59 protein-coding genes (1 of these 59 running past the window's edge) are annotated in these 57,671 nt (G+C 39.7%); 28 read left to right on the top strand and 31 right to left on the bottom strand.

The genetic code is table 11. The features are described 5' to 3' along the window. The 6 genes from dnaE to BLR37_RS24170 all read left to right on the top strand — a co-directional run. Window positions 1-2,185, top strand: the 3' end of a protein-coding gene (gene dnaE / locus BLR37_RS24195) for a DNA polymerase III subunit alpha (RefSeq protein WP_090773195.1). 2,249 nt of this gene lie to the left of the window's left edge; the window shows 2,185 of its 4,434 coding nt (coding positions 2,250-4,434); its start codon lies beyond the left edge, outside the window; it ends in the stop codon at window positions 2,183-2,185. A 156-nt stretch (window positions 2,186-2,341) separates the two neighbouring features. Next, on the top strand, window positions 2,342-2,662 hold the full coding sequence (trxA, locus tag BLR37_RS24190; protein ID WP_039482143.1) for a thioredoxin: 321 nt from the start codon (window positions 2,342-2,344) through the stop codon (window positions 2,660-2,662). Window positions 2,663-2,788: 126 nt separating this feature from the next. After that, the gene (locus BLR37_RS24185) at window positions 2,789-4,003 is read left to right on the top strand and encodes a PQQ-dependent sugar dehydrogenase (RefSeq protein ID WP_090773192.1); all 1,215 of its coding nucleotides are present in this window, start codon (window positions 2,789-2,791) and stop codon (window positions 4,001-4,003) included. A 235-nt stretch (window positions 4,004-4,238) separates the two neighbouring features. Further along, complete coding sequence (locus tag BLR37_RS24180; RefSeq protein ID WP_090773190.1) at window positions 4,239-5,156, top strand: DUF58 domain-containing protein; 918 nt, start codon at window positions 4,239-4,241, stop codon at window positions 5,154-5,156. Window positions 5,157-5,229: 73 nt separating this feature from the next. Next, window positions 5,230-5,694 (top strand): peroxiredoxin, encoded by a 465-nt coding sequence (locus tag BLR37_RS24175; RefSeq protein WP_090773188.1) that lies wholly within the window; start codon window positions 5,230-5,232, stop codon window positions 5,692-5,694. Window positions 5,695-5,696: 2 nt separating this feature from the next. Continuing rightward, complete coding sequence (locus tag BLR37_RS24170; RefSeq protein WP_090773186.1) at window positions 5,697-6,215, top strand: DsbA family protein; 519 nt, start codon at window positions 5,697-5,699, stop codon at window positions 6,213-6,215. A gap of 159 nt (window positions 6,216-6,374) precedes the next feature. Here BLR37_RS24170 and BLR37_RS24165 read toward each other — a convergent pair whose 3' ends face one another. From BLR37_RS24165 to BLR37_RS24155, 3 genes are all read right to left on the bottom strand, one after another. Then, window positions 6,375-6,833, bottom strand: a complete 459-nt coding sequence (locus BLR37_RS24165; protein WP_090773184.1) for a hypothetical protein — start codon at window positions 6,831-6,833, stop codon at window positions 6,375-6,377. Window positions 6,834-7,223: 390 nt separating this feature from the next. Next, the gene (gene hppD / locus BLR37_RS24160) at window positions 7,224-8,354 is read right to left on the bottom strand and encodes a 4-hydroxyphenylpyruvate dioxygenase (RefSeq protein ID WP_090773182.1); all 1,131 of its coding nucleotides are present in this window, start codon (window positions 8,352-8,354) and stop codon (window positions 7,224-7,226) included. 117 nt (window positions 8,355-8,471) lie between these two features. Continuing rightward, complete coding sequence (locus tag BLR37_RS24155; RefSeq protein WP_090773180.1) at window positions 8,472-9,632, bottom strand: homogentisate 1,2-dioxygenase; 1,161 nt, start codon at window positions 9,630-9,632, stop codon at window positions 8,472-8,474. 276 nt (window positions 9,633-9,908) lie between these two features. Here BLR37_RS24155 and BLR37_RS24150 point away from each other — a divergent pair, with 276 nt between their 5' ends. From BLR37_RS24150 to BLR37_RS24130, 5 genes are all read left to right on the top strand, one after another. Next, on the top strand, window positions 9,909-10,379 hold the full coding sequence (locus BLR37_RS24150) for a hypothetical protein (RefSeq protein WP_090773178.1): 471 nt from the start codon (window positions 9,909-9,911) through the stop codon (window positions 10,377-10,379). 67 nt (window positions 10,380-10,446) lie between these two features. Next, complete coding sequence (locus BLR37_RS24145; protein ID WP_090773176.1) at window positions 10,447-11,442, top strand: fumarylacetoacetate hydrolase family protein; 996 nt, start codon at window positions 10,447-10,449, stop codon at window positions 11,440-11,442. A 145-nt stretch (window positions 11,443-11,587) separates the two neighbouring features. Beyond that, window positions 11,588-11,995 (top strand): four helix bundle protein, encoded by a 408-nt coding sequence (locus tag BLR37_RS24140; RefSeq protein WP_090773174.1) that lies wholly within the window; start codon window positions 11,588-11,590, stop codon window positions 11,993-11,995. A 120-nt stretch (window positions 11,996-12,115) separates the two neighbouring features. Next, complete coding sequence (locus BLR37_RS24135; RefSeq protein WP_090773172.1) at window positions 12,116-13,003, top strand: flavin reductase family protein; 888 nt, start codon at window positions 12,116-12,118, stop codon at window positions 13,001-13,003. A 22-nt stretch (window positions 13,004-13,025) separates the two neighbouring features. Beyond that, the gene (locus tag BLR37_RS24130) at window positions 13,026-13,631 is read left to right on the top strand and encodes a YdeI/OmpD-associated family protein (protein ID WP_090773170.1); all 606 of its coding nucleotides are present in this window, start codon (window positions 13,026-13,028) and stop codon (window positions 13,629-13,631) included. 85 nt (window positions 13,632-13,716) lie between these two features. Here the strand turns inward: BLR37_RS24130 and BLR37_RS24125 are convergent, their stop codons facing one another. From BLR37_RS24125 to BLR37_RS24065, 13 genes are all read right to left on the bottom strand, one after another. Next, the gene (locus BLR37_RS24125; RefSeq protein ID WP_039476620.1) at window positions 13,717-14,262 is read right to left on the bottom strand and encodes a C40 family peptidase; all 546 of its coding nucleotides are present in this window, start codon (window positions 14,260-14,262) and stop codon (window positions 13,717-13,719) included. A gap of 115 nt (window positions 14,263-14,377) precedes the next feature. Next, window positions 14,378-14,752, bottom strand: a complete 375-nt coding sequence (locus BLR37_RS24120) for a DUF4870 domain-containing protein (protein WP_090773166.1) — start codon at window positions 14,750-14,752, stop codon at window positions 14,378-14,380. 41 nt (window positions 14,753-14,793) lie between these two features. Continuing rightward, entirely contained in the window at window positions 14,794-15,495 is a 702-nt protein-coding gene (locus BLR37_RS24115) for an SDR family oxidoreductase (RefSeq protein WP_090773164.1), read from the bottom strand. Window positions 15,496-15,728: 233 nt separating this feature from the next. Next, complete coding sequence (locus BLR37_RS24110; protein ID WP_090773162.1) at window positions 15,729-17,510, bottom strand: aromatic amino acid hydroxylase; 1,782 nt, start codon at window positions 17,508-17,510, stop codon at window positions 15,729-15,731. Between the two features lie 270 nt (window positions 17,511-17,780). Further along, complete coding sequence (locus BLR37_RS24105) at window positions 17,781-18,293, bottom strand: GtrA family protein (RefSeq protein ID WP_090773160.1); 513 nt, start codon at window positions 18,291-18,293, stop codon at window positions 17,781-17,783. Between the two features lie 105 nt (window positions 18,294-18,398). Continuing rightward, window positions 18,399-19,085, bottom strand: coding sequence for a CAP domain-containing protein (locus BLR37_RS24100; RefSeq protein ID WP_090773158.1), 687 nt, complete (start codon window positions 19,083-19,085; stop codon window positions 18,399-18,401). A 152-nt stretch (window positions 19,086-19,237) separates the two neighbouring features. After that, complete coding sequence (locus BLR37_RS24095) at window positions 19,238-20,002, bottom strand: SDR family NAD(P)-dependent oxidoreductase (RefSeq protein ID WP_090773156.1); 765 nt, start codon at window positions 20,000-20,002, stop codon at window positions 19,238-19,240. A gap of 86 nt (window positions 20,003-20,088) precedes the next feature. After that, window positions 20,089-20,493, bottom strand: a complete 405-nt coding sequence (locus BLR37_RS24090; protein ID WP_039476632.1) for a helix-turn-helix domain-containing protein — start codon at window positions 20,491-20,493, stop codon at window positions 20,089-20,091. Window positions 20,494-20,586: 93 nt separating this feature from the next. Further along, window positions 20,587-21,426, bottom strand: a complete 840-nt coding sequence (locus BLR37_RS24085) for a ThuA domain-containing protein (protein WP_090773154.1) — start codon at window positions 21,424-21,426, stop codon at window positions 20,587-20,589. A 136-nt stretch (window positions 21,427-21,562) separates the two neighbouring features. Continuing rightward, entirely contained in the window at window positions 21,563-22,249 is a 687-nt protein-coding gene (locus tag BLR37_RS24080; RefSeq protein ID WP_090773152.1) for a 2'-5' RNA ligase family protein, read from the bottom strand. A 109-nt stretch (window positions 22,250-22,358) separates the two neighbouring features. Next, window positions 22,359-24,002 (bottom strand): glycine--tRNA ligase, encoded by a 1,644-nt coding sequence (locus BLR37_RS24075; protein ID WP_090773150.1) that lies wholly within the window; start codon window positions 24,000-24,002, stop codon window positions 22,359-22,361. Between the two features lie 371 nt (window positions 24,003-24,373). Beyond that, window positions 24,374-24,577: a hypothetical protein gene (locus BLR37_RS24070; RefSeq protein WP_090773148.1), complete on the bottom strand. Its 204-nt coding sequence runs from the start codon at window positions 24,575-24,577 to the stop codon at window positions 24,374-24,376. Then, window positions 24,574-25,980: a S8 family peptidase gene (locus tag BLR37_RS24065; protein ID WP_090773146.1), complete on the bottom strand. Its 1,407-nt coding sequence runs from the start codon at window positions 25,978-25,980 to the stop codon at window positions 24,574-24,576. Before BLR37_RS24065 ends, BLR37_RS24070 begins: the two co-directional genes overlap by 4 nt. Window positions 25,981-26,242: 262 nt before the next feature. Here BLR37_RS24065 and BLR37_RS24060 point away from each other — a divergent pair, with 262 nt between their 5' ends. The 15 genes from BLR37_RS24060 (at window position 26,243) to BLR37_RS23990 (ending at window position 39,109) form a co-directional block, all read left to right on the top strand. Further along, complete coding sequence (locus tag BLR37_RS24060) at window positions 26,243-26,878, top strand: hypothetical protein (protein ID WP_143009666.1); 636 nt, start codon at window positions 26,243-26,245, stop codon at window positions 26,876-26,878. A 12-nt stretch (window positions 26,879-26,890) separates the two neighbouring features. Then, window positions 26,891-27,538: a hypothetical protein gene (locus BLR37_RS24055; RefSeq protein ID WP_090773142.1), complete on the top strand. Its 648-nt coding sequence runs from the start codon at window positions 26,891-26,893 to the stop codon at window positions 27,536-27,538. Then, on the top strand, window positions 27,517-28,302 hold the full coding sequence (locus BLR37_RS24050; RefSeq protein WP_090773140.1) for a sensor histidine kinase: 786 nt from the start codon (window positions 27,517-27,519) through the stop codon (window positions 28,300-28,302). Before BLR37_RS24055 ends, BLR37_RS24050 begins: the two co-directional genes overlap by 22 nt. 87 nt (window positions 28,303-28,389) lie before the next feature. Continuing rightward, window positions 28,390-28,959 (top strand): response regulator transcription factor, encoded by a 570-nt coding sequence (locus BLR37_RS24045; RefSeq protein ID WP_208599721.1) that lies wholly within the window; start codon window positions 28,390-28,392, stop codon window positions 28,957-28,959. 279 nt (window positions 28,960-29,238) lie between these two features. Then, entirely contained in the window at window positions 29,239-30,159 is a 921-nt protein-coding gene (locus BLR37_RS24040) for a glycerophosphodiester phosphodiesterase family protein (RefSeq protein ID WP_090773138.1), read from the top strand. A 79-nt stretch (window positions 30,160-30,238) separates the two neighbouring features. Next, a complete protein-coding gene (locus BLR37_RS24035) occupies window positions 30,239-30,946 on the top strand; it encodes an ATP-binding cassette domain-containing protein (RefSeq protein ID WP_090773136.1) in 708 nt (235 codons plus the stop codon). 4 nt (window positions 30,947-30,950) lie between these two features. Continuing rightward, the gene (locus BLR37_RS24030) at window positions 30,951-31,499 is read left to right on the top strand and encodes a hypothetical protein (protein ID WP_090773134.1); all 549 of its coding nucleotides are present in this window, start codon (window positions 30,951-30,953) and stop codon (window positions 31,497-31,499) included. 228 nt (window positions 31,500-31,727) lie between these two features. Next, window positions 31,728-32,258, top strand: coding sequence for a hypothetical protein (locus BLR37_RS24025; RefSeq protein WP_090773132.1), 531 nt, complete (start codon window positions 31,728-31,730; stop codon window positions 32,256-32,258). 184 nt (window positions 32,259-32,442) lie between these two features. Continuing rightward, entirely contained in the window at window positions 32,443-33,099 is a 657-nt protein-coding gene (locus BLR37_RS24020) for a porin family protein (RefSeq protein WP_143009665.1), read from the top strand. Window positions 33,100-33,273: 174 nt separating this feature from the next. Beyond that, the gene (gene gldF / locus BLR37_RS24015) at window positions 33,274-33,999 is read left to right on the top strand and encodes a gliding motility-associated ABC transporter permease subunit GldF (protein ID WP_090773129.1); all 726 of its coding nucleotides are present in this window, start codon (window positions 33,274-33,276) and stop codon (window positions 33,997-33,999) included. After that, complete coding sequence (gene gldG, locus BLR37_RS24010) at window positions 33,999-35,684, top strand: gliding motility-associated ABC transporter substrate-binding protein GldG (protein WP_090773127.1); 1,686 nt, start codon at window positions 33,999-34,001, stop codon at window positions 35,682-35,684. Before gldF ends, gldG begins: the two co-directional genes overlap by 1 nt. A gap of 33 nt (window positions 35,685-35,717) precedes the next feature. Then, the gene (gene dnaN, locus BLR37_RS24005) at window positions 35,718-36,842 is read left to right on the top strand and encodes a DNA polymerase III subunit beta (protein WP_039476649.1); all 1,125 of its coding nucleotides are present in this window, start codon (window positions 35,718-35,720) and stop codon (window positions 36,840-36,842) included. Window positions 36,843-36,926: 84 nt separating this feature from the next. Continuing rightward, window positions 36,927-37,607 (top strand): DUF4397 domain-containing protein, encoded by a 681-nt coding sequence (locus tag BLR37_RS24000; protein ID WP_090773125.1) that lies wholly within the window; start codon window positions 36,927-36,929, stop codon window positions 37,605-37,607. A 60-nt stretch (window positions 37,608-37,667) separates the two neighbouring features. Next, the gene (locus BLR37_RS23995) at window positions 37,668-38,378 is read left to right on the top strand and encodes a DUF4397 domain-containing protein (protein WP_090773123.1); all 711 of its coding nucleotides are present in this window, start codon (window positions 37,668-37,670) and stop codon (window positions 38,376-38,378) included. Between the two features lie 65 nt (window positions 38,379-38,443). Continuing rightward, window positions 38,444-39,109, top strand: coding sequence for a DedA family protein (locus BLR37_RS23990; RefSeq protein WP_039476652.1), 666 nt, complete (start codon window positions 38,444-38,446; stop codon window positions 39,107-39,109). Between the two features lie 491 nt (window positions 39,110-39,600). On the opposite strand, the gene BLR37_RS23985 is transcribed toward BLR37_RS23990, so the two are convergent. The 9 genes from BLR37_RS23985 to BLR37_RS23945 form a co-directional block, all read right to left on the bottom strand. After that, entirely contained in the window at window positions 39,601-40,557 is a 957-nt protein-coding gene (locus BLR37_RS23985) for a zinc dependent phospholipase C family protein (RefSeq protein WP_090773121.1), read from the bottom strand. 79 nt (window positions 40,558-40,636) lie between these two features. After that, entirely contained in the window at window positions 40,637-41,062 is a 426-nt protein-coding gene (locus BLR37_RS23980) for a VOC family protein (RefSeq protein WP_039476655.1), read from the bottom strand. Window positions 41,063-41,190: 128 nt separating this feature from the next. After that, the gene (locus tag BLR37_RS23975; protein WP_039476656.1) at window positions 41,191-41,643 is read right to left on the bottom strand and encodes a DUF1569 domain-containing protein; all 453 of its coding nucleotides are present in this window, start codon (window positions 41,641-41,643) and stop codon (window positions 41,191-41,193) included. 7 nt (window positions 41,644-41,650) lie between these two features. Then, window positions 41,651-42,742, bottom strand: a complete 1,092-nt coding sequence (locus tag BLR37_RS23970; RefSeq protein ID WP_090773119.1) for a DUF695 domain-containing protein — start codon at window positions 42,740-42,742, stop codon at window positions 41,651-41,653. Window positions 42,743-42,750: 8 nt separating this feature from the next. Beyond that, a complete protein-coding gene (locus tag BLR37_RS23965) occupies window positions 42,751-43,980 on the bottom strand; it encodes a DUF3999 family protein (RefSeq protein ID WP_090773117.1) in 1,230 nt (409 codons plus the stop codon). After that, window positions 43,961-46,330, bottom strand: coding sequence for a DUF2339 domain-containing protein (locus tag BLR37_RS23960; RefSeq protein ID WP_090773115.1), 2,370 nt, complete (start codon window positions 46,328-46,330; stop codon window positions 43,961-43,963). Before BLR37_RS23960 ends, BLR37_RS23965 begins: the two co-directional genes overlap by 20 nt. A 73-nt stretch (window positions 46,331-46,403) precedes the next feature. Then, window positions 46,404-46,967: a YdcF family protein gene (locus tag BLR37_RS23955; protein ID WP_090773113.1), complete on the bottom strand. Its 564-nt coding sequence runs from the start codon at window positions 46,965-46,967 to the stop codon at window positions 46,404-46,406. Window positions 46,968-46,969: 2 nt separating this feature from the next. Beyond that, the gene (locus tag BLR37_RS23950; RefSeq protein ID WP_090773110.1) at window positions 46,970-47,950 is read right to left on the bottom strand and encodes an alpha/beta hydrolase; all 981 of its coding nucleotides are present in this window, start codon (window positions 47,948-47,950) and stop codon (window positions 46,970-46,972) included. Window positions 47,951-47,959: 9 nt separating this feature from the next. Continuing rightward, window positions 47,960-48,880, bottom strand: coding sequence for a M28 family peptidase (locus tag BLR37_RS23945; RefSeq protein WP_090773108.1), 921 nt, complete (start codon window positions 48,878-48,880; stop codon window positions 47,960-47,962). Between the two features lie 139 nt (window positions 48,881-49,019). Here BLR37_RS23945 and BLR37_RS23940 point away from each other — a divergent pair, with 139 nt between their 5' ends. Then, entirely contained in the window at window positions 49,020-49,460 is a 441-nt protein-coding gene (locus tag BLR37_RS23940; RefSeq protein ID WP_167356675.1) for a DUF4395 domain-containing protein, read from the top strand. A 1-nt stretch (window position 49,461) separates the two neighbouring features. Here BLR37_RS23940 and BLR37_RS23935 read toward each other — a convergent pair whose 3' ends face one another. From BLR37_RS23935 to BLR37_RS23925, 3 genes are all read right to left on the bottom strand, one after another. Further along, window positions 49,462-50,493 carry an LLM class flavin-dependent oxidoreductase gene (locus tag BLR37_RS23935; protein WP_090773104.1) on the bottom strand — a complete coding sequence of 344 codons (1,032 nt, stop codon included), beginning with the start codon at window positions 50,491-50,493 and terminating at the stop codon, window positions 49,462-49,464. A 209-nt stretch (window positions 50,494-50,702) separates the two neighbouring features. Next, complete coding sequence (hscA, locus tag BLR37_RS23930; RefSeq protein WP_090773102.1) at window positions 50,703-52,559, bottom strand: Fe-S protein assembly chaperone HscA; 1,857 nt, start codon at window positions 52,557-52,559, stop codon at window positions 50,703-50,705. A gap of 155 nt (window positions 52,560-52,714) precedes the next feature. After that, window positions 52,715-53,944, bottom strand: a complete 1,230-nt coding sequence (locus BLR37_RS23925) for a glycosyltransferase (protein ID WP_090773100.1) — start codon at window positions 53,942-53,944, stop codon at window positions 52,715-52,717. Between the two features lie 93 nt (window positions 53,945-54,037). Between BLR37_RS23925 and BLR37_RS23920 the strand changes: the two genes are divergently transcribed. Then, window positions 54,038-54,619 carry a MiaE family protein gene (locus BLR37_RS23920; RefSeq protein WP_090773098.1) on the top strand — a complete coding sequence of 194 codons (582 nt, stop codon included), beginning with the start codon at window positions 54,038-54,040 and terminating at the stop codon, window positions 54,617-54,619. A 65-nt stretch (window positions 54,620-54,684) separates the two neighbouring features. Here BLR37_RS23920 and BLR37_RS23915 read toward each other — a convergent pair whose 3' ends face one another. The 3 genes from BLR37_RS23915 to BLR37_RS23905 form a co-directional block, all read right to left on the bottom strand. Then, window positions 54,685-55,758 carry a DUF3810 domain-containing protein gene (locus BLR37_RS23915; RefSeq protein ID WP_090773096.1) on the bottom strand — a complete coding sequence of 358 codons (1,074 nt, stop codon included), beginning with the start codon at window positions 55,756-55,758 and terminating at the stop codon, window positions 54,685-54,687. Between the two features lie 14 nt (window positions 55,759-55,772). Continuing rightward, window positions 55,773-57,107 carry a dihydroorotase gene (locus BLR37_RS23910; protein WP_090773094.1) on the bottom strand — a complete coding sequence of 445 codons (1,335 nt, stop codon included), beginning with the start codon at window positions 57,105-57,107 and terminating at the stop codon, window positions 55,773-55,775. A gap of 264 nt (window positions 57,108-57,371) precedes the next feature. Beyond that, window positions 57,372-57,671: transposase (locus tag BLR37_RS23905; RefSeq protein ID WP_143009664.1), on the bottom strand; the 300-nt coding region annotated here is incomplete at its 5' end.

The raw sequence follows: 57,671 nt of genomic DNA, 5'->3' as shown, positions 1-57,671 counted from the left end.
GATTCCGAATATGAAGCTGGCTAAAATCTTTAACCTCGACGAGAAAAGTTTAAAGGATGCTTTACGGCCCGATGAATATGAGAAAGTTGTAGAGCTGAAAAACCTGGGTAGCCAGAAAGATTTAAGTGCTGAAACCATTCAGCAGGCACAGGTTTTAGAGGGTTCGTTACGGAATACAGGTATTCACGCCTGCGGGGTAATTATTACGCCGAGCGATATTACCAACTTCGTTCCTGTATCGGTAGCTAAAGATTCTGATTTATATGTTACCCAGTTTGATAACTCGGTTGTAGAGAGTGCCGGTTTATTAAAAATGGACTTCCTGGGGTTAAAAACCTTAACCCTGATTAAAGATACCGTGAAACTGGTAAAGAAAAGGCACCAGATTGATCTCAATCCCGATAATTTCCCGATTGATGATGTAATGACCTACGAGCTTTTCCAGCGTGGCGAAACCATTGGTATTTTCCAGTACGAGAGTCCGGGTATGCAGAAGTACATGAAAGAGCTTAAGCCAACGGTTTTCGACGATTTAATTGCCATGAACGCTTTATACCGCCCGGGACCGATGGAGTACATTCCGAGTTTCGTTCGCCGTAAAAATGGCGAGGAAGAAATTAAGTACGATTTGGATGCCTGTGAGGAATATTTAAAAGAAACCTACGGGATTACCGTTTATCAGGAGCAGGTAATGCTTTTATCGCAAAAGCTGGCCGGCTTTACCAAAGGTGAGGCCGACGTTTTGCGTAAGGCCATGGGTAAGAAACAGAAAGATGTACTCGATAAAATGAAGCCTAAGTTTGTAAAACAAGCTTCGGAAAAAGGTCATGATGCTACTGTTTTAGAGAAAATCTGGAAAGACTGGGAAGCATTTGCATCTTACGCCTTCAATAAATCGCACTCTACCTGTTACGCCTGGATTGCTTATCAAACTGCTTATTTAAAGGCACACTATCCGGCCGAATACATGGCTGCGGTACTATCCAACAACATGAGCGACATTAAGCAGGTGGCTTTCTTTATGGAAGAATGTCGCCAGATGAGTGTTACCGTATTGGGACCAGATGTAAACGAATCTGAACTTAAGTTTTCTGTAAATGCAAAAGGCGAGGTGCGTTTTGGGATGAACGCAGTAAAAGGGGTAGGTGAAAAAGCGGTAGAAAGTATTATCGAAGAAAGAACCAATAATGGTACCTATGCCAGCGTGTACGATTTTGCCAAACGTTCCAATACCCGTATTGTAAATAAAAAAGCTTACGAGAGTTTTGTATACAGTGGTGCTTTCGATGCTTTTGGCGGGCACAGGGCACAGTATTTTTATATCGGTCCGCACGATAAAATGAACGGTATTGAGAAGATTATCAAGTTTGCCAACGATTTTCAGAACAATGAGAGCACTTCGCAGGCTTCGTTGTTTGGTGGTTCGAAGGCCGATCTGATTTTAGAACCTTCGTTACCGGTTTCGCCGGAGTGGGCACTAATGGACAGGCTGAAATATGAAAAAGATGCCATCGGGATTTTCCTTTCTGGGCACCCATTAGATAATTATAAATTAGAACTCGATAAATTTTGTACCCATAACGTTAAGCAGTTAAGCATTATTAACAAAGTGCGTATGGGCGATAGTAACGAAGATGTGCTGGCCGAATTTGATAAACTGAAAAACCGCGAGCTTTGTGTGGGCGGTTTAGTGGTTACCGCATCGCAGCGGATTACCAAAACCGGTAAACCTTTTGGTACCTTCGTTTTCGAAGATTATGATGATGCTTCGGAAATGGCCCTGTTTGGTGAAGATTTCTTAAAGTTTAAATCGTTTTTAACTGAGGGGTATTTCCTGCAGATCAGGGGCCGGGTTGGCGAACGTTTTGGTAAGGCCGGCGATTGGGAATTTAAGATTACCGCAATTAACCTGATGTCTGAACTGCGCGATAAACTAGCCAAGAGTTTAACCATACAGCTGCCTATTGAAAGAGTAAACGATCAGCTGATGCGTGAAATTGAAGCCATATTAGCAGACAATAAGGCAAACTCTGAGCAGCAAAACTGCCAACTTAACTTTGCCGTTTTTGATAGCGAAAAACAGATTATGTTAGATCTTCCGTCAAAAAACCTTAAAATAAACCCAAACAATAAGTTCCTTGAACAATTATTGGGTTTACATGTTGTTAACTATAAGTTAAACTAGCATTTAGCGTTAGGCGCTAAGCGTTTAGATGTACCGAAACGCTAAGCGCTTGTCGCTCCACGCGCTACGCTTTGCTCAAAGAAATGTCAAATTGGCATTACAGAATTGGTGGCATTACAATTGAATACATATATTTGAACATAAAAAAAATTAATTATGGCATTAGAAATCACAGATGCAAACTTCGAGGAGCTTGTATTAAAATCAGATAAACCCGTATTAGTAGATTTTTGGGCAGAATGGTGTGGCCCTTGTCGCATGGTTGGTCCAGTAGTAGAAGAGATCGCTAAAGAATATGATGGTAAAGCGGTAGTTGGAAAAGTAAACGTTGATAACAACCCTCAAATTTCAATGCAGTTTGGTATCCGTAACATCCCTGCTTTATTATACTTTAAAGGTGGCGAAGTGGTAGACAAACAAGTTGGTGCTGTTCCAAAATCAGTATTGGCAGAAAAATTAAACAAGCAACTGGCTTAGTTTAAGCTAAAATGTAAAGAACACAGCCTGCGGGCTTGTAACATATTTAAAACCCAAATCTATTTAATAGATTTGGGTTTTTTTATGCAGACTTATTTTTGTTTCTTTAATAAAAAACTAACAATCATGACTATTAACTTAATAAATAACAAAACTTTAGGCGTTTTATTAACGGGTTTAGCATTAAACTGCGTAAATATGGCCTGTGTTTCGGCGCAAAATCCGGTCGAAACCAATGCGCCATCGGCAGATTATAAGCCAGCCTTTGCCGGACAAACCAGAATTGCCGGTGTAAAAACCAAAGCCGCACTGGATGTTTCGGTAATTAACGAAAAATTAGAAAACCCATGGGCCATATCCGTACTTCCCGATGGCCGTTTTTTAATTACCCAAAAACAGGGTACCATGGTTATTTTAAATGCTGATGGGAAACTGAGCAAAAAGATTACCGGTTTACCTAAGGTAGATCCATCGGGTCAGGGTGGTTTACTGGATGTAACTTTAGATCCTAACTTTGCCAAAAACAGAATGGTTTACTGGGCTTATTCAGAGCCTCAGGAGAAGGGTGTTTTACTGGCCATTGCCAAAGGAAAACTGGCTGCAAATGAAACTGCAATAGAAAACCAAACCATTATTTACCGGGCTACACCAGCTTATAATGGTAAACTGCAATACGGATCGCGTATAGTTTTTGATAAAAACGGCAACTTGTTTGTGAGCACGGGTGAGCGTTCGGGCAACGATATCCGCATGCAGGCACAGTATTTAAATTCTTCGCTGGGTAAAATTTTACACCTTACAACCGATGGTAAAGCTGTAGCCAATGGTCCGTTTGCAGGTAAGGGCGATGCCCGCCCCGAAATTTATGCCCTGGGCTTGCGTAATCCTGATGGTTTAGCCATTAACCCACAAACCGGCGACTTATGGGAAGCAGAATTTGGTCCTAAAGGTGGTGATGAGGTAAATATTATTAAACCAGGTAAAAACTACGGCTGGCCGGTTATTACCTATGGTACCGAATACAGTGGTAAGCAGGTAGGCGATGGCATCCAACAAAAAGAGGGTATGGAGCAACCGGTTTACTACTGGAACCCAAGTATTTCGCCAGGTTGTATTGCATTTTACAATAGCAACAGCATAGCCGAGTGGAAAGGTAATTTATTTGTAGGTGGTCTGGGTGGTTCGCACATCATTCGCCTGGTTATTAAAAATGATAAAATTGTGGGCGAAGAAAGGTTATTAGAAGGTAAAGGTGAGCGTTTTAGGGATATGGTAGAAAAAGATGGCGCACTTTATTCGGTAACCGATAACGGGCATTTATACCGCATCGCGAAGAAATAGTATTTGATAAGGTTGTTTGGTGAGCCACCAAACAAGGAATACAAAGTGTTTGGTATGCTTCGAAACATGGCATACATGCTACCCCGCAGGTTTAAAACTTGCGGGGTATTTTTTTATTTTAGGTAAACCTCACAGGTTTCAAAAACCTGTGAGGTTTGGATATGCGAGAATTTAAAACCTGCGAGGTTTTGATTAACGGAAAGGTTTTTTATAAATCTTTTATTAGCTTTACGCAATGCAGGCAGTAAACTACGAAAACGAAACAAGCTATGGTAATTTAGAATTGCTTGCCCGGCAGGTAGTAGAAGGTTTTATTACCGGTTTACACAAAAGCCCTTTTCATGGTTTTTCGGTTGAGTTTGCCGAACACCGCCAGTATAACAATGGCGATAATGTTAAAAATATCGATTGGAAACTTTACGCAAAAACCGATAAACTCTACAGTAAACGTTTCGAAGAAGAAACCAATCTGCGTTGCCAGTTCGTAATCGATGCTTCTTCGTCGATGTACTTTCCCGAGCCTAAAAATAACAAGCTCATTTTTGCCATACAGGCTACGGCATCGTTAATGTACCTACTTAAAAAACAGCGCGATGCTTTTGGACTGAGCCTTTTTACCGACGAGATCTTGTTAAATTCTCCGGCAAAATCGACCACGGTACACCAGAAGTTTTTATTTGCCCAGTTAGAAGAACTGCTGCAAAAACCTAAAGTTAACGCGAGGACCAATTTAAGCGAATCACTGCACCAGGTGGCCGAGCTGATTCACAAACGTTCGCTGGTAGTTATTTTCAGCGATTTGTTTAACACCGAAACCAGCGCTGAAAAAACAGATCAGTTTTTTGATGCCTTGCAACACCTTAAGTTTAATAAGCATGAGGTGGTGGTTTTTAATGTGGTTGATAAAAGCCGGGAAGTAAATTTTGAATTCGAAAACCGCCCATATCAGTTTATTGATATGGAAACAGGCGAAACCATCAAAGTGCATACTAACCAGGTTAAAGAAAATTATACCGCTGCGGTAGCTGCTTATCGCCAGCAAATTGCTTTAAAATGCGCCCAGTATAAAATTGATTTGATTGATGCCGATATGAATGAAGGATTTTATCCTGTGCTGCAGGCTTATCTCATTAAAAGGCAAAAGCTAGGCTAATCTTACTTAAGGCAAACAACAGATAGGCAACGCTGTTAATATCCATACACGATTTAAATTTAAACTCCATAATATGTTAGAAAAAGGCACTATAGCTCCCGATTTTGAATTGAACGCTACGCCCGATCAGAAAATAAAACTCAAAGATTTTAAAGGCAAAAAAAATGTAATCCTGGCTTTTTATCCTGCCGACTGGAGTCCGGTGTGCAGCGACCAAATGGCGCTTTACAACGAAATGCTTAAATATTTTACTAAACACGATGCGCAGATTTTTGGTATATCTGTAGATAGCACCTGGTGCCACTTAGCGTTTGAAGAAAACCGTAAACTACACTTTTCCCTATTGGCCGATTTTGAACCTAAAGGCACTGTTGCTAAAGCCTACGGGGTTTACGACGAAAAAACCGGAACAAGCGAAAGGGCACTTTTTGTAATTGATAAGGAAGGTAAAATTGCCTGGAGTTATTTATCGCCCATAGCAGTTAATCCTGGTGCCGATGGCATTTTAGAAGCTTTAGAGGAACTTGACCCGCAATAATTATGAGCACATTAAAACCCGAAGTTAACAGCAACGATCATATTCAGGGCGATGATACCGCCAGTGTTACTATAGTAGAATTTGGCGATTACCAATGCCCTTATTGTGGAAATGCTTATCCCATTCTAAAAGAAATTGAAGAGACCTTTGGTCACCAGATCAAATTTGTGTTTCGCCATTTTCCATTGGCTAATGCCCATCAGTATGCTGTTCCAGCTGCCCTGGCAGCTGAAGCGGCAGGTTTGCAAGGCAAATTTTGGGAAATGCACGATGCGCTTTTCGAAAACCAGTACAGGTTAGATGGCGATTTATTTGATGAACTGGCCGAAACCATTGGTTTAGATCTGGAAAGGTTTCGACAAGACAGTGTTTCTGATGTGCTCAGAGAGAAAGTGGAGCATGATTTCGACAGCGGGGTACGAAGCGGCGTAAACGGAACCCCATCATTTTATGTAAACGGAGCCAAGTTTGATGGAGCTGCCACGGACCTATATCAGATGCTTAAAGAAAGTACAACGTAACAATTTTTACAGTAACCTCCAGGACCCAGTAGGTATTCCTTTTCTTAAGAAGATTGTTATGCTGAACTTGTTTCAGCATCAAACCCTGAAATACCCGTCAGACTGGCCGGGCGTAAATCTGATAGCTATCGGATCAGGGTGGCGATGAAGAGCTATCTTTTAATCAAGGGTGAAGTTAATATTCATTGTATATTTGATACGGATATCTTTGATCTCATGCACTTCACAGTCATTTGTAGCTAAAAGCTGGGGAATAGTGATCGTGTGATTTGGTTTAAGGTTAATCTTTTGCTTGATCTCATAAGCTTTATTGCAACCCTTAGCCGCATCACCATCCAGGCGAAAGGAAATGTCGGTTATTGTTTGTTTGGTTGTGTTTTTGAATGTGATTTGGGCAAATGTTCTTGATTTACTATCTCGGGTGTACTTAAGCGTTTTTACATAAACAGTATTTTGCCTGTTAATGGTATCATTTAACATTGGTTTTAAATATTGATGTTTTTGGGGTACTATCTTATCCTGTTTTACTGAATTGAGTTGATTGCCTGTTTCCTGTAATGGCATTTTCAAGGCTCCGTAGCAGAGTATCATCAGGATTCCTAATGCTTTAGCGATCATAATTTGAGCTGTAGTTATTTTAGTAGCTGTAAGTTATTGCTTTTTTTTAAATAAACCTACTGCGGCGTTTGAAATAAAAAACCTCATGTATTTTGCAATACATGAGGTATCAGATAAGGGTAACCGGAAAACTAAAAAACTAATTATGAGTTTTTAGAATTTAACAAAATAGAAATCGCTTCGTGTTTTGTTATTTCAAAGGTGCACTTCAATTATGAAGTTTTAGTGAAGAAACCTTTACCCATCTGTATTGCATTATTGATGTTACAAGTTATTGATTGGTCTTGTATAAAGTACGGTTAGCCTATGTTGTCACGTTGAGCCTGTCGAAACGCTTAAGATAATTTCGGCAGATCCTTCGACAGGCTCAGGTTGACATCCTATGGGTTATTACAGGTTTCCTCTCAACTCTTGTTCGCGCTCTAACGATTCGAAAAGGGCTTTAAAGTTACCTGCCCCAAAGCTTTGTGCACCTTTACGCTGAATAATTTCGAAGAAAAGGGTTGGTCTGTCTTCAACCGGTTTGGTAAAAATCTGTAACAAATAACCTTCTTCATCACAATCAACCAAAATACCAAGGCTTTCTAAAAGGGCAATTTCCTCATCAATTTTACCTACACGGGCGGGCATCATATCGTAGTAAGCTTCTGGCGGGGCACTTAAAAACTCTACGCCACGTGCCTTAAGTTCTTTAACCGTTTTAACAATATCTTTTGTGGCAACCGCAATATGCTGAACGCCTTCGCCTTCATAATATTCAAGATACTCTTCAATCTGCGATTTCTTTTTACCCTCGGCAGGTTCGTTAATCGGAAATTTTGAATAGCCATTACCGTTACTCATTACCTTACTCATCAGGGCCGAGTATTCTGTATTGATTTGTTTATCATCAAACGACAGGATATTTACAAAACCCATTACATCTTCATACCATTGCACAGCCTCGTTCATGCGGTTCCAACCCACATTACCCACGCAATGATCGATGTATAAAAGACCGGCATCTGCAGGTTGATAATCGCTTTCCCATACACGGTAACCTGGCATAAAGGTTCCGGTATAATTTTTACGCTCAATAAACATGTGTACGGTTTCGCCATAAGTATAAATACCACTCATTTTTACCTCACCATATTCATCGGTTAAAGTTTTAGGCTCCATATAAGGCTTTGCACCACGTTTGGTAGTTTCTTCGAAAGCGCTGTAGGCATCATCAACCCAAAGGGCCAGCACTTTTACCCCATCTCCATGTTTTTTTACATGTTCTGATATGGGGTGGTCTGATTTTAATGCGGTGGTTAAAATCAACCTGATTTTGCCCTGTTGCAATACATACGAAGCCCTGTCGCGCACACCAGTTTCGGGACCGGCATAAGCCAGGCTCTGAAAACCAAATGCTGTTTTGTAATAATGTGCAGCTTGTTTGGCATTACCCACATAAAATTCGATGTAATCTGTTCCATTTATCGGCAAAAAATCCTGTGCCTTGGCTATCTTTTCTGCAAATGTTTGTGTTTCCATTATTTTTTGTTGTTGTAAACGTTGTAATGTTTTAAGGTTAAATGTTGTGTAACCGTTAATTATTATATCTAATTCGACTCTGGACTCAAGACTTCGGACTCAAGACTCCAAACTCAGTTACCCTTCCTGCCAGCTCTTATGATAATTTTCGTCTTCAATCTCAAGGGCATCTTCGGTAATCATTAAAGGCTGAAAAGGATCGATCATTACGGCCAGCTCATCGGTTTTTTCTTTTCCGATCGATTTTTCTACAGTACCCGGGTGCGGGCCGTGAGGTATTCCGCCAGGGTGAAGTGTAATTTGTCCTTTTACCACACTTTTGCGACTCATAAAATCGCCATCCACATAGTACAACACTTCATCGCTATCTACATTGCTGTGGTTGTAAGGTGCGGGGATTGAATCAGGATGGTAATCGTATTTGCGTGGTACAAAAGAGCAGACTACGAAATTATGTCCTTCAAAAGTCTGGTGGACGGGTGGGGGTTGGTGTAAACGACCGGTAATGGGCTCAAAATCGTGTATCGAAAAAGCGTAAGGGTAATGGTAACCATCCCAGCCTACGTAATCGAATGGGTGAGTGCCATAAGTGTAGGGATAAATTAGTCCCTGTTTCTTAATTAGTACTTTGAAATCGCCATATTCATCATGCGTTTGCAGGTTTTCAGGCAGGCGTAAATCGCGTTCGCAATAGGGGGCATGCTCCATTAACTGGCCATACTGGTTTAAGTATCTTTTTGGTGATCTTAAGGGGCTAAAACTTTCTACAATAAAGAGGCGGTTTTCTTCAGTATCAAATTCCATCTGGTAAATGGTTCCACGGGGAATAATGAGGTAATCGCCATAACCAAACTTGATTTCGCCAAAGCCGGTTTTCAGCTTACCGGTACCCTCATGGATAAAGATCATTTCATCAGCCTGGCTATTTTTGTAGAAATAATCTGTCATTGATTTTTTAGGTGCCGCCAGAACGATATGCAAATCGTTATTGACCAAAACCGGCTTTCTGCTTTTTAGAAAATCATCTTCCGGTTTAATGTTGAAACCAATTAAGCTGGTATGTTTCAGGTGCTTTGCACGGGCAATTTTTGGCTCAACACTATAAGGTTCGCCCAGATGTTTTACAATTGTTGGCGGGTGACAGTGATAAACCAGCGAATACACACTCGAAAAACCTTCGGTTGATACCAATTCTTCGGCATAGAGATTCCCGTCGGGTTTGCGAAAAACCGTGTGTCGCTTAGCTGGAATCTGCCCCAATTTATGATAAACAGGCATAATATATGATGTTATGGTTAGAAAAAAATCCTAAGAAATAAACAATTCAAACGGCAATGCGTTTCAATTAAAAAAAAGAAAGGGGGGATAAATTACAGAGAATACTGAGCCATGATCAGCTTGGATAGCATCTTATAGCGACGGGCCGCAATTGCGTCGTTTACTAAAGTAATATGTAATGCTTTTAAGATCATAGTTTTAACGCAGCCAAGGTAAGTATTTTATTTAAAATTTGAAATTTTAATTACCTTTAATAACTCAACAAATCTCCCGCACATGAAATTTATTCTTACGATCCTCTGCTGCCTGGCCTTTGCTTTTGGCAGTTTTGCGCAACAACAGCATTCAACACCAAAAGCAAAATATAAAATTAAAATAGTTGATCGTAAAGGAAAGGTAACCCGTGGATTGTTTTATGCAGCCTATGATGATGGGTTAACGTTAATTAAAAATCGCAGAGATACTGTAAAATTAAGTGCCGATAGCATTTCTGCATTGTATATTCACCGCAGGGGTATTGTAGCTCCTTTGGCTATTGCGGGTGGTTTAACCTTTTTTGTGCTGGGTGCAACAAGCGATAAGCTTGCCGAATCGTTTCTGCTCATTGCTGCAGGAGTGCCCGCCGGAGTGGCCGGAGGTTTACTTATTGGCGAACTTTTTGCTAACAAAAAATATTATAAACAGCTGGAAGCAAAAGATTTTCCGCTAATCAAACCGAACCTTCAAAAGTATACTGCAATAAAATAATAGCGCTTAAATTTTATTTTGAGCAGCCTAATTGCTTAGCTTTGTCGGGTATTTAACCAAATGATATATGAAATTAGTATCCTATAAAACCGAAGACAGAGAGCATCTTGGCATATTTATAAACGGACATATTTATAACCTGAACAGCTGCGATAAGCTGTTGCCAGATAATATGAACGAGTTTTTGCATGGCGGCGAAGTGTTGATGGAGAGGGCTAAAAGGGTAGACGACCAGATAAAAGAAGGCAGTTTACAGGCCAAGGAAGAAATTTTTTATGAGCTTTTGGCTCCGGTTCCGCACCCTACCAGCTGTCGTGATGGATACGCTTTCAGACAGCATGTTGCTGCAGCCCGCAGAAACAGGAAGGTTGATATGATCCCTCAGTTTGATGAATATCCGATTTTCTATTTTACCAATCATAATGCCATCCAGGGAACAGGCGAAATTGAATGCATGCCCGATCATTTTGATAAACTCGATTTTGAATTGGAAATTGCCGTAGTTATTGGTAAAAAGGGCAGGAATATAACTGCTGCCGAGGCCGATAGTTACATTGCCGGTTATATGGTAATGAACGATATGAGTGCCCGTACTTTGCAAATGGAAGAAATGCTTTTAAACCTGGGCCCGGCCAAAGGAAAAGATTTTTCGACAGTTATTGGCCCATGGCTGGTAACACCTGATGAATTGTTGCCTTATAAAGTGCCTGCAAAAGAAGGTCATGTTGGTAATACTTACGATTTAAAAATGACCTGCAGGGTAAATGGTATCGAAGTTTCGAGAGGAAATGCCGCCGATATGGACTGGACTTTTGCAGAAATTATTGAGCGTTGTGCCTATGGGGTAGATATTCTTCCAGGAGATGTAATTGGTTCTGGTACAGTAGGCACAGGCTGTTTCTTAGAGTTAAACGGCACAGGTTTGCTTAACGATCCGAACTACAAAGTACAATGGTTGCAACCAGGTGATGTAGTAGAAATGGAAATTACCGGATTGGGTGCATTAACCAATAGAATTACGAAAGCTGATACTGATTTTTCGATACTTGCGTTGAAAAAATAGTTGAAACGTTTTTTAATAAATAGTTGAAACGTTTTAACGTTGGAATGTTTTAATGTTGCAAATTGCATAGCTGGAATCGAAATGCTTTAAAACATAAGACCTGTACTTTAAGCCAAATTTATATATTTAATTAAAAATTATATAAATGGCAAAGGTTGAGCGGTTTGAGGATTTAGAAATATGGCAATTGGCTAAGCAGATTGGCGTTGAAGCTTACCGGATTTCGGATATAGAGCCTATGAAATCTGATTTTGGTTTAAAAGATCAGTTTCGCAGAGCTGCCATGTCAATGTCGGATAATGTTGCAGAAGGCTTTGAATATAACAATAACGCCGACTTTATTCGGGTTCTTGTATATGCAAAAGGATCGTCAGGTGAGTTTCGAAATAAACTGATTATTCTGGAAGAGGCGGGGAAACTCAGCACTACAGATTATAAGTTACTTTACGAAAAATGCATCGAATTTTCGGCTAAAACTAAACGTTTCATCGATTATTTAAAGGATTTTGAACAGAAAAAGAAAGCACTTAAGAAGAGAAATAACTCCATTTAAGTGCTTTTTATTAAACTGTTTTTAAACTTGCTATTTTTAGCTTTTCGCCAGGTGCACCCAAAACATTCCAACTTTCCAACATTTGAACCTTCCAACATTATATAAACAATTTTTTTACTTGTGCTAACTTTAAATACCTCCGATTTAACCCCCGTACAACTGCAAAACTATCTGCAGTACGCCATTGCGCCACGACCGATTTGCTTTGCATCTACGATCGATGCCGAAGGGAATATTAATTTAAGTCCTTTCAGTTTCTTTAATATGTTTAGCACTAATCCGCCGATTTGTGTTTTTTCACCTTCAAGGCGCGTGCGTGATAATACCACTAAGCATACTTTAGAAAATGTGCTCGAGGTTAAAGAATGTGTAATCAACATTGTTAACTACGATATGGTACAGCAAATGAGTTTAGCCAGTACCGAGTATGCCAAAGGTGTAAACGAATTTGAAAAGGCAGGTTTTACCATGTTAAAATCTGATCTGGTGCAACCTCCGCGTGTGGCTGAAGCGCCGGTTCAGTTCGAATGCCTGGTAAATGAGGTAATTGCATTGGGCGATAGTCATGGTGCCGGAAACCTCATTCTGGCGGAGATTAAACGCATACACATTAATGAAGCCATTTTAGATGCCGACGGGAAAATAGACCAGCAGAAAATAGATTTGGTAGCCCGTTTGGGAGGCGACTGGTATTGCAGGGTAACCGCCAATAATTTGTTTAAAGTGGCAAAACCCCTGGCTAAATTGGGAATCGGTGTAGATAGTTTGCCTCATGCGGTGCGTTATTCAAAAGTATTAACAGGTAATGATCTAGGCATGTTGGGTAATGTAGAGGTTTTACCCAGTGATGAAGCTGTTGATTTGATTAGCAACCATGCAGAAGTTAAGGAAGTGCTTGATGCTACCATTGGTGACGCCACAAACCGTGAACGTGAACTGCATGAACTTGCCAAAAAGTTTTTAAATAATGGCGATGTAGAATTTGCTTTAAAAATTGTTTTGCTTTAAATTTAGTTTAAGACTTTAAGCTATGTATACAATTGTTCAGGTAGACCAGTACATTATTAAATCGGCCGAATTTGCGATTCCAATTCTGGATCATTTACGCAACCTGGTGCATAAGGCCGATGCCCGCATTGAAGAAAAAATAAAATGGGGTATGCCTAGTTTCGATTATAAGGGTATTGTATGCCAGATGGCGGCCTTTAAGCACCATTGTGTTTTCGGTTTTTGGAAAGCTTCTATCATGGAGGATGAATATGGTATTTTCAAAGATAAAGGAGATGCTATGGGTGGTTTGGGCAGAATTACCTCTTTTGATGACCTGCCTGCTGATGAGATCCTGATTGCCTACATTCAGCAAGCGATTAAGCTCAATGAGGATAATGTTAAATTACCAGCAAAGCTAAAGCCAACTGAGAAAAAAGAACTAGTTGTACCTGAATATTTTATCGATGCCCTAAGTGAAGACCCAAGAGCGCTTGCCGTTTTTCAGAACTTTAGTCCATCGAACAAAAAAGATTATGTACTGTGGCTCGAAGAAGCCAAAACTGAAGCCACCCGCTTAAAAAGGTTAGCAACCGCTGTTGAATGGATAGGAGAGGGTAAGAGCAGGATGTGGAAATATCAGAAGTAACTCTTTAAAGCGGAATTAAACATTGTAACGTTTTAATGTTGGAAGGATTTAATGTTTGTTTTAAGTCGGCAATTTATTCAATCATTTAAAGTATACTCACCACTTTCATGAAACGGTTTTTATAGTGCCCGTTAAAATCGGTAATGGTTACGCCGTGAGCCTTGCCTGACGAGGCGTGGATAAATTTAATCCCATTCTCATCAATAGAATAAATAATGCCTACATGGCCAATTCTTCTAATGCGCGAGTTACTGCCGGTAAATATCAATACATCGCCAACTTTGGCATTTTCGAGTGTAGTTTCTGTACCGGTATAGCTAAACTCTCTTGATGATCGGGGTACCTTAAAGCCAAAATTGCTGAATACATAACTCACAAAGCCCGAACAATCGAAACCAACTTTTGGATTGCTGGTGGCATAACGATAGGGAATGCCAAGCATACTTTTGGCAAAATCGATCAAACTCTCGGTTTGTTTCTCAGGATCCTTATTAGTTGATTTATTTTCTTTTGGGAGGCTGGCAACCAGCTTTTTAACCAGCTCCTGATATTGGGCCGGTATTACTGTTTGGGCTTTTCCTGCGGTAGCAGACAAAATGAAAAACAAAATCGGGACTATTATTTTCTTCATATGCTGGTGCCAAAGATATAAAAAATATCTAAAGGCCATTAAAATGTTGAAAATGAGTGGAAACAAAAAAGTCTGGATAATTTTACCCAGACTCCAATTCATATATTTGGTTCGGTTAAATACCAGGGAACATGGTTTGAGCCCGATCGCCAATTAATGGGATGGCTTTTTTCTCACCCTGTGCAGCACCAATTAAGCCAATAATCCACAGTACAAAAAGCCCGATTTGTATAATGCGGAGAATATAAATACCTGTTTCGAAGCCTGTGGTAAACAGTAGAGGAATCAGGAATAAACTTAACCCCCAACTCAATACAGTTGATACCAAATGAAACAACAGTGTTTGCTTTAAATGATACCTGCTTAATTCGGTCTGGTTATCTTTATACATGGCAAAATAGGCTATAAGCCAGCCAATAAACCAGAAATAGCTTACAATTGCCGCATTTTTTCCGCTGTCGGCTGTGCTGAAAGGGGTATTTGTTTCCATAGATTTTTAGTTTTTAATGTAAATTACTAAAAAATAATAACTTATGGAGTAGTTACTGCTACCGGTAAAATTTTTCCGTTAAAGAATTTATGTCCTGTTTTAGCAAAATCGCATACATATTTGCCCATTTCGAAAGCCATAACCGGACTTTGATAGCCTGGAAAAGCAGTTTCGAGCATTTCGGTTTGCGCAGAACCCAGGGCGAGGCAATTGATTTTGATACCTGTTTCGGCCAGTTCGAAGGCTAAGCATTCGGTAAGGGTATGTAATGCTGCTTTACTGGCAGAGTAGGCCGAAAGGCCAGGGAATTTAACGCTGCCCTGAAAACCACCCATACTGCCGATATTTACAATGTGGCTTCCGCTTTGCATTAAGGGGAGTACATTCTGGATCATCCTGAAATGAGAAATTACGTTGCTTTGCAGCATTTCGCCCAGGTCAACCTCGGTAGTTTCTAAAAAGGGTTTATTAACCAAAGCACCTGCGTTGTTAATGAGTATATCTATGTTACCTAAACGCTCTTTTAAAAAGGGAACCAATGCTGCGTAATCATCGTTTACAATATCGAACTCAACAGGTAAAAGTGTACAATCGGGGTTAATGCCCTTTGCAATTTCTAAGAGTTTACGCAATTTATCTGCCGAACGGGCAATGGCAACAATCTTGTTTTCTTTCTGTAAGCTAAATTCTAAAGCAGCTTCGAAACCGATACCGCTACTTGCACCTGTAATTATAATGTTCATTAAAGTTGTTTAAAATTGTTGTAAAGTTAAAAGATAAAATTGTCCTCGTTTGTAACGAGGATTACTGAGAACGGCGATTTTATCGCTGAATATGAAATGTCATACTATAAAATTGAAATATAGGTGCATTAAACATCATTCAAGTTTAATAAAAAAATCTTGTTTCAGGATAATATACATCACATTAAAAATGTGATTCTCTCTTCATCCCCGTTACAAACGGGAACGATATATCAATCTTCAATAATCAACTGGCTTACCGGGTTTTTAATTACATGCAATCCGTCGTTAATTAATTTTGTATGATCTGGTTCTTTACTGGCTTTTATTTCTAAATAAACCTGTATTTCTTTTGCTAACTGCTGATAGATTTTTTTGTGATAAACTATTTCGAGTACCTCTAAAGCACAAAGCCAGTCGTGCCTGTGGTTGAGTTTTAAATCCTCAAAAATACGGGCAAGTTGATCATGATTTTCATCACCTTCGCGTATCTGGCGCACGGTTTGGTAAAGTTCATGCAGTTTCAGTGTTTTAGCATCATAGGTAAGCTGATGTGTTTTCTCTTCGCTCATGAGGGTAATAGATTCAAAAGCATCTTTATCGGCAGCACCATTAAAAACGGAGATAATTTTAGCACCTACTGCCATATCGTAAGTGCCCCACTCCGGCCTGAATAAAATGTTGCCATTACTTTCGGTTACCGTACAGTTGTTAAAGGCAATTAAAATAACTTTGTCGTTTTCTTTTAAAATCGCTTTAACAAGGCCAACAACTTTAATTCCGCTATCGAACAGGAGTTCGGTTTGGTGGCCAACAATAATTCCTGCGTTTTCAAGGTCGGCATGAGTAAAATCTTCTAAAAGCTGACTGACATTTTTAAGCTTACCTACCGGCGATGAAAAACCATCTGCATGGTAATCTTTGCCATGCTCTTGAAGCTGCTTACCATTAAAAGCCAAAGCAGATGGGCCTGTTGTTTTAATGAAAGTAACCTCATCGGTAGCACTAATGCCCATATCAGTAAAAATACCACTTACCTGTAAGCCCGAACTGTAAACAGCTGTAGCCACATTTTTGCAGGCAATGGCTTTCATAACACTTTCTGTTCCGCCACGCCTGAAAGCCATGGTGTCGGCAAATTGTTCTAAAACATCGATCAGGTTTTGAAAGGTTTCGGTAACAAAAAGCTGTGGCTGTGGTTTGGTAATATCGTATTGGTAATTTACCGTACCGATATTGTACCAGAGCTTTTCTACATCTTTTTGCATGCAAGTGGCACTTTCGCCAATTGATGAAAGTAAGCCTGCACCATAAATTTTAGGGTTTTCTAAGGTGCCAATCAGGCCGTATTCTACCGTCCACCAATGCAGTCGACCCAAAAGTGCCATTTCTGAAGGCTCGCCCATGTTCTCGCTGATGTAACGCAGGCTTTTTTCGGCCTGGGCAATTTCTGCGGCATCGGCATCTACTGCTTCTTTTAAAATGGAAAGCTTCCTGATGGCCTCGTAAAGTTCGAAATCTTTTGCCGAAAACATGGCTTTAGCGCCAATTGAACCAAAATAACTCAGGTAATTGTTGTAATCGGTATCAGCTATAATTGGGGCATGTCCGGCGCTTTCATGTATAATGTCGGGGGCAGGGGTATATTCAATGTGGTTAATCTGACGGATATCGGCCGCAATAACGAGTACGCGGTAAGCCTGGTATTCCATAAAAGCGGCAGGCGGAATAAAGCCATCAACGGTAACGGCACCCCAGCCAATTTTACCGAGGTTATCGTTCATGGTTTGCAAATCGGGAATGTGCTCGATACTTAAACCTGCCCTTTGCAAGCCTTTTATGTAAGGGTAGTAAGCTACATTTTTAAGGTAACTGTAGTTCTGGCGCATTACATAACGCCACACAGCCTGATCTATAGGGGTATATTTTTGGTAGTTCTGCGCTACAATAAATTGCTTTAAATGGTTGGGCAATTTAGCAACCTGCACATTATTAAAATCGTTAAAATGGCTCATTGGGTCAAGAAGAATAAGTTGGTTGGTAACAAAGTTAGGTTGTTGTTTTTACCTAAGCAAGAATGCTGCCGCATAAATTAACAGGTTAAGGTAATAAAGGTAAAACCAATTTTTGGGTGGCTTGCCCTAAACCGAAAATAGCAGCAGGTTAGCGGCAAAATAAACCCGACTTAGTGAAAAGCCCGTAAACCGAAGGATGAGGTGCGGACTTGTAACGAGGGCGGGAGTGTACCTGCCGAAAGGCTACCAATTTGCTTTTCGGATAAAAAATCAGTGCTTTTTCTTCTCTTTTTTACCCCCTATTTTTTTTACGCTAAAGGTAAAGTAATGTTGATACAGATAGCTAAAAAGGGCCATTAAAACCGAAACCAATATACGTGAAAGTACGGCAAGGGTTGGATAATCTCTTAGCAACTCGAGTAAAAATTTTAAGAGCACGTAGTTGGCCAGTATATTGATAAACTGCAGGTTTAAGAACCGAAACAGCTGTACCCTCCCTTTTAACTCGCTATGTGTAAATATGATGTATTTGTTGAGTAAAAAACTGGTTGGGATGGCAATGCAATAATCGACAAAAAGCGAAGCCGTTTCGCGCTGAACCACCAATAGTCCAAAATTTACTTCCTCGGTTTTGAAAATGAAGAAGTAGGCAAAATAATAGCTCAATATACCCAGTAACAATGTGCCGCCACCTGTAGCCAAATACCTGAAATTATGCAGCGAAATATATTTTTTAAAGGGCGGGTGAAAAAAATCGATGAGGGCTAATATGGCTACGCGCATTGTTGTTTTTAATGGTTACGGCTGCAAAGGTAAATTAATTTTTAGATTGTAGGTTTTTGCTCAAACTAAAAGCTCCGCATTTTGTAAAAAACAGGCCAGATAAATTTATGGGTTGTTGCTGTACATAGGCTGGGCAACAAAATCGATTACGGTACAATAATTAAAGGAGGGGTGGGGTTGTATGCTCACGCCAACAGTATTGAGTTTGTACTTTTGATCCAATATATTAAAACGATGCCCCAATGATGGCACGCCGCAATCTAACAACAGGTGACAAACAATATCTAAACTTTTGCTGTAGCCAAAATCGATATTCTCGCTCATAGCCTTATTGGGGAAATATCTGGAAAGGCGTTTAGAAAATTTATCGCCATTGCTGCTTTCGTGCGTATCGAGGTTGTTGCGGTTTAAATCTACAGCATGGCCACGGCTTAAGGCAGTTAATCTTTCATCGGGGTAAAACATGGGTAGGTTTCTGATACCCTGCAGATGTTTGTATAACGAGGTGTAATAAGTGTTATTTCGGGTAATTTTAAGCTGGTTGTAATTGCGGTACTGCCTTACATTGTTGTTGTATTTATTGATGTAATCTTCCAAAAAGGTGTTGTAAAACCTTGGGCCATCCAGGCGGATGAGGTTCATTAACAAGATTACGTTTTTCTCTTCGTTAGTGAGGTAACTGGCGTTTACAGCAGTATTGGCCTTTCTGATTTCGGCATCAGACCACTCTTGGGCCGAGACTTTGTTGTAGGATAAAACTGATAATAACAGGGCGAAAAAAAGGCGATGCATCCGGGTATGTTTGTCTGTGTAAGTGGATAACGCCGATTGAAACCTTTTATTTTTCGGAAGGAAAAATTTAAAACAAATTTAACCGCAAAGTGAATCTCTACCCAATGTTTTGCTTCGGGAGCATTTCACTTTGCGGTTAAAAATAGCAGTGATTATAAAAACATACCACCTGATGCTTCAATGCGTTGGGCATTGATCCACCTCGCATCTTCGGTACATAAAAAGGCTATGATGCCACCAATATCATCGGGTAAACCTACGCGACCTAATGCGGTGTTGGCAGCAATGCCTGCATTTAGTTGTTCGTTATCGCGTACTACGCCACCGCCAAAATCGGTTTCGATAGCGCCTGGAGCTACAATGTTGGATCTGATTCCTCTGGTGCCCAATTCTTTAGCCTGATATTTGGTTAAAGTTTCCATTGCTCCTTTCATCGAGGCATAAGCAGCATAACCTGGGGTAGAGAAACGTGCCAAACCACTCGATATGTTAATGATAGCTCCACCATCGTTTAACACCGGAAGTGTTTTTTGGGTCAAAAAGAACGGCCCTTTAAACTGGATATCTACTAGGGTATCAAACTGGTCTTCGGTGGTTTCGGCAAAAGAAGCATGGATGCCAATACCGGCATTATTGATTAAAAAATCGAACTTATCGGTATGAAAAGTGTTTTTTAGGATTGCTTTTACCTCAGTAACGAAACTATCGAAGCTTTTGGCATCGGCTACATTGAGTTGTAGTGCTGCGGCCTGTACGCCAAGTTGCTTAATTTCGGCTACAGTATTTTCTGCTTCTTCTTTTTTGGATTGATAGGTAAGGATAACATCGATCCCTTTGGCTGCGATTTTTAAGGCCGCATTTTTCCCCAATCCGCGGCTACCACCGGTTACCAGGGCAATTTTATTTTGTTTTTCCATTTTCTTTTAATTTGTTAAACAAAATTAGATCGAAAATGGCTGAAAAAATGGTGACTGCTTAAGTTAAAATGGTGACAGTTTAAGTTTTATATGGTAACAATTTCCTTATTGGCCAGCGATGCGAAGTAAGTTTCGCGGTATTGCTTGGGTGTTTGGCCAGAAAAGTGTTTGAAAAACTTGGTGAAATTAGAGGGGTCGTAGGTTAAAATCCGTGCAATTTCTGCAATGGGCATGCTGATGTTTTGCAACATCGATTTAGAAATATCCATTAAGCGTTCTTCAAAAAAATAACAGGGCGAATGACCGGTAGCCGACTTAATGGTATTGCTTAAGTGTGTAGGGTGCACATGAATCAGTTCGGCAAAATCCCTAACCTCAAACATTTCTGTAGCACGACCAGATACCACATCATCCAGATGTTTGTCCAGTTCCCTTAAAAAATCTGCTGCAATTTCGTGTTGGCGGGCAAAAAACTTTTGTGGAATTTTCATGTCGTAGCTTTTGATGTTAAACAAATATAATATTGCAACGAACAAAATGGAAATTTGAGTGGGGCCTAAAGCTTTTATGACTTCGCTATTATTTTATTTTTTGCCGGTACCCAGCCACATGATGCTATTTATAATCAACCGGTTTTGGTTTTCGTTTGCAAAGGTATAGGAAAGTGTTTTGTTGGTGTTATCGTATTTGTGTTCGTAATCCATATCGTTGTGGCCCATGTTTACATAAACCATTTTGTAGTTTTTGTTGCTCCATACTACAGGGTAATAACCGCTGTGCCAAATCTCATGTGCTTTGGGCCCAGTACCCAGGGGGAAGCTGGTGGAGTCTATAGCCAGCAGGATTTGAATGTTAGGGTTTTTACGCAGATTGTTCTGCCAGCGGTACCATTCGTTGGGTTGCGATTTAAAAGTTTGGGGTAGGTTTTTGGTAACCGGGTGTTTGTTGTTTTCTACCCTCAGTATTGCTGAAGTTGGTCGCCAGGTATTGCTGCCGTAGCCATCCGAGCCTAAAAAAGTATTGTGGTACCAATCCCAGTTCTGATCGAAAGCCGATTTGGCTAATGCAAAAGCCGAAAAATGAAAGCCCATCCAGCCGCCGCCATTTTCCATGTATTTTTGAAAGGCTTCGCGCTGTTCAGCTTTTTCGGGGCGGGTATCGAGAAACAGAACGACCTGATATTTTGCCAGAAAAGTTGCATTGAGGTTATCCCAGTTGGCGGTCGAATCGTAACTGAAATGGTATTTATCGGCCATCTCAGGAAACCATTTATTGGCCTCGTGTACAAAGCTAATGTGCGCCAGATCGCTCTTGGCGGTATAAAATGCAATTACCCTGAATTTGGGCTTATGCTGTGCATTTACGGTAGCAGCGAAAAGCACGATTAAAAGAAAGGTAAGTATTGATTTTTTAAGGCGATACATTTGGTTAGATTTAGCGATGTAAATTAAATAATGTAACCTTAATTAAATGAACAGAAACTGCCCATAAAATCAAAATGTGGCTTGATTAACCGTTCAAACGATTGATAATTTTGGCTGGCTTATGCAAATGAAGCATTTAGCCTTGCTCCGTTGAAAACACATGCAGTTTTTGTACAAACCTTTCACGCTGGTACCAGTCGTTGTAAACCAGTTCGATCTGCTTTACCTCAAAGGTGCCAAAATCAAAATCACGGTACTTTTCCATCAGGCTAACTAATACGGCAGGGTTTCGCAGCGGGTTGTTAAATCGCACAATGGTAGCATGTGCCGTTTGGATGGCATATCGCTTATCGATGCTTTGCTGTAAAGCTGAATTTTTAAATACTTTTCTCAAATCATCGCGAATCTCGTTCAGTGTTTCTGTTAAAAAGCCCTGCACTAAAATACACGATGGTGAAGCCGTAAGCCCTTTAAACTGAATTTTGAATGTTTTCTGCTTAGTTAAAACTTCCTGAATAAGGCTAACATAATCCTGCATATGAATATCCTTTAAATCGAAACCAGTGTAGCAGGAAATGATAGACATGAGTGTGATGTGGATATCACTGTTCTGGTAAAAATACTGATCGGGTTCAATGGCTTTAACCTCGGTTAAAAACTGCTGGATTTGGGCATTGGTGGCCAGGTCAGGTCTGATTACCAGGGTAATCCCAAAACGCTTATCAGTTTCATCATTAATCAATGGGTCTGTTTCGTAATCGCCTGATGCAATTTTTGTAACAGAATCGGTGTAAAGTTTATCGTAGTGTTCGGCTAAATTCATTTTAATTTTATACAAAAAAGTCGCAGGGATAAAACCTGCGACTTGATATCATCTAGTTAGATGCTGAAATAAATCCGATAGCTATCGGATCAGCATGACGATTTTCGTTTTAAGCTAACAAAGTTTTCCAGCTGGTTGCTTTACCAATAATATCGCCTAAATCGGCAATGGCAATACGCTCTTGCTCCATGCTATCCCTGTGACGGATGGTTACTGTATTATCTTCCAGGCTCTGGTGGTCAACCGTGATACAGAAAGGTGTACCTACTGCATCCTGACGGCGGTAGCGTTTACCAATGGCATCTTTTTCTTCATAAATACAGTTAAAATCGAATTTCAGTGTATCCATAATTTCGCGTGCTTTTTCTGGCAGGCCATCTTTTTTAGTCAGCGGGAAAATAGCCACTTTATATGGTGCCAAAGCAGGATGTAAGCGCAACAAAGTACGGCTATCCTGTTTATCTTCGGTACTTAAATCCTGTTCTTCAAAAGCATTAATCATGGTTAAGAGGAACATACGGTCTAAACCAATTGATGTTTCGATTACATAAGGAACGTAATTGCCGTAAGGTTTACCATCTTCGTTTAAATCGTTATCGAAATACTGCATTTTCTTGCCCGAGTATTCCTGGTGTTGTGTTAAATCGAAATCGGTACGGCTATGGATACCTTCAACCTCTTTAAAGCCGAATGGGAATTCGAATTCGATATCTGTTGCAGCGTTAGCATAATGCGCCAGTTTAACGTGGTCGTGGTAACGGTATTTCTCTGGCGAAGTACCTAATGCCCTGTGCCATTTTAAACGTGCTTCTTTCCAGTACTCGAACCACTTTTTATCTTCACCCGGGCGAACGAAAAATTGCATTTCCATTTGCTCGAACTCGCGCATACGCATAATAAACTGGCGGGCAATTACCTCGTTTCTGAAAGCTTTACCAATTTGGGCAATACCAAAAGGGATTTTCATCCTGCCCGATTTTTGTACGTTTAAAAAGTTTACAAAAATACCTTGTGCAGTTTCCGGACGCAGATATACTTCATCACTACCTTCGGCCATGGCACCAAACTGCGTGCTAAACATCAGGTTAAACTGGCGTACATCTGTCCAGTTTGAGGTTTTAGAAATCGGGCAGATTACTTTATAATTTACAATTAAATCTTTTAGCTGAGCAAGGTTTTCAGATTTCAGCGCCAGGTTCATTTCTACCTCCAGGGCTAAACCTTTTTTAACAAATTTCCAGCTTGCTTCTTCAACAAAAGGATATTTGGCAGCGTCTAAAATTGTTTCCTCTTCTTTAAAACCCGGAACCCATGCGGCCTGACCTTCATCGCTTAAGCCCAGTATTTCTTGTTGAAATGCTTCAAATTTAGCTTTGTTTGCTTCACTGAAATTGGCCAGTTCCGAATACAATTCATCAATTTTATTTTCCAGTAACTGATCGGCACGGTAACGTTTTTTCGAATCCTTGTTGTCAATCATCGGGTCGTTAAAACCATCTACGTGCCCGCTGGCTTTCCATACTTTAGGGTGCATAAAAATTGCAGAATCGATACCTACAATATTTTCGTGCATTTGCACCATGGCTTTCCACCAGTAAGTTTTAATGTTGTTTTTTAACTCGGCACCCAATTGGCCATAGTCATAAACGGCACTTAAACCGTCGTATATTTCGCTGCTCTGAAATACGAAACCGTATTCTTTAGCGTGTGAGATTACATTTTTAAATTGTTCGTCGTTATTCTTTTGAGCCATAATGGAGGCAAATATAATAAAAAGGTGGAGGGTTTAAAGGTATAAGGCTTAAGGTTTTTGGACAATGGTAAAGGAAGTGCAGATTTTCGAATTTGGCAGTTTGCCGTTTTCGGTTAAGCAGGTAACCGATTCAAACAGTTAACTATTTTTTTCCATTTGAAAAGCAATACTCGTGCTAGTCGGTTCCGGAGTTCCTGCTCCTTTCCGCTTTACTTCTCCCGATGAAAAATCGGGATCGTGCCCGCTACAATCAGGTTTAGATGGCCAGCATGGCAAAGCTATTTATGTTTTTTAATTAACGTATAAAAAACCGGTACCGCTAAATAATTTTAACGGCACCGGTTTAATTGAGAGACTTTATTTTTTCAGGCTTAAATGCTGATATCCCTTTCCTCCTCAACACTTAACACGCCATCAATTTTCTTAATATCTGCAATTTTATGATTACCCGGAACAATGAGGATTACACCAATTGAATCAAGGATTTCGACCTCTTGTATGCCTGTTTGCTTCAATTTGCTCACAACGGCATCCAAGGCACCATCCTGCACAGATATTAACCATTTTGTTTTCATCTTATTATTTTTTCTATTGGGCCAATTGGATCGATAGGGAATTTTGGATTAACCAAAATCGGAAGTTTATCAATCGGGAATTTAATCAATCTGTTTTTGGTAGGTGCCTGTACCAAGCCGGCACCTACATCCCTGCCAGGTAAAGGTAAAGCTTTTGCAGTTGAAGTTAATTTTCGCCATAAATTAATCCCCCTAAGACCCGATGCCTGAGCCCAAAGTGCAGCAATACCTGCAACATGTGGGGTGGCCATACTGGTACCATTCCAGCTGGCATACTTGGTTGGCAGTTTGGTTGATGAGTAAACATTAACGCCAGGGGCTGCAATATCTACCGCGCCGTATGTTGGGTAAAGCCCTCCGTTAGAGAAATTTGCTACATTCATATTCACATCTACCGCACCAACAGCCATAATAGAAGGACAGTTTGCAGGGTGCATTACCTGTTTTACAACACCTGGACGGGCTGAATCATTTCCGGCTGCGGCAATAATTAAGGTACCCTGGGCCAATGCACGGGCAGCAGCAGTTTCGAACACGGCCGAATAGCCTGCACCGGTTACATAACCTCTTAACGACATGCTTACCACATCGCAACGGTTGGCAATAGCCCAGTTAATACCGGCAAGAATGCCTCCGTCGCCACCAGAACCGCCATTGCTTAACACTTTGCCAATATAAATGCTTGCTGCATAAGCAATACCATATCTTTCAGATGCTGCGGGAGAGCTTAACGGACCACAGGCAGTACCAGTACAGTGCGTACCGTGGCCATGGCCATCTTGTGTGCTTTCGCCACTAATAAAACTCTGGTGAACGATGGGACGGCCAGCAAAATCAGGGTGGCTAGAATCGAAACCCGTATCCAGTATGGCCACTTTAATGCCGGCACCGTTGTAAGGGTTGTATCTTAAAAAGGTGGTAGGTACCACATTAGTGGCTTTTAAACCCCAGGTAGCGCCAACCGATTCTACTTCCGATTGTTGTTCCTGGTATTGGTAATCTTCAGTTTCAGTTCCCACCAGTGCATTTGTTAACTGGTTTACAGCATCTCTGTAGCCTTCTACGTAATTTTGGGTACTTTCTTCCAGCATACCGATGGCATAAACAACTCTTTCCTTTTCAACAATCATTTCGTTGTCGCCGAAACTGCTGATCGAATTTTCGGCTTTGGGTTTTTCGTTTACAATGGCGATGCCCAGTTTATCTAGAACAATACCATCTGTTTTAGCCAGATCTTTATCCGTAAAAAATTCGTTTTCAAACTCTAAAGAGCTTTTTAAACTCAGACCACTAATGCTGTTAATCTGGTTAATCGAATCTGAGGTGTTAGATCCTTCTGGTAGCAGTACAAGGTATCTTCCGGTGTACTCTACTTTTTCTTCTTTTTTCAAGGTTTTTGACATGGTTTAAGGTTGTTTAGTCTTGCCTACTCTGTTCAGGGTTTTCAGCTTCTTCCCGTTCGTGTCTTTTAGTTTGAAACACTGAGTCAAAGTTGGAACAGTTGCGGCAGAAAAACCTTAGCTAAACCACTATAAACCAATAGTGAAAGCAACAAAATAAAACGCCGTAAAAACAACTGTAAAATATGGGGAAAACCCCATCTGCTTTAAGCGAAAGTTTTATCACATTTGGGAATAAAGCTTAACTTTAATAAAAATAAAAATTATGGAAACACAACATTTACCTGTCTATGCCATTGTGTTTATATGTGGGGCGCTGGCATACTATCTTTTGCAAAAAATAATGGATCTCCTAAAGGGCAGCGAAAGGCGTGGTAAACCTACCACCATGGATCCGGCCATTATTCAGCAAATGGTAGATAATTATCGGAACAATCACCTGGAAGCCATTAATAAGCTAATAGGTATAAAAGATGCACATTCGGTTTCGTTTGGTTTAAAAACCCTGAAAAAATTTGTTGGCGATATTGAATTTTATGCCAAAAAGGTAGATCCACGCATTACTGATGGTGCTTTAGGTGTTCGTTTCTACTATGCAGCCTACCCGAAAGAGAACGAATGGAGCGGCTTTGAAAATGAAATCGGAAAAGATTACGCCCAAAGGCATACCCTGATTATGATCCCTACTTTAAAAAAGAAAGCCGGCAACGGGAGCTATCTCGATTATGATTTTAATCCTTTAGACAGGAGTACTTTCCCGCTTAAAGAAAGAAGCAAAGAGCAGCCTGTTACTTTAATGGCCATGAGTTCTGATACCAGCGGTGGCCAAACCCGCGAAGTAATGGCCCAAAACCATGGTCAAACCATTCCGCCGGCCGATTCAGCAATAGAAAGTTATTAATCCTTATATAAGATGAGTCCTGAACAGCAATTTCTGAGCGACAGTTTCCTTTGGGTAGAAGGAGGGGCGGCATTAATTGCGTTGTATTATTTCAGACGTTTAAAAAGGCAGCATTGGCGTTATTTTATCTATTACCTGCTGCTTATTTTTGCCTGCGAAGTAATTGGTAAATGGGGCGGAGAATGGATCAGTTTTTCAAAAACAAAGTATTACAATTATATCGTTATTCCCTTTCAGTTTATCTTTTTTTACTGGCTTTATGCCGTAAAATCGTTCAGCAATAAAAAATTATTCTGGCTAATTGCTGCATTGTATGTGCTTTCGTTTATGCTTAGCCGGCTATTTTTTAAAGAAAGTAAAGTATATTTTTCTTTCAACTATACGCTGGGCTGCTTATTACTTATGTTTTTGGTGATCAAAGAGTACTACAATCAGGTTAATTCTTTAGATATCCTGAATTTTCAGGCAAACCGGATGTTTTACATTAATCTGGGCGTTACCTTATTTTATATTGGCACATTACCCTTTTTTACTTTTTATTCGCTATTGCGGGCTTATATCCAGATTTGGGATATTTATTTCGATTATTTCCTGATTTCGGGTATTGTAATGTATATCTTATTCTCAATTTCATTTATATGGGGAAAACGGAGCTCTTAATTACGATTATCCTTTTTAATCTGTTTTTTGTACTGTTTGTAGTAGCCATTATGGTTTACATTAAAAAATATAAGCAACGCAAAAGAGAATATTTGAATGAGATTGAAATCGCTAACGAAATACACCAAAAGGAGTTGTTAAACACCCAGCTGGAAATACAACAAGCTACTATGCAGCAGATTGGTCGCGAGCTGCACGATAACATCGGCCAGAAACTTACTTTGGTTAGCCTTTATGCGCAGCAGCTGGTACACGAAAATAAAGTGCCCCAGGCCAGCAACCGGATCGAACAGATTTATCAGATTATTAATTCATCGCTGCAGGATTTAAGAAGTTTATCTAAAAACCTGACAAATGATAACATAAATGAAAATGAAATTGTAAATTTAATACAGGAAGAAGTAGACTATATTAATGCTTTAAAAAGATGTGAGGTAACTTTTGAGCATAATTTTGAGCACATCGATCTGGAGTTTGTAAAAAAGAATGTTTTGCTGCGGATTACGCAGGAATTTCTTCAAAATAGTTTAAAACATGCACAATGCAGTAACATTAGCATACATTTAAAATCATCTGCAGCTGTTTTTTTAACATTACAAATACAGGATGATGGGATAGGATTTGATTTTGCTCATATTACTTCTGACGGCATCGGATTAAAAAACATGAAAAAAAGAGCCGAAATTATTGGCGGAGCATTCAATTTAGCAAGCAAACTCAATTCAGGCACTACACTCACGATTATTTTAAACAGCCCGGCATGAAACCATCATGATTTACCAAAATCCGCAGGGGAATGAATATTTAAAATCATGATAGCTTCATCACCTTTGAAAACAAACTCTATACTGATGAAAAAAACGATAGTTATTGTTGATGATCATATTCTGATTGCCAAGGCACTTCAGGGCATTATCGATAATTTTGCAGCTTTTGAAGTGATTTATGTTTGTGAAAACGGAAAGGAGCTGATGCAAAATTTCGAAAACAGCAATAAAATTCCCGATATTTTACTTTTGGATATCAGTATGCCCATTATGGATGGCTTCGAAACCGTAGCCTGGGTAACGGCAAACCATCCCGAAGTAAAAGTGATGGCCCTGAGCATGCAGGGCGAAGAAAAAAGTGTTATAAAAATGGTAAGCAACGGTGCAAAAGGCTATTTGCTCAAAAATGCCCATCCGGTTGAGCTGGAAAATGCACTGACCAAATTAGATATCAATGGATTTTTTTATCCCGATTGGGCATCAAAAATTATCTTTTCCAGTTTGAATAAGGCGAAGGATGCAGAAATCAAAATTTCCGACCGGGAAAAAGAGTTTCTGAAATATACCGTTACCGAGCTTAATTATAAAGAAATAGCTGATAAAATGTTTTGCAGTCCCCGTACTGTTGAAAGTTACCGCGATCAGCTATGCTAAAAACTCGAACTCAAAACCCGTGTGGGTTTGGCTGTTTTTGCCATTAAGAACGGATTTGCTTGAGCAAGTTTGGAGCTTGGTGTTCGGAGTTGAGAGACAGCTCGCGCGAATACGGTTTGCAATTAGCAGTTTGCAGTAACTAATGAACAAATGACCAATGAACCATTGAACAATTCTGGAAACAGTTAACCGATTAACCTCATATCTGCAATTAACCAATTTAAACAGTTAACCTATTAACCCACTACAACGCTTCCCATTTTTTCCTACTTTTGAACCATGAAATTCCATCATTTGCTATTTGTGGCTATTGCTGTGCTTTTTGCCTCATGCAAACCAGAAGAAAAGAAGCATCAGTACATTAAATTTAATACTATTCAAGAGTTATATCAATTCTTAAATTGGTCGCCTGAGGGGCGTTTCCCATTAATCAGTGCCCACCGGGGTGGACCCATGCCAGGTTTTCCCGAAAATTGCATCGAAACCTTTGCAAATGCTACCACCTATAACCCCATGGTAATCGAGTTTGATATTGCTTACAGCAAAGATTCGGTTATGGTGATTATGCACGATGATAACCTGGACAGAACCTCGACAGGTAAAGGGCCAATTGGTAATTACACCTATGAGGAGTTAAAAGCTTTTAACCTTAAAGATGATGCGGGTAAAGAAACCAAATTTAAAATCCCGACTTTAGATAGCGTATTGAGCTGGAGTAAGGGAAAAGTGTTGTTAACCATCGATTTAAAAAAAGGGGTTTCTTACGCCAAAGTAATCGAAAAGGTAAGGCAGTATAAAGTAGAAAGCAATTCGATTATCATTACCTATACCGCCAACCAGGCTCAGGAAGTGCATCGTTTGGCGCCCGAGTTAATGATTTCGGCTTCGGTGCAAAAGAAAGCTGAATTAAAACGCTTAAACAGTATGGGGATTCCAAATAACCGCATTGTAGCTTTTATTGGCGTTACGGCACCTGATAAAGAACTGTACCAATACCTGCACAATAAAGGCATCACCACTATTTTAGGTACCATGGGCAATATTGATAAGAGTTCGCTTGCTAACCCGGCTAAAATGGTTTATTATCATCTTACCAACAATGGCGCCGATATTTTATCGTCAGATAATATTGAACAGGCCGCAGAACAATTGGATAAGTTGAGGTACAATAAAAAGTTAAGTTCATCACATACATATTAATAACACATAAAACACATTGATTGACTGAAAAGATGAAAAATCTGTGCTTATCTGTGAAATCTGTGGCAAAAAATAAATAATGAGTATTTCAGTTAAAAACCTTTCCAGGCATTACGATAAACAAAAAGCCGTCGATTCGATTAGTTTCGAAGCCAGGCCCGGGCGTATTTTGGGTTTTTTAGGGCCAAACGGTGCAGGTAAATCTACCACCATGCGTATGCTTACGGGTTATCTTGAGCCAACATCAGGCGCAGCAGAAATAGCGGGTAAAAATATTTTAACCGAGGCCATTGCTGCGAAAAGACAAATTGGCTACCTGCCAGAAAATACTCCGCTTTATGCCGATATGTATGTAAAGGAATTTTTAACCTTTGTAGGCCAAACCTATGGTTTAAGCCATTTGGCTGCAAGGGTAGATGAGGTGGTTAAAATGGTTGGCCTTACGCCCGAACAGCATAAAAAAATCGGAATGCTATCAAAAGGTTACCGCCAGCGGGTAGGTTTGGCGCAGGCCATTATTCATAATCCCGAAGTTTTAATTCTCGATGAGCCAACATCAGGTTTAGATCCGAACCAGCTGGTAGATATCAGGTTGTTGATTAAATCGCTGGGAGCAGCCAAAACAGTGGTAATATCGACACATATTATGCAGGAGGTAGAAGCCATTTGCGACGATATCATCATTATCAATAAAGGTAAAATTGTAGCCAACGATTCGCTCGAAGGAATAAAGAAAACCTACGGCGGTCTTTCATTAGAAGATATTTTTAGAAAACTTACTGCTTAATTTCATGCTTTTAACCAAAATCAGATTAACTTTAATTATAGTATTGGGCTTGGTGCCTGCAGTATTAATGGCTCAAAATACCCCGAATATCGGTATTGGTGGCGAAATTGGCTTGCCCTCGGGTAACTTCGCTGGTGTATCGGCAGTAGGATTGGGCGCATCTGTAAAGGCTGATTTGCCTCTTTCAAGCAATCTGGCCTTGAGCTTAAATGCTGGTTACATGAATTTTTTCGGTCGACGAAACCAGATTCTCCAGGTTCAGGATTTAAGTTATGCACCTGCAAAAGCAGGATTAAAGTACTGGTTAAGCGAAGGTTTTTATGCCGAAGGTCAGCTGGGCGCCGCTTTACCCTTAAGTAGCGGCCTGAAAACATTATTGGCATGGTCGCCGGGTATTGGCACCCAGTTTAAATTATCGGGCGAAAATAAAATCGATCTGGGCATCAGATACGAAGGCTGGTCGGGTAAACGCGATAGTAACTTGATCAATACAAGTTCTGTTAATACCAAAGGTTTTGCCGGACTAAGATTTGCCTACGTTTTCGGACTCTAGTGTGATCGGTCTTAATTAAATCTGTATTTTTTTCTCAAAAATATACACTGAGACGTATCGCTCAACCTAAGTACAACTTTTTAGAATAAAAATTATTGTTCTGTAAGCAGTTTATTGTCAGGTTTTTGTGTTTTGTTTTTCGCCTTTTTAAAATTGTTTGTAACGTTTTTGGCGTAATTATTGTCTATAATAGCAAAATAATTAACGAACAAATAATCTAAAAAACACATGAAAAAGTTATTACTTTCTTTAGTAATGGTTGCAGGCTTAGGCTTTGCAGCATCAGCTCAAACAGAAGGAGCGGTTCAAAAATTAAGCATTGGTGCTGAGTTTGGATTGCCAACAAAAAAGAATTCAAATTCCTTAATTGTGGGAGGTTCATTGCAGTATGAGCATCCTGTAGCAAAATCTTTAAGTTTAACGGGCTCAGCAGGTTATTTATCTGTAATGGCAACAGGCGATGCCAAGGATTTTCTAAAAGCTGTAGGTGCTAAAACAAGTGCAGGAGTTGTTCCATTAAAAGCAGGTGCTAAATATTATTTTGGCGGTAACTTTTATGGTGCTGGCGAATTAGGTGCAGCAATTAGCACTGAAACAGGCGGTAGTACATTATTTGCTGTTGCTCCAACTTTAGGTGCTTCATTTTCAGTTGCCGATAAATCTAGCTTAGATTTCGGTTTACGTTACGAAAACTGGTCAGGTAATGGTGGTTCAACAGGCTTTATTGGCTTACGCGCTGCTTTTGCATTCGGTTTGTAATAAAACCTTTAACGCATTTAAAAGCCTCCAAGCAATTGGGGGCTTTGTTGTTTATAGAAATTTATTCTGGTAAATATTTTAACTATTAAATTAGTTTGTTTATCATTGCAGCATTTTGTTTGTCAATCAGGCAAATACAGGGAAAATTAAAAACAATTCTAACAAACAATCTCAAAAAAATCAGATGAAAAAATTAGTATTATCTTTATTAACAGTTGCAGCATTAAGCACTGCAGCTTTAGCTCAAAACAGTAATCCGGTTAAATTTGGCTTAAAAGCAGGTGTGGCTTTTCCAAATATGACTTTCTCGGCAGGTAGTGCATCATTTAGTTATGGTACAAAAACCTCGTATTATGTTGGTGGAACAGTAGAGTTCGAATTATCTGACATGGTTTCTATTCAGCCCGGATTAACCTTTATTGATAAGGGAACAAAAATTAACAGCAGTAGCTTTGGTTTCAATAATGACGATTTTCTTACCGATGTTGATGCCACGCTAAACTTTAAATATCTTGAACTTCCGGTTAACGCCCTTGTAAATTTCAAAGTGGCCAATGCAGGTAAAATATTTGTTGGCGCTGGTCCTTATTTTGCCTATGCTTTAAGTGGCAATGCTAAAATGGGATCGGAGAAAGAGAAAATCGAATTCAAGGATTCTGGTTTCAGACGTACCGATTTCGGACTAAATTTCCTGGCTGGTTTCCAATTAAATAATGGCTTAAATATTCATGCCGGTTATGGGCTGGGCTTAGGTAATATGGCTAACGACGAAGAAGCACAGGATTTTGATGCTTCAATTAAGCATAAAGTATTTACCGTTGGATTAGGTTTTTCTTTCTAAGCTGTAATAAAAAACGTTAAGCCTCTGATGAAAATCGGGGGCTTTTTTTGTGCCTTATTTTTAGCAATCACGCTATTAACGATTAACCATCAACTATTAACCACCATCTATTTATCATTCAAACGAAGCAGCCAACGAAAAAATATTTCTTAACTTCGGCATTTAAATTTAACTATGTACGCAGTTTTTAAACGCGAGTTATTCAGTTTCCTCAGTTCGATGGTGGCCTACATCACCATTGGCATTTTCTTACTCGTTTCTGGACTTTTACTTTGGGTATTTCCTGATACTTCCGTGCTTGAGTACGGTTATGCCGAACTTAATGGTTTTTTTAGCCTAGTGCCTTATCTGTTCATGTTTCTCATTCCGGCCATAACCATGCGTGCCTTCGCCGAAGAAAGGAGAGAAGGCACTTACGAGCTTTTGGTTACCCGCCCCATCCAGCTCTGGCAGATTATTGCAGCAAAATACCTTTCCAGTTTGGTATTGGTTCTTTTGGCGCTTATCCCCACAATAATTTATTACTACAGCATTAGCAAATTAGGCTTTCCTGAAGGTAATATTGATTCTGGTTCCGTGATCGGATCGTACGTGGGTTTGTTTTTACTTGGAGCGGCATTTACCGCCATTGGCATTTTTTCTTCATCGCTTACCAAAAACCAGGTCATTGCTTTTGTGATTTGTGCCGCTTTATGTGCGTTTGCTTTCCTGGGCTTCGATTATACCAGTCAGGTTAGTTTATTTAAAGCTATCGAAGGCCCAATGATGAATTTGGGGATCAACCAGCATTACACTGCCATTAGCCGTGGCGTTTTAGATACGAGAGATCTGATTTACTTCATTACCTTTTCGGCTTTGTTCTTGTTTTTCACCAATTTAATGATGGGAGGGAAGCGATAATGGGGCTGAAAAATAAATGGATCTCTGCTGCTTTGTTTATTGGGGCATTAGTTGTTTTAAATGTAATAGGCCAATATGCTTTTAAGCGTTTTGATTTTACAGCCGATAAAAGGTTTACACTGAGTGAGAAAACAAAATCACTTTTGGCCAAAAACGAAAAACCTGTTATCATCACTGTTTTTTTGAATGGCGAACTACCACCTGCTTTTAAACGTTTGCAAGGCGCTGTAAGCGATATTTTATCTGATTACCAGGCTTATTCGAAAGCAGATGTAAAAGTGGTTTTTGTTGATCCGCTGGCAGGTTTAAGTCAGGCCGATCAGGATACGGTGGTGAATAATTTGTACGAAAGCGGGATTGAAGCCACCAATTTAAGTGTTAAAACCGAAGCCGGACTTACGCAAAAACTGGTATTCCCGATGGCGATGTTGGAAAGTGATGGAAAGCAGTTTCCGGTAAAGCTTTTCCAAAATCTCGATACCCGCGGTAGTTATGAGGATAACATTAACCGTGCCATCGAAAACCTCGAATATATCTTTACTTCGAGCTTAAAAAAGGTAATTACAGGTAACAATCCACGAATTGGTTTCTCCGAATCGAACGGGGAATTGTCTGATCTGCAGCTTAATGATGCCATGCATAGCCTGGCAAACAGCTATTTGGTAGGTCGCGTTGATTTAAATACGATTGATAAGGCAGGACTAGATAAATTAAAAATGTTGGTGATTGCGAAGCCAACCAAAGCCTTTACAGAGACCGAAAAGTACAAGATCAATTATTTTGTAATGAATGGCGGTAGTGTGCTTTGGAGTATTGACCAGGTACGTGCAGAACTGGATAGCCTGCGCGGACAAGGCGGACAAATGGCTACCAATAGCAACCTGAACCTCGATGATATGCTCTTTATGTATGGCGCAAGGGTTAATTACAACATCATCGCCGATCCGGCAAACAGTGCCGAAATTCCGGTTTCAACCGGTGTAGTTGGCGGTCAGAACCAGATGCAGCTCATGCCCTGGATTTACTACCCTGTTTTACTACCCGATACGACAGAAAGTGTAGTGAAAAAACTGGATGGCATTAAGTCGGAATTTCCCAGTACAGTTGATACCATTGGTGCCAGAAACATCAAAAAATCGTATATTTTAACTACTTCTGCCTTTAACAAAGTATTTAATACACCTAAATTGTTTAGTCTGCAAATGGTTGGCGAACAATTAGATCCGCGTTCATTTCAAAGCCATCCGCAAAATGTAGGTTTAATGCTTAAAGGCAATTTTCCTTCGGTTTTTGCCGGCAGGCCCTTGCCAGCAGGTATTAAACAACCCTACAGCGTAGAAAATGTAGGTAAAGCTGCTAAAATGATCGTAATTGGCGATGGCGATATTTTTAAAAATCAGGTATCAGCACAAAATGGAACACCATTTCCGCTGGGTTACGACCGTTATTCGCAACGTACTTTTGGCAATAAGGCCTTGTTGTTAAATATTGTTGATTATTTTACCGATGAAGACAATTTAATTGCCCTGCGCAATAAGGAAGTGAAGATCAGATTGCTCGATAAAGGCAAAATTAAACTCGAAAAAACTAAATGGCAGCTCATTAATGTTGCGGCGCCCATACTATTGTTAATATTCTTTGCAATTTTTCAACATTATTACCGCAAATACAAGTACGCTAAATAATTTTTATATTTTTGAAGAAGACTAAAAGATATCATGAGATTTATTGTATCCACATCAACGCTGTTAAAACACTTACAAACTGTAAATGGTGCTTCGAGCAGCAGTACAGTTTTACCCATATTAGAAAATTTCCTTTTCGAGATTAAAGATGGAAACTTAACTATCTCTGCTACCGATTTACAAACGAGCATGACAACTGCTTTGGCTGTAGAATCAAAAGAAGAAGGTAAAGTAGCGGTTCCATCTAAAATTTTATTAGATACACTTAAAACCCTACCTGATCAGCCAATTGCATTTAACATTGATGACAGTACTTTTGCCATCGAGATTAGTGCAGGTGACGGTAAATATAAACTGAGTGGCGAAAATGGCGACGATTTCCCGAAGATTCCTGTTGTAGAAAACGCTTCTTCTGTTAATTTGCCGGCATCAGTTTTAACTGAAGCCATTACCAAAACTATTTTTGCAGTAAGTAACGATGAACTTCGTCCGGCAATGACCGGTGTATTTTGCCAGTTATCGCCACAGCACATTACTTTTGTAGCTACCGATGCACATAAGCTGGTACGCTATCGCCGTATGGATAGCAAGGCTGATAAAGCAACTTCGTTTATCCTGCCTAAAAAAGCTTTAACACTTTTAAAAGGTGCTTTGCCTTCTAACGATATCAATGTATCGGTTGATTATAATGCAACAAGTGCTTTCTTTAAGTTCGAAAATATCAATTTAGTGTGTCGTTTAATAGACGAACGCTATCCAGATTACGAGGCAGTAATTCCGACAAACAACCCAAATAAATTAATTATTGACCGGGTTCTGTTTTTAAATACACTGAGGAGGGTTGTTATTTTTGCCAATAAAACTACACACCAGGTGAGGTTAAAAATCAGTGGCAGCGAGTTAAATATTTCATCAGAAGATTTAGACTTCGCCAATGAGGCACACGAGCGTTTAAGCTGCCAGTATGATGGCGAAGACCTCGAAATCGGCTTTAATGCCCGTTTCTTAATCGAAATGCTGAGCAATTTGAGTGGCGATGAAGTAACTTTAGAGCTATCTACACCGAACAGGGCAGGGCTTTTAATTCCGCAAACCAACGATGAAAATGAAGATGTTTTAATGCTGGTTATGCCGGTTATGCTAAATAATAGTTATTAGTCTACTAATTTTTTAGTTTTTATGCAAAGAATGGCTTGGTTTTTGACCGAGCCATTCTTGTTTTCAACCAAATAACAACTAACCATGAAAATCTTTAACAAGCTCTCAAAAGTGATCTTTCTGTTTTTTACTGTTTCTGTACTGGCTTTATCTGCCTGTAAAAAAGATGATCCCGATGTGGTTGTTAAGGGCGAAGCCAAAATTAAGGTGGTTAACGCAACGCTGACAGAAATTGAGCAGGATGTTTATTTAGATAATGTTAAAGTTACCGGCGTAGCCCTGGCCTTTGGCGAAACCAGCGATTATATTAAAATACCTTCCGGCAGTCGCAGTGTAGCCTACATTGGCTCAAATAGCGCCAATAATACCAACGCTTCTTTTAATTTTACTCCTGCTATTACTTACACTGCTTTTTTGGTCGCCAATAAGAGTAATGTACGCGAAATTGTAAGTTATGAAGATAACCTGAGCAATAGTGAGATGGATAAGGCCAAAGTGAAGCTGATTAACTTAAGTCCAAACTTCCCAACAGGTATTAATGTAAGTGTACAGGCTGGTTTGCAGTTTGTTAATGGGCTGGCTTATAAAGAAGCATCAGGCTATTTTACAGTCGATGCCGGTTTGAATTTAAGGTATTCGGTTGTTGGTTCGGGCAACATTAAAACAATTGATAATTCGAATTTTGTGGGGGGTAAAATATACACCATCTGGTTTAGCGGTACAACAGCTGCAAACTTAGAGGCGCATATCATTACCGATAATTAATTTGGGGAAATTCATAAGCTTTCTGCTATCTTTACGTTTTATTAGCATCAGCAATTTTATATGAAAAATAGTAATTTTTTATGGCCTAAAATGTTTCTTCTTGTGCCGGTATTAATGATTTTTTCCTGCATCAAGAACGATAACTTTATTAAAGGAGATGCTAAAATCCGGTATTTTCATTCGGCAGTAACAGATACTATTCAAAATTTTTTCCTGCGTGGTGTTCAGTCAGGTGCTTCTACAGCTTATGGTTCAAACAGTAATTACATTGTTGTGGCCGGCGATTCAAGTTACACCATTACTTCCAGAAATATAAATACAACTACAGATGTAGCCAGTACCACCAATAAATTTGACATTGGCGCCAATTATTCAATTTTCTATACCCGCAAAACACCTACCAGTCCGCCTGTTTTAACGGTTTTTCAGGATGATGTGAAACAGAATTTAGATTCTGTAAAACTTACTTTCCTGAACCTGGGTTATACTTTAGGTTCTAATGTGATTGTGAAAGATGATGGGGGAGCATTTGCACAATTTACGATGAAGTATGGTGACAGGGTAAGTCGAACAATTAAATTAACCAAGGCTACCAGGATTTCTTTCGCACTGGAAGCTCCCATTGCAACGCAACCAGATGTAAATGCATTAGATTCGCTTCCAACCACGACATCAAAATCAATTGCCATTACCAAAGGATTGGTTTACACGGTTTTGCTTGATGGAACAAAAAAGAACGAGCTTCAAATGCGCCTGGTTTCTACCAACTAATTATTATTGCATTTTACTAGCATTTAATCCCTTTGATATTCATACTTTTGCCCAAAATTAGATAAATGGAATTACTACAGCAGCTTTTAGACTTTATCCTTCACATTGATGTCCATTTAGCCGAAATTGTTAAAGAATACAGTACCTGGACTTACCTGATTTTATTTCTGATCATCTTCGCTGAAACCGGCTTTGTGGTTACCCCGTTCCTTCCGGGCGATTCGTTGTTATTTGCAATGGGTGCTTTAATTGCCGGCGAGCACGAAACAGGTTTAAATATCTGGGTGATGATGGTTATTTTAATTGTTGCCGCCATTTTAGGTAATACCGTTAACTATAAATTGGGAAGTGTTTTAGGTGCAGGCGTATTTAAAGAAAAGAACAAAATCTTAAAGCTTAAATATTACCACCAATCGCACGAATTTTTTGAAAAACATGGCGGTAAAGCCATTATGTTGAGTAGGTTTTTACCTATTTTCAGAACCATTGCGCCTTTCGTGGCTGGCATTGCTAAAATGCCTTTCGGCAGGTTTACCTATTATAATATTATTGGTGGTGTTACCTGGATTTTTGCTTTATTAATGGGCGGATACCTATTGGGCCAGATACCGGTAATTAAAAACAACTTTGAACTGGTGATTATCTTTATTGCTGTGGTTACTTTTGTACCAGCGATATGGGCTGCCATTAAAAGCCGTTTACAATCAAAAAAAACTGAAGAAGTACTTTGAAAAGTAGTTTAAACAAGATAAATGAAAGAGACTTTAGCAATAAGGTCTCTTTTTTTGTTTATAAAAGGTTTACAGTAAATAATAAATCAAGTCTATAATTATGTTTTTTGGCTTGTAGCTATCTGTATCGATTCATCGGGAGGCTATCATTGACGTTATTATGTAAATAGCTGTTTATTGAAAAACTTAAGTGTTTTTGCATTTGCATCCAGCTAGGCCATAGCAGGGTATCTCCGTTCTACCGAAATTCGGCCTAACAAATTTTTCGGGCTACAGTATCTCAGCCCTATTACTGACTTTGAAAGAAAAATTTTCAGCCGACGTTTTTTGGTTCTTTTTGACGCCAAAAAGAAGGAGCCCCTCGGCGGCGGCGAGCCGAGGAAAGACTGGGCTGTAGGGCAAAAGATAAATTACATGTCACTCATATTGATTTTTATACAATTATTACCCCTCAGAATGACAGTTCTCTAGAGAATTCTTTAATATCTCCCCTAAATCTCCCTACCCAGCGGAATGCCTTTCTCAAATTTTCGTTCTGTATCAGCTTCGGCTTTCTTTTCATCTGGAGTTGGTTCTTGTTTTACCAGATTTTTAAGTACGGGTTGTCCGGCATCAACCCATGCCGAGTACCAGAAAGAACCAATTTGGAGGATAGCGCTGCGCATTTGCTTTTCTACCATATTATTCATCCTGTCGTGGTAATTTTTTGAATATTCGATGGAGTATTGTTTTAAAATGGTGTTATTCCTTTCTGAGAAACTGTATTTCTGTTCGGATGGAAAAGATGCGCTGAGGGCAGCTTCGAAGGTTAAAACGGTATCAACCAGGCTATGGGTATGTTTTACGATCCGCCATGCTGCTTTTAACGTATTTTCGATATAATTGGCTTTGCCTACCACAAAATTGTAGCGGGTAGAAAAAAGCTCGGGCAAGCGGCTTTCCCAAAAAGCATGGATACCCACCTGGTTGGTGAGTTGTCCGTTATGGTTGGCTGTAGTATGTAGCGGAACATGTGCATCGCCAATGTAGTGGCCTAAATCGGCCGAGTATTTTAAAATTTTAACTGAATCGCGGGTTTTAAAAGCTTTAACCAGGCTGTAATAAGTGCGCTGAATTTGCCAGGGTAAAATGCCATTCGTGTTGAGTTTTTTCAGGCCATATTTGCTCAGTGCATCGTTCCATTTTTCGGGAATGCTATCGATGTTTTTTTCGTAGTTTTCTACATCGAGGTAATGCCTTGGCGCTTCCAAAGTATCAGCATACCTGCGCTTATCAGGATCTACAGCATGTTCGGTAATGTACTTTACATTTTTTTTGTAGAACCCGATCATATCAGCCGGAAGTGTGAAAATAGCAAGGTTATTGATTCTTTGATGTGCAAAGAACCCCCAGGAGGTACAAAGAAGAATAGGGATGATTAACGCAATTAAAATCGTTAATCTTTTCATTGTTAAAAATATTTTCTGTTAGGAATTCCTCCTGATTACTATGTAGTCAGGAAGAATTCTTATTCAAGTTATGAAAAATTTAAGCATTTTCCATTTTTTCCTTATCTAATTTTTTCATTTGCATTACTACGGCCATTACCCTTTGCGCTCTTTCGGGATCAGCCATTAACTCGCCAATGTTGGATGGGATGATTTGCCATGAAAGGCCAAATTTGTCTTTTAACCAACCACACATGCTTTCCTGACCGCCATCTTTGGTTAACGTATCCCAGTAATAATCTATTTCTTCCTGGCTATCGCAGTTAACCATAAACGAAACGGCCTCATCGAACTTAAATTGTGGTCCGCCGTTCAGGCCCATAAATTTGCTTCCGTTAATTTCGAAAGTAACCACCATAGGCGTAACCTGAGTAATTTTCGAATCTTTAAAAACACTGCAATAATAATTTGCTGCTGCTTCGGCCTGTCCGTCAAACCAAAGGCATGTTACAAGTCCTTTTGTCATTTTGTTTTGTTATTGGGTTTTTGTTGGTACTAAGTTCGGCAACATATCCATAGCACATAGGGCGTAAAAGAGACTTTTTAAGGGGGCAATCATACCAAAGCTTAAAGCATAAAGGCTCAAGCCCGGTTCTAAACTCCAAATTGCGATAAATGATGGTCTAAATGTTTGTAAAACATATTGTTCCACTCGGTTTTGTTGAGTACTCCAAAAGAATGCGATTCTTTTCCATCGAAATGGTTTTCGCCCAATTGTTGTGTTTTATGCAGATATTCGATTAGGCGGGCTTTCTCTTTTTCAAAATTCCTTTCATCTTTAATAATGAATTGGGGAGCCGTTGGGTTGCTTTTTGGATAGGGCTTTTCGCTTACCACTTTACTTTTAACCATGTTTTTTAAGATAAATTTCATGAACATGCCTGGCTTAGGATGGATATTATCGTAAACCATTTCGTAGGTTACATTACAGTGCGCCAGCATTTGCACTACGTTCATTTTGCCCCAAAGCTGTGGTGTATTGGGGGTAAGGTGATTAATTCTGTCAATGATTTCGGCGGTTACTTCGGGTTGAAAAATGTTTTTCATGGTTTGTTTATTTAGATATATATCTATTAAATGACTGCCAGTATTTATCTCTATAAATATCATAAGATATCTGAAATCTGTCAGCGTATTTTTTCATAATTTCATGCACTACTTTAGCAGGTTTTCTAAATTCTTTACAGGCAAATAAAACTTCTCTTGTGCCGTTGGCGGTTTCTCTGCCAATGTTTAAATATCCATCTGTATCTTTTAATAATACCAATATTTCATCTTCAAGATCATTTAGTTGATTGTATACCGCATTATTAGGCAAACCATTACTATCGGCAGAAAATTTAATTTCGATATTTAAAATCCATGGATGTGACGCTTTATTTTCCCACGCCAATAAATCGGTGTTTATAACAGCTATCAACGGATTACCATTTTCTAATTCGGCTTCAAGCATGTTATAATGATCATTCTCAGTACTATGTCTAATGCCATCGTATTTCTCTATAAATTCCTTTTCACGCCATGTTAGAAAATGTTTTAGTTTTTCTATTGGGATAAGTTCTTTTTCAATTTGTTCTTTCCCAACTATTTTCAAACGATCAATAGTTGTTGCCGAGTTTAGCTCTCCCAGATAATTATCAAGGAAAATGTATACACCGTTGGTAATCGTTTTGGCATTTTGTTTATCGAACTCAGGGTGAACAATAGTCAGGTCTATTTCATCAGGCAAGTTTGGATGTTCAGTATAATAAAAGTTTAAATTTTCTTTATTAAACTGAAAGTTACCCATGCTAATGTTTACATTTTCTAAAGCTAATGGTTGTTTTAGGGCGGTAATGATCCAGCCCTCTATGTTTGGAGCGGCAGCAACCAGTTCTTCTACGAAAGCGATATTTTTAATATTCCCATCAGCCGTAAGAACCAGCTCAGCGGTAGTTTCATTAATCATTCCTGTTAAAAAGAAAAAACCATCTTTTAATTCAGCTAATTTTGGAGAAAGCTTATCGAAGAAGTCTTTTTCAAAATCTCCATTTGTTTTAACAACTTTAAAAAAATCTTTTTCATTTTTTCTGAACCATATCCAGAAATCTTCATTTGATTTAATTGGTCCTTCTTTTGAACCAAATATTTTTTTTAATAAACTCATTTTTATATTTAATTCCTTAACATTTTAAACGAAAACCAGCCCAGTAATACAATAATTACAGCCATTAAAACCCATAACCAGGCTTTGTTTTCGAATAAAGGTTTGGTTACTTTAATAGCGTAGGTTGGGTTTGGCTGCTCTTCAGCAATGGTAAGTGAGCTTAAACCTGCAGGTATTTTATTTTCAAATTTATCGATTTCATAACTGGGCGCTGTAGCTTTTTCGTTGCCATAATATAAAGCGTAAGGGAGCTTTGGATCATCAAAACGGGCAATTAACTCGTACACATTGCCTTTCAGTGCTAAACCACTTAAACGTAATGGCTTATTATCATTGTTTTGAATGGTAATCTTCAGTTTTGAAGTGATGGTATTAGGGAAACTAAATACCGGTTTTTCTAAAGAACTGATGGTGCCGGAGTAAAGTTCCATGTAATTGTGCTGCATACCCTGATCGGTTTTAAAGCTATCGGTTACGTATTCGATTTTAAACGGGCGATAAAAATCAAAGTCGCTTTGGGCATTTAAACTTAATTGCGATACCGGTACCGGATCGGTTAAATTAACATCGATAACCGTTTCTTTGTGTTCAGCATCATTTTTAATGTTGTACGACTGATATTTGATGTTCTGAAAAACACCCTTTACGGTATCTGCCTTTAAAATTTTTGTGGCTAAAAGTTCTGGCTGGGTATTACTTTTTACCGCAAGCCGAAAATAACTGTACTTTGCATCCGGAAAATTGAGTCTGGTAAAATGGTAGTCTGTGTACTGATTTTTGATTGATAAAATCCGGTAATCTTTTGCGATGGTAAACCAGCTTTGGTTATCGTTGCTGCCTTCGAGGTTAACCTTCCAGTCGAAATTTTCCTGCTTGAAATTCAGGTTAATCTGGTTGATTACAGTTGCTGCGGAGGGCTGAAAGGTATAATAGTAAACCTGGTTTGCGTTGCTTTGGTTCAGTTGTTTAAAAGCAATTTCTTGCGTGCTAACCTGATCGCTACGTTGCTTTAACAGGTACGGCACTTCAACGGTGTCTTTGCCGTTTACACCAAAAATACGCAGGTCTTCAAAGCCCGGTTTTAACTTTTGGTACATGGGGTTAGGCAATACCAGGCTGTGCCAGTTGGTCTGTATTCCAGTGATCTCTCTTTTTAAGGAATAAGGGGCAGTTTGGGCATTTGCAGCTATTGTGCAAGACAAAAGCCAGAAAAGCATTTTATTTTTTAGTCTCAACATCGTCAATAATTAAATGTTTGTACTTGTTGTAAAGGAAAGAAATGATGAGCAGCAACACGCCGAGCGATACAAAAACAATGGTTTTCGAAATGGTACTGAGGTAGGCAATGTCGTAAACAAACAGCTTAATAAGTGTAATACCAAACAGCACCATTGCTCCAATACGCAGGTGTTTTTTGTTCTTTGCCAGGCCCAACCCAATCAGGAAAAGGGAGTAGGTCCCCCAAAGGATGCTCAATCCCAGCTTATAGCTGCCATCCAAACGGGCAAGTTCTAAAATATTAATCAGCTCGCTGCTTATTACCCATAAAATGGAAATGTAAAGCAGGTAATCGAAAAGGGTTTTAAAGTTACTTTTAAACAGCTCGGAATTGATTAATTTGTAAAACATTACAATTAATAAGCTAAAGCAGGCAATAGCAACATAGCGGATGCCGATATTGAAAGCGCCAACTTTAAAGTAGTTATTGTCTGGAAATAAATATTCATCTCTAAGCTCGCTTAAATTATAAAGGCCATTGGTTAAAAATAAAGCAATAACTAACAGGTTAATGGCCAGGCAAGCAATGGCCAATTCGCTGCTTTTTAATTTTTTAAGGTTGAAATAAGACAAAGCTGCAGCAAAACATAAGGTATAGATATAAAGCCAGGCTATTTTTAACTTTTCGTAATTGTAATTATAGGAATAGCTGGCATAATCGGCATTTGTTTTAGGGTGTGTATTGATTTTAGAGATTTCAAAGAGGTTATTAAAATGCTTCGAAATTTCCATGGCGAAGGTAATGTACACCACAAATAACAAAATGGAAGGAATGCTGTAACTCAATATCTGACGCATCCAAATCCACTCTGCTGGTTTTTCAGTTTCTTTTTTGCTAATGCTAAACATCCAGGCAAAGCCAGCTATAGAGATGATGGCGGTTAAGAACCCTACATTGAATATTGGTTTAACGATCAAATCGCTACCATAGTAACCTGAATAACTCATCCAGTCTTCTAAAAGGCTAAAAAAGGCCAGAAAAATGAGTGGAAAGGAAAGCTTTTCGTAAATGGCAATCTGCTTAACCCTGCCGAGATAAAAGAGTATAGCTGCCTCAACTGTCCAGAATATGGTTACCCAGCCACCATCCAGTTGTACCGGCACGGCCATGGTAATAAAGGTAATCACCAGGGCCAGAATGAGGTAAAACAGGTTTTTATCTGCCAGTTTTCTTTTATAAATAATCAAGCTTACTATAAAGTGAATCACCCCGTTAGCCAGGGTAAACAAGCCTAAAAATGCTGTACTGTTTTTATTGTCGCCTATAATTAAATAGCCAAGACCATAAAAAATGAATGCGTTTAACAGGATAATCACCACATCACTTAAGCCAAATATTTCGCGCTTAAGTACCTTATAAGCCAGATTGGTGATGTAAAAAGTGATGAAGAATATGGAAGCGAACAGCAAGGCTAAGCCAAAGTACTGGTTATTGCTGCTTAAATCTAAACGCCAGGCCGAAAAAATAAGCCAGCTTAGTCCGAAAGAAGCATAAAATAAAGGTTTCCAGTATTTTTTAAAGCTCAATACCAGAATACCAATATTGATGATGGCCATGTAGCTAAATAAAACCGCCACTTTGCCCGAACCATCGCTTAATAAAAAGGGCACGGCATAAGCACCTATCAGGCCAATGTGCGCAATAACCTGTTTATTGTATTGAATAGCGGCAACCACCGTAAAAGAAGTGAAAATCACCATCAACCCAAAGGCCATGGCCTGAGGAATCAGGGCATAGAAATCGTAGGCAGCATAGGTGATAAAATACATGATGGCAATGGCACCACTAACCAAAACTGCCGAAAAGTTTTCGTATTTGGCCTTTAACTTAATAGCAAAGCCCATTAAACCAGCTCCTACGGCGTAACCTAGCACAATCCGCGTTAAGGGACTAATCATATCGTGATCGATAGCGTATTTGGCGCCAATCGCTACACCAATAATCAGGATCAGAATACCGATTTTACTGATCAGGTTTTCGCCAATAAATTTCTCGAAATCTGATTTAACCATATTTTCGCGCTTAAAGCGGTCGGCAAAATTAGGCTGTACAGGATTTTGAGGTTTGGGAAAAGGTGAAGGGACCGGTTGTGGAGTAGTCGCATGTGGTGTTACCGGGCTTGGTGGTGTATTTCTGGCTGGCGGTACAAAAGCAGGTTCTGCAACTGCTGGAGTAATTGTAGTGCCCGGCGATTGCAAAGCTTTAACTTCTTGCCTCAAAGCCTGAATTTCGGCTTCGAAGCTTTGTTGCCTCAGCAATAAATTCTCGAGCTTAACTAAAAGCAGGTTTAATTTTTCCGAATTATCCATCCGATATCTGGTTTGCGTAACTTATTTGATTAAATATAGGAAATGAATTTTGATCAGGTTAAGAAATTATTGATCAGGCAGGTAACAGTTCTGTATAAAATGCCACAAATTCGCGAACAAGCGAATAACCATCGCGCCATTCGAAATAGTTAGGACTGGCTCCAAATACCTTATCGAAGCCATTTTTTCTGAACAGCATTTTGCTGCGCGTAATGTGGTAATATTGCGAAACCACTATAATGCTTTCAATGTGGTAATCGCTTTTGAGTTTAGCTGTGTTTTGCACCGTTTTTAAGGTGTTGTCGCCCTGGTTATCAGTAATAATTGCACCGGCCGGAACGCCTTGCTTAATCAGAAAATCACGCATTTTATTGCCTTCGTCAAAACCTTCTTTACCGTGTCCGCCACTTACCAGTAACATTTTAATACGACCATCCTGATAGAGGCTTAGGGCGCGTTCCAGCCTTTTTTGCAACCTGGCTGATAAAGTTCCGTCTTCGTTTACCTTATTGCCCAGCACAACGCCTAAATCAGCATTTCTTGGAGTATTATTCATTCCATCGATAATGGTAACGCAGGTGTGGATGCTAAACCAAAGTACTAAAAGGATCAGGAAGGTTTTGGTCAGTAGCCTCATTTTCAGTTTAGTGCTTTTAAAAACTGGCTGATGTCTTGTGTCCATTCGGGTTGATATTGGGTTAGGTAGTTGTCGTGGCCAGCTAAAGGATAAGTGCAAAGTGTTTTCTTTCCTTTGAGGTTGTTAAAAATTTCATCGATTTCATTTCTTGAAACCCGGCTGTCTTTTTCGCCGTATAATAACAAAACAGGGCATTTTATATTTTTTGCATCATCAACCGGGCGGAGGTTAAAACCATTAAATTGATGTTGAAAGCCTCCCCAGAACACCAAAATATTGGCCAGTGGGAAACTGGGGAGGTGCAAAATTTTAAACCGGGCCTCAGTAGTTTTCAACAGGCTGCTGTATGGACATTCAATAATCAGTGCATCGGGATTGAGCTTAAAATCGTTCAGCGCTTTCATTGCCGCTACAGCGCCCATAGAAGTACCAAACATAATGATTGGCTCCTTTTCCTTTTGTTTAATATACTGATAAATAGTTTTAACTTCTTCTGCTTCAGTAAAACCAATGGTGGTTTCGTTACCTTCAGAGCCGCCAGAACCCATAAAATCGACCAGCAGGGTACTGTAGCCTAACTGATAAAAAATATTAGCCTTGTTAATCAATCCTGATTTTGATGCACTATAGCCATGAAACATAATCACAGTTCCTTTTGCCTGGGGATGTTTAATGAACCAGCATTCTAATTTTTTATTGCTTTGTAATGTAATGGTGGTATAGGGTAAATCGGGTTTCTTTCTGTTTACCGGACGTGGATTGGATACTCCTGTAAAAAGCGTCTTTAATTTTTCAGCCAGCGAAAGCTGCTCTGGCTTAGCTGTTTTGGTTACCTTTTGCGTAGTGTAATGCGTGAGTTGGTAAGCCTGGTTATAAGCTATTACGTTTACGACTATAAATAGGGTTAGCAGCCCCCAAAATGAGACTTTGATTAGTTTACGAAGGGGCTTCTTATTACGACGACTTTGTGATTTAATGTACATGCGGTAGAATTAAATTTTAATCAACGTTTTAAATACGCCATCAATTACTTTGCCCATTCGGTTTATATCAAGGGTTTCCATGGTATCGGTAACCTGGTGGTAGTTTTTATTACGATAAAAGGAGGTATCAGTAATCATTAGGGCACTATAACCAAATTTCCAATAGTTGAGGTGATCTGAAAAATCGATGCCTGGCAAGGAAGTGGGACCGCTAAAGGTTTTGGTGAGAATGGTATTTGCTTTTTTAAAGCCAGAAGTAAAGCTGCTGGCAAATTTGCCTGCGCCAAACTTCTTAACCATGGTAATGTAATCGCCTTTATTACCATAAAACCACGATAAGATGCCCACTGGATAGGATTGCGATTTCTTTTCCGTTTTAAAGTAGCCAATCATTTCTAAAGAAATCATGCCGTAAACATCAATTTTATTAAGTTTGAGCCATTTGGCATGCACATAGCTTCCCATGTATTCGGTACGGAAATAGGGTGGCTCTTCTAAGGTATAGGCCACTAAATCTATGCGGTGGTTTAACTTTTGGTTTTTTAGCAGCCTGGCCAGCTCTAACAAGCCCGTTACTCCACTGGCATTATCGTCAGCACCTTCCTGTTCGCCGCAACTATCGTAATGGGCACCTACAATTATCCGCTTTGCGTGTGAGGTGCCAAAAGAGCAAATTACATTTTTATAAATTTTCTGATCGACTTTATATTCCTGGATGTAAACACTTTCGGCATATTGCTTAAATACCGAACGGATATAATCGGCTGTTTGGTTCAGCTGATCTATGTTTTGATGCGTGCGGTATTTAGGTGTTTTGGTTAGGGCTTTTAAATGCGCTTTTATTATTGTTGTATCGGGTTTGCCTGCAGCTTTACACCAGCTTGCCAATAATAAACAGAAACTGAAAACTATGATTTTTGAGCGCGTCATTTGTTGAGTTATAGGATACGAATATAACAAATTCGGAAATTACCAACAGGTAGAATTAAGTGTTTTATGGAATGATATGACTTTGGCGAAACCCAATCGATATAGATTTTTAATACTTTTACGGCAAAAAACAGTTGCCATGGAATTATCCTGCCCGATATCTGCCGAAAGAATAAATGAAAATGTGGTGCGCATTATAGCCTTTATGGTCGCCGTAATTGCTACCGCCTGTTTAATATTTGGCAATTATTGGGCCATTGTATTTTTGATTTTCGATTTTGCCAGCAGGGCTTTTACTTCAGGGAAATTCAGTTTACTGAGGTTCATCGCCATGAAGATCGACCAGAAACTGGCGCTGCCAAAACAAATGAAAGATTTGGCTCCAAAGAAATTCGCCGCAACCTTAGGCTTTGTATTTTGCCTGCTGATTACGGCGATGTTCTTATTCGATTTTCCTTTAGCAGCAATGGTTTTTACAGCTGTGATGGTGCTGTTTGCTTTGCTTGAAAGCCTGTTTGCTATTTGTGTGGGCTGTTATGTTTACAGTTTTCTGCAATTGTTAAAAGGCAACAAAGCTTAAGTTATGGCTGTAAAGCTTTTCTAACTGCCGGTGCAATCCGGGTACCATAAATTTCTATAGCTTTCATCATGGCTGCGTGCGATGGGCCACCAACATCCATGTGGGCCGAGAAGCGGGTTAGGCCAAATGTTTCCTGCAAAGTCAGGATTTTATCAATGGCCTGGTTGGCATCGCCGATAATTAAAGCTCCATCTTTGCTCATTCCGGCATCGAACTGGTTGCGTTGATAAGGCGCCCAGCCACGTGTACGCCCAATCCTGTTCATTTGAGCAGAATAAAGCGGATAATAATAATCTGCTATTTCGCTGGTGTCCTCTCCAAATAAGGAATGCATATGTACGCCAACTTCAAATTTATTCATATCGTGACCGTAAGCCTGATATACTTTTTTGTAATAATCGAACAAGGGCTTAAACTGTATGGGCTGACCACCAATAATGGCAAACATAACTGGTAGGCCTAGTCTGCCGGCGCGCTCTACCGATTCTGGTGTACCACCAATGGCTACCCAGATTTTTAAGTTATCGTTTATTGCCCGGGGTAAAACTTCCTGGTTATTGAGTTCCGGCCTGAATCTACCTTTCCAGCTGATTTTGGATGTGGCATTGATTTTCAAAAGCAAATCCAGTTTCTCTTCGTAAAGCGCGTCGTAATCTTGCAGATTGTAGCCAAATAAAGGGAATGATTCGATAAAACTACCACGACCAGCCATTAATTCGGCCCTGCCATTCGAAATTAAATCGATAGTGGCAAAACTTTGGTACAGCTTTACCGGATCTGATGAACTTAAAACAGAAACCGCACTGCCCAGTTTGATGTTTTTGGTTACAGTGGCTGCTGCTGCCAGAATAATTTCCGGACTCGACACTGCATAATCGGGCCGATGGTGCTCGCCAATTCCATAAAAATCCAAACCCACTTCATCCATGAGTTTAATTTCGGCTATAATTTCCTGAAGTCGCTGTTGGGCGGGTTGAATTTCTCCATTTGCGTTGATTTGCAAATCGCCGAACATGCCAATACCTAATTCCATACGTTAAAATAATTTTAACAAAGGTAATGGCTTTGTGTTTGCAGGTATTTGATGTATGGTAAGAAATGGTTAACTGTTTAAATCGTTGAATTGGTTAATTGTTTGACTCAACACCATTCTTTGAACCCCTGAAACAAGTTCAGGGTGACGAGCGGCTCAACTGAAATTGCCAGCTGAGAACTGCAAACTGCCAATTGCCAACTGAAAAACTACTCTATCTTCTTGCCTTTCATCGCTGTCGAAATAGCAGCATCCATTACGCGCTCGGCAAATGGACGGGTAAACTCATTCAGTTCATCAGCTTTTTTAAGGATGGTATCTTTATCCTGACTGGCAAGAGCTGCTTTAAGTGCTTCGATATGTGTTTTAGTTTCTGCTATTTCTGCTTCGGTTAAATGTTCAGCATGTTTTTCGATAAAGCGCTCAGCTGTATATTGCAGTTGTTCGCCTTCGCTTCTGGCTTCAATGAGCATACGTTGTTGTACATCACTTTGTGCGTGCTCAATACTATCCAAAAGCATTTTTTCTACGGTATCGTCACTTAAACCATAGCTTGGGGTAATTTCGATTTCCTGCTTTACGCCCGAGCGCAGCTCAATAGCCTGTACCGTTAAAATACCATCGGCATTAAGCAAAAAATTGATATCTACTTTCGGTAAACCTGCAGGCATAGCCGGGATTCCTTTTAAGTCGAACTCAGCGAGTTTACGGTTTTCTTTTACCAGATCGCGTTCACCCTGATAAACAGAAATTTTCATGTTCACCTGACCATCAACAGAAGTGGTGTATTGTCTGCCGGCTTTGGTAGGCACTTTGCTATTGCGCGCAATAATCACATCCATTAATCCACCCATAGTTTCGATACCTAATGAGAGGGGAGTAACATCAAGCAGTAAAATATCCGAACGGTTTCCGGCCAGTACATCGGCCTGGATGGCTGCACCTAAAGCTACCACTTCGTCGGGGTTAATATTGTCTTGCGGGGTTTTGCCAAAGAAATTTTGAACCTGCTGCTTTACATACGGTGTGCGGGTAGAACCACCCACTAATATCACTTCGTCGATATCAGCAGCAGTCAAATCAGCATCTTTTAAAGCATTTTTACATGCCGTAATGGTTTCTTCAACTTTAGCAGTAATTAATTGTTCGAAGGTTTGCTTATCGAGTGTACACCAGATTTCGCCAACTTTTTCATTGTACAAATTCTGGTTCGATAATGCTTTTTTTGCAGCCTCGGCCTGTAGTCTTAGCGTTTGCATCAATATATTATCCTGAGCGAGGGCAGTTACCTCGAGTTTGTTTTGAGCAATCCAGTAATCCAGAATTGCACGGTCAAAATCATCACCACCCAAATAGGTATTTCCGTTGGTGGCCAACACTTCGAAAATCCCGTTCTGGATTTGCAGAATGGATACGTCGAAAGTACCGCCACCTAAATCGTAAACGGCAATGGTTTTCTGTTGCGTAGGATCTAAACCAATGCCATAGGCCAAACTGGCTGCGGTAGGTTCGTTAACAATACGCATAACATCCAAACCTGCGAGTTTTCCGGCATCGCGTGTGGCCTGGCGCTGACTATCGTTAAAGTAAGCCGGAACGGTAATTACTGCACGGTTAACCGGCGTTTTTAGGGCGTGCTCTGCTCTGGCTTTAAGTTCTTTTAATATTTCGGCCGAAAGCTCAATAGGGGTATAGAAACGATCGCCTGCATGGATTTTTACCAATGCATCGCTATCGTCGTCGATAATTTTATAAGAGAAAGTAGCGGCATGATCGGCCACGTCTTTATACGAACGGCCCAATAATCTTTTAACTGAAAATATGGTGTTCGATGGATCGGTGGTTAAAAATTCTTTGGCCTCGTTACCTACAACGGCTTCGTTCTGGTTGTTGAAATAAACTACCGATGGCACCAATACGCCCTTGCCCGAATCGTTAATTACCTGCGGGTTTTTATCTGGATTAATAAAAGCAACCAGGCTGTTGGTGGTACCTAAATCTATTCCGACGATAATTTCTTCTTTTTGAAACGAACCTGTAGCAAGGTTAATCGATATTTTTGCCATAGCCGCAAATTTACAATAATGTTGTAAGGTTTTAGAGTTGAAATGTTTTAATGTTGTAAAAAGACTGAGGTCGGAGGTTCGAAAGTTGGAAGATAATAAGCTTTATTCGTACCCGCATATCTTTGGACCCAGGACTCCCGACTTCGGACTAAAGACTACGCTTTATTCTTTTCTTCAATCCAAAGACTCATGTATTTTGTACTCTGAAGGGTATGGTGATTTAAAATCTGACCGATGAAATTATTTTGACGGTGCTTGGTTAAATCTGACAACAATCGGTTTACCTGCTGCATAAAAGCATTAGCAAAAACTGAGGAAGCATAACGTTCGTTAATAATTTGAACACCATGTTGTTGTGCTGCCTGCCATTTGGTTTCGTTCTGGTATAGCTCAGCAGCCTGCTCCATAAACAGGGTTAAGTCATCTTCAATAATACCATTCCAGGCCAGGTTACCTTTCATGGCTTCGGCGCCAACAGTTGTGGTTACGGATGGTGTACCGGTTTGCATGGCATCAACAAATTTGCCTTTAACACCAGCTCCAAACTGGATTGGCGCAAGTAAAATTTTGTGTCTGGCAATGGTTTGCTGGGCATTTATAGCGCGACCCTTAATGAAAAACTTTTCGGCTTTATTTTCAAGCTGTAATACCTTTTGCGAGGGATAGGCACCATAAATATTCAAGCTGGCTTGGGGTAGTTTTTTGCGGAGCAAAGGCCATATTTTGGTTTTCAGGGTTTGAACGGTATGCCAGTTGGGTTCGTGCAGAAAATTGCCAATGAAAACGAAATCGGCCCTGTTTGCAAAAGGAATCCAGTTTTGAATAGTATCTGCAGTGATTTCCTGCTCTAAAAATGGCAGATAATACAGTAAGCTGGCATCAATTTTAAACTGTTCTTCGAGTAATTTAATTTCTGCTTCAGAAATAATCAGAGACAGATCGCACCGAAGAATTGCCGCAATTTCGCGCTTGGCGGTATCAGAAAACAAGTTTAATTCCTCCTGCTTTTTGGTGCTTTGCTGGCGTGCCTGCCGTAAAAAATGTAAATCTTCAGTGTCTAAAATCCGCAAGGCGTCGGGGCATTCTTGCTGCACGCGCCAACCATATTGTTCTTCGATCATAAAACGATCAAATAGCACAATATCGGGGTTTAGCGTTTTTAAAAAGGTGTTGAAACTTTCGTCGTTTAATTTAATCTCCTGTTCAACAACGTTTGTGTTACTAAAATCATAACTGAAATCGCTTTTAGATGCTGCTGAGGCAAAAGTAATGTGATATCCCTGCGTCAGAAATAAATCAACCAGCTGGATCATCCGGGTACCTGCTGCCGATGAACCAGGCTCAGGCCAAACCAATCCGATAATCAATAATTTCTTAGCACTCATGTTTTAAAATTTATGCAAAATAAGCTGTTTTTAGCTCACAATTTTAAAAGCGGGCGATTATTTCTAATTTTGCGGTTCGAAGAGAGAAACCACATGTTAGGATTAAAATTATTGACAGACCCGCGTTGGGCAAATATTGCTGAGTCGAATTTAGAAGAAATTTTATCTGACCATGCCTGGTGCGAACAAAAAGCGGCCAGTAATGCCATTACCTTAATTACGCAAAACTCCGAGCACCAGGATCTGGTTGATGAGTTAACCGCTATTGCCATCGAAGAAATGCAGCATTTTCAGATGGTGATCAATATTATTAAAGAACGAGGCTATACTTTGAGTCGTGAACGTAAGGATGATTATGTAGGCAGGCTGGTAAAATTCAGTAAAAAAGATGGTAGCCGTAATCAGGCCTTTATTGACAGGCTTTTGTTTGCGGCCATGATCGAAGCCAGAAGCTGCGAACGTTTCCGCGTACTTTCTTTAAACATTAAGGATAAAGAATTAGCCAAATTTTACCATGAATTAATGGTTTCGGAGGCTGGTCATTATACTACATTCTTAAACTTTGCCCGTAAATACAGCACCGATGTTGATGTTGAAAAACGCTGGAAAGAGTGGCTGGATTTTGAAGGCGAACTGATTCAGAGTTTCGGTGCGAAAGAAGCGATACATGGTTAAATCAGTTTTCCAGTTGACAGTTTTTAGTGAACTGTGCTCATCTGGCGACTGCTTATTGTTAACTGTTAATTGCCAACTGCCAGCTCTTTTTTATGGATGTTCCACAGCCAGATAACGATATCCTGATAGCTGTCTATGCCTTTTTGCTGGTTGTTGAGTTTTAAGAAACGATCGAAAGCGGCATCCATGTAGCCGAACATTTGGCCGTTGTATTTACGCCAAAACTCTTTTTCTGTTTTAAAATCGGCCAAAACCTGTGGCAGCAGCTTGTCGTGCAGTAGTTTGTAGTCATCAGGCGATTTCATTCTGATTTCGAAAAGGATATACCTTAACATTTCATAATTTGCAGAGTACTGGTAATTTAAATCAGGACTGTTACTTGCGGTTAGGTAACCTAAAAGATTGGCTTCATCTTCGTAAGCAATACCCAGCTGATGAGCAATTTCATGACAGGAAACGTAAGGTTTAACAAAATCAGGTAAATTGGTGTTCATATTGGCTTCGCCAGAAAGCGGTGCATAATAGCCTTCAATACCCACCTTGCTAATTACCCACGGGCTTAATACCGCCTTTAAACAGGGATTGGAATACCTGAACAAAGGGTTTTTCTTTTCCATTAAATTGTAGGCCTGGGCCGAAATTTTTTCGAGCTCAGCAACCTGATAAGAGGGGATCTTGCCCTGCTTTAGCTTTAAAGCATTTGTTTTATCTACAAAATAGTTGCCCAGCTGTACCAGTTCTTTAACATTGTATTTTTCATAGCCAATGCCCAGTTCTTCGCTAACACTTGGCCGGCTGTAATTTAAGCCCCATACTAGTTTGAAGATAATGTACAGCAGCAAAAAGAAATTTAACACCCGTAAAGGAATAATAATGCGGTCTTGCTTTTTGAACGTTTTGCGCCTTTTATAAAACCGCACAATTTTATACAGCACAAAACCGATCAAAATGGCGTAAATGATATCGCCTATGGCGAAAGGAAAAATACCCGAAATAAATCTTAATGTGGCAGAGATATAGGGATAAATGCCTGTAGAGTAAAGTTTTTGGACTGGATTTGGGAAAAAACCAAAAATATAAATCAGGACAGCTAAACCAAGAAGTACCGTTGATTTAATAATTACAGCACGTTTAGTCATAGCTTCCTGAACGATTATCTGGTAAAAGTTAAACGCTTACCTATCTGGTCGGTAGTGAATTTGCCTTTAACATAGGCCAGGTTACCTGATACAAAAGTGTGTGTAATACTGGCTTTAAAGGTGTCGCCATCAAAAGGGCTCCAGCCGCATTTGTAAAAATTGTTCAGCTTGGTTACTTTCCAGGGATCGTTTAAATCAACGAGTACTAAATCGGCCCAATACCCTTCGCGGATATAACCACGTTTCTCGATATCGAAGCATATAGCCAGGTTATGAGCGGTTTTTTCTGCGATTTTTTCTAAAGAGATTTTGCCTTGCAAATGCATTTCCAATAAAGCTGGTAAAGCATGCTGCACCAGTGGGCCACCTGAAGGAGCCTGTGCGTAAGCCTGTTGTTTTTCGGCCAAAGTATGTGGCGCATGGTCGGTAGCAATAACATCGATATTATCATTTAAAACACCAGCCAAAACACCTTGCTGATCTGCTTCGGTTTTAACGGCAGGGTTCCATTTAATGAAATTGCCTTTTTCAGCGTAATCTTTATCGTTAAACCAAAGGTGGTGTACACAGGCTTCGGCAGTAATTTTTTTGTCTTTTAGCGGAATGGTATTGTCGAACAATGCAATTTCTTTAGCAGTAGAAATGTGGAGGATGTGTAAACGCGTTTGGTAACGTTTGGCCAGTTCTACTGCCAACGACGACGATTTATAGCAAGCTTCTGCACTGCGAATCAGCGGGTGCATTTCGATGGTTAAATCGTCACCGTATTTAGCCTTAAACTCGGCCAAATTATGACGGATAGTGGCTTCATCTTCGCAGTGTGTAGCCACCAGGATTGGCGCTTTGCGGAAGATGTGTTCAAGGGTTTTTTCGTTATCAACCAGCATGTTTCCGGTTGATGAACCCATGAAAACCTTGATTCCGCAAACATTTTTCGGATCGGTTTTTAAAACCTCTTCAATATTATCGTTACTGGCCCCCATGTAAAACGAATAGTTGGCCAGCGAGGTTTGCGCTGCAATCTCGTATTTATCGGCAAGCAATTCTTGCGTTAAGGTATTGGGAACAGTGTTGGGCATTTCCATAAAAGAAGTAATCCCTCCGGCAACGGCAGCCATACTTTCGGTAAAAATATCGGCTTTGTGCGTAAGGCCAGGCTCGCGGAAATGCACCTGGTCATCAATCATACCTGGTAAAAGATATTGCCCCTCGGCGTTAATTTCCTGCGCACCAGGTGCACTAAGGTTTTGGCCAATTTTGGCAATAAATCCATCTTTAATTAAAACATCGGCAACAATTTGCTGTCCTTCGTTTACAATTGTAGCAGCTTTTATCAGGTAAGTATTCATGGTTTCAAAGGTAGTGATTTGGGTTAACTGTTTAAATTGGTTAATTGTTTAAAATGTAAAATATCTGATTTTAACAGGACATGAATGCTTTAAACTTATAAGAAAATCAAGACTCATGACTGAAGGCTCCAAACTCAAGACTAAATTGAGTATTTTCGGCAGTCTATATCCGCGGATGAAAGGTGCTGAACTGAGTTTAATGTTACTGTTTTTGGTTAAATAAACCTGTATTCTATGGTTTTTGCAAATAAATTTTGAAATATTTTATGCTGCGAAATTCAAATCTTTCTCATATGGCCTATCTTTTAGTACCGCAGCAAATGCCCTACTGATTAGTTTATTTCTAAGTACATTTAGGATGGATGAGTGATGTTTACCTTCCTTTATTTTCCTATCATAGTATCTTTTGAATTCATTGTCTTTTTTTATGGTGTTTAAGGCACACATCGTTAACAAGGTTTTTATTCTTTTATTTGCCAAATGACTGACTTTTGGTTTTCCTTTCAATGTTGTACCGGATGTATTACCAAAAGGTGCTAGTCCACAATAGCAGGCAAACTTTCT

Origin of the sequence: Pedobacter soli (assembly GCF_900101435.1) — a bacterium.
Lineage (GTDB): Bacteria > Bacteroidota > Bacteroidia > Sphingobacteriales > Sphingobacteriaceae > Pedobacter > Pedobacter soli.
This window is presented reverse-complemented; position numbering and strand designations above follow the sequence as displayed.

Bases quoted from the DNA above. Each gene is read 5' to 3' on its own strand.
- trxA (WP_039482143.1), top strand. From the start codon at position 2,342: ATGGCATTAGAAATCACAGATGCAAACTTCGAGGAGCTTGTATTAAAA.
- BLR37_RS24185 (WP_090773192.1), top strand. From the start codon at position 2,789: ATGACTATTAACTTAATAAATAACAAAACTTTAGGCGTTTTATTAACG.
- BLR37_RS24180 (WP_090773190.1), top strand. From the start codon at position 4,239: ATGCAGGCAGTAAACTACGAAAACGAAACAAGCTATGGTAATTTAGAA.
- BLR37_RS24175 (WP_090773188.1), top strand. From the start codon at position 5,230: ATGTTAGAAAAAGGCACTATAGCTCCCGATTTTGAATTGAACGCTACG.
- BLR37_RS24170 (WP_090773186.1), top strand. From the start codon at position 5,697: ATGAGCACATTAAAACCCGAAGTTAACAGCAACGATCATATTCAGGGC.
- BLR37_RS24165 (WP_090773184.1), bottom strand. From the start codon at position 6,833: ATGATCGCTAAAGCATTAGGAATCCTGATGATACTCTGCTACGGAGCC.
- hppD (WP_090773182.1), bottom strand. From the start codon at position 8,354: ATGGAAACACAAACATTTGCAGAAAAGATAGCCAAGGCACAGGATTTT.
- BLR37_RS24155 (WP_090773180.1), bottom strand. From the start codon at position 9,632: ATGCCTGTTTATCATAAATTGGGGCAGATTCCAGCTAAGCGACACACG.
- BLR37_RS24150 (WP_090773178.1), top strand. From the start codon at position 9,909: ATGAAATTTATTCTTACGATCCTCTGCTGCCTGGCCTTTGCTTTTGGC.
- BLR37_RS24145 (WP_090773176.1), top strand. From the start codon at position 10,447: ATGAAATTAGTATCCTATAAAACCGAAGACAGAGAGCATCTTGGCATA.
- BLR37_RS24140 (WP_090773174.1), top strand. From the start codon at position 11,588: ATGGCAAAGGTTGAGCGGTTTGAGGATTTAGAAATATGGCAATTGGCT.
- BLR37_RS24130 (WP_090773170.1), top strand. From the start codon at position 13,026: ATGTATACAATTGTTCAGGTAGACCAGTACATTATTAAATCGGCCGAA.
- BLR37_RS24125 (WP_039476620.1), bottom strand. From the start codon at position 14,262: ATGAAGAAAATAATAGTCCCGATTTTGTTTTTCATTTTGTCTGCTACC.
- BLR37_RS24120 (WP_090773166.1), bottom strand. From the start codon at position 14,752: ATGGAAACAAATACCCCTTTCAGCACAGCCGACAGCGGAAAAAATGCG.
- BLR37_RS24115 (WP_090773164.1), bottom strand. From the start codon at position 15,495: ATGAACATTATAATTACAGGTGCAAGTAGCGGTATCGGTTTCGAAGCT.
- BLR37_RS24110 (WP_090773162.1), bottom strand. From the start codon at position 17,510: ATGAGCCATTTTAACGATTTTAATAATGTGCAGGTTGCTAAATTGCCC.
- BLR37_RS24105 (WP_090773160.1), bottom strand. From the start codon at position 18,293: ATGCGCGTAGCCATATTAGCCCTCATCGATTTTTTTCACCCGCCCTTT.
- BLR37_RS24100 (WP_090773158.1), bottom strand. From the start codon at position 19,085: ATGCATCGCCTTTTTTTCGCCCTGTTATTATCAGTTTTATCCTACAAC.
- BLR37_RS24095 (WP_090773156.1), bottom strand. From the start codon at position 20,002: ATGGAAAAACAAAATAAAATTGCCCTGGTAACCGGTGGTAGCCGCGGA.
- BLR37_RS24090 (WP_039476632.1), bottom strand. From the start codon at position 20,493: ATGAAAATTCCACAAAAGTTTTTTGCCCGCCAACACGAAATTGCAGCA.
- BLR37_RS24085 (WP_090773154.1), bottom strand. From the start codon at position 21,426: ATGTATCGCCTTAAAAAATCAATACTTACCTTTCTTTTAATCGTGCTT.
- BLR37_RS24080 (WP_090773152.1), bottom strand. From the start codon at position 22,249: ATGAATTTAGCCGAACACTACGATAAACTTTACACCGATTCTGTTACA.
- BLR37_RS24075 (WP_090773150.1), bottom strand. From the start codon at position 24,002: ATGGCTCAAAAGAATAACGACGAACAATTTAAAAATGTAATCTCACAC.
- BLR37_RS24070 (WP_090773148.1), bottom strand. From the start codon at position 24,577: ATGAAAACAAAATGGTTAATATCTGTGCAGGATGGTGCCTTGGATGCC.
- BLR37_RS24065 (WP_090773146.1), bottom strand. From the start codon at position 25,980: ATGTCAAAAACCTTGAAAAAAGAAGAAAAAGTAGAGTACACCGGAAGA.
- BLR37_RS24060 (WP_143009666.1), top strand. From the start codon at position 26,243: ATGGAAACACAACATTTACCTGTCTATGCCATTGTGTTTATATGTGGG.
- BLR37_RS24055 (WP_090773142.1), top strand. From the start codon at position 26,891: ATGAGTCCTGAACAGCAATTTCTGAGCGACAGTTTCCTTTGGGTAGAA.
- BLR37_RS24050 (WP_090773140.1), top strand. From the start codon at position 27,517: ATGGGGAAAACGGAGCTCTTAATTACGATTATCCTTTTTAATCTGTTT.
- BLR37_RS24045 (WP_208599721.1), top strand. From the start codon at position 28,390: ATGAAAAAAACGATAGTTATTGTTGATGATCATATTCTGATTGCCAAG.
- BLR37_RS24040 (WP_090773138.1), top strand. From the start codon at position 29,239: ATGAAATTCCATCATTTGCTATTTGTGGCTATTGCTGTGCTTTTTGCC.
- BLR37_RS24035 (WP_090773136.1), top strand. From the start codon at position 30,239: ATGAGTATTTCAGTTAAAAACCTTTCCAGGCATTACGATAAACAAAAA.
- BLR37_RS24030 (WP_090773134.1), top strand. From the start codon at position 30,951: ATGCTTTTAACCAAAATCAGATTAACTTTAATTATAGTATTGGGCTTG.
- BLR37_RS24025 (WP_090773132.1), top strand. From the start codon at position 31,728: ATGAAAAAGTTATTACTTTCTTTAGTAATGGTTGCAGGCTTAGGCTTT.
- BLR37_RS24020 (WP_143009665.1), top strand. From the start codon at position 32,443: ATGAAAAAATTAGTATTATCTTTATTAACAGTTGCAGCATTAAGCACT.
- gldF (WP_090773129.1), top strand. From the start codon at position 33,274: ATGTACGCAGTTTTTAAACGCGAGTTATTCAGTTTCCTCAGTTCGATG.
- gldG (WP_090773127.1), top strand. From the start codon at position 33,999: ATGGGGCTGAAAAATAAATGGATCTCTGCTGCTTTGTTTATTGGGGCA.
- dnaN (WP_039476649.1), top strand. From the start codon at position 35,718: ATGAGATTTATTGTATCCACATCAACGCTGTTAAAACACTTACAAACT.
- BLR37_RS24000 (WP_090773125.1), top strand. From the start codon at position 36,927: ATGAAAATCTTTAACAAGCTCTCAAAAGTGATCTTTCTGTTTTTTACT.
- BLR37_RS23995 (WP_090773123.1), top strand. From the start codon at position 37,668: ATGAAAAATAGTAATTTTTTATGGCCTAAAATGTTTCTTCTTGTGCCG.
- BLR37_RS23990 (WP_039476652.1), top strand. From the start codon at position 38,444: ATGGAATTACTACAGCAGCTTTTAGACTTTATCCTTCACATTGATGTC.
- BLR37_RS23985 (WP_090773121.1), bottom strand. From the start codon at position 40,557: ATGAAAAGATTAACGATTTTAATTGCGTTAATCATCCCTATTCTTCTT.
- BLR37_RS23980 (WP_039476655.1), bottom strand. From the start codon at position 41,062: ATGACAAAAGGACTTGTAACATGCCTTTGGTTTGACGGACAGGCCGAA.
- BLR37_RS23975 (WP_039476656.1), bottom strand. From the start codon at position 41,643: ATGAAAAACATTTTTCAACCCGAAGTAACCGCCGAAATCATTGACAGA.
- BLR37_RS23970 (WP_090773119.1), bottom strand. From the start codon at position 42,742: ATGAGTTTATTAAAAAAAATATTTGGTTCAAAAGAAGGACCAATTAAA.
- BLR37_RS23965 (WP_090773117.1), bottom strand. From the start codon at position 43,980: ATGTTGAGACTAAAAAATAAAATGCTTTTCTGGCTTTTGTCTTGCACA.
- BLR37_RS23960 (WP_090773115.1), bottom strand. From the start codon at position 46,330: ATGGATAATTCGGAAAAATTAAACCTGCTTTTAGTTAAGCTCGAGAAT.
- BLR37_RS23955 (WP_090773113.1), bottom strand. From the start codon at position 46,967: ATGAGGCTACTGACCAAAACCTTCCTGATCCTTTTAGTACTTTGGTTT.
- BLR37_RS23950 (WP_090773110.1), bottom strand. From the start codon at position 47,950: ATGTACATTAAATCACAAAGTCGTCGTAATAAGAAGCCCCTTCGTAAA.
- BLR37_RS23945 (WP_090773108.1), bottom strand. From the start codon at position 48,880: ATGACGCGCTCAAAAATCATAGTTTTCAGTTTCTGTTTATTATTGGCA.
- BLR37_RS23940 (WP_167356675.1), top strand. From the start codon at position 49,020: ATGGAATTATCCTGCCCGATATCTGCCGAAAGAATAAATGAAAATGTG.
- BLR37_RS23935 (WP_090773104.1), bottom strand. From the start codon at position 50,493: ATGGAATTAGGTATTGGCATGTTCGGCGATTTGCAAATCAACGCAAAT.
- hscA (WP_090773102.1), bottom strand. From the start codon at position 52,559: ATGGCAAAAATATCGATTAACCTTGCTACAGGTTCGTTTCAAAAAGAA.
- BLR37_RS23925 (WP_090773100.1), bottom strand. From the start codon at position 53,944: ATGAGTGCTAAGAAATTATTGATTATCGGATTGGTTTGGCCTGAGCCT.
- BLR37_RS23920 (WP_090773098.1), top strand. From the start codon at position 54,038: ATGTTAGGATTAAAATTATTGACAGACCCGCGTTGGGCAAATATTGCT.
- BLR37_RS23915 (WP_090773096.1), bottom strand. From the start codon at position 55,758: ATGACTAAACGTGCTGTAATTATTAAATCAACGGTACTTCTTGGTTTA.
- BLR37_RS23910 (WP_090773094.1), bottom strand. From the start codon at position 57,107: ATGAATACTTACCTGATAAAAGCTGCTACAATTGTAAACGAAGGACAG.